Below are 56,593 nucleotides of genomic sequence, written 5' to 3'. Positions count from 1 at the left end.
TGACCGGGTTCGACCAGGTCATCGGCGGCCCCGTCACCATCGACGGCGAGGAGCTGCTGCCGACGTCCTACTCCGCCAAGGCCACGGCGCCAGACGGCACCGAACGCTGGGAGCGGTCCGGCAACGAGTACATCTCCGCCAGGCACCGCATGTTCTTTTCCGGCTCCGGCTTCAACGAGCGGGACGGCGAAGAGGTGCCTTACGACTTCAGCCCAGTGGAGTTCATCTACCCCGGCGAGGACGGCTTTTTTGCCTCCCGCCCGAAATACGATTGCGACGTGCTCAACGCGGGCCTCGATGCCGCGCCCGCGATTGTGCCTGCGGCCCTGGAGGAATGACCATGAAACGCCTGACTGCCTTGCTTGTGTGTCTGCCGCTTGCTCTAACGGCGCAGACGGCGCCCTATGCCGGCCAGGACGCGCGCGAGATCGCGAGCCTGTCTGCGTCGGACATCGACGATCTTCTGAACGGGCGCGGTTGGGGGTTTGCCAAGTCGGCGGAGCTGAACGGCTACCCGGGACCCTTGCACATCCTCGAGCTGGCGGACGACATCGACCTGACGGCAGATCAACGCACCAAGGTCGAGGCGCTGTTTGCCGACATGAACAGCCGGGCGCGCACGCTGGGTGCGGCATACGTCGCCGCCGAGGCAGCCCTGGATGCGGCATTCGAAGAGGCCGACATGAGCCACGACGACGTGGCGCGCCTGACGGCGGAGGCAGGCGCGCTGCGCGCTGAATTACGTGCGGTGCATCTCAAGGCGCATCTCGACGCGACACCCATCCTCACACGCCATCAAAAGATGATCTACGCGCGGCTGCGCGGCTACGACGCGCCGGGCGGCCATTCGGGCCATGCCGGCCACGGCGGACACTAAAGGAGCAGGCCATGACCAAATTCGACGCAAACTGGGCCCGGGCCGAGGAAGAGAAGCGCCGCTGGATGGCCGAGAACGGGCTCTACTCTGAAGAGGACGAGCATTCGTCCTGTGGGGTTGGCCTTGTGGTGTCCGTCGACGGTGGCAAGTCGCGGCAGGTGGTCGAGGCCGGCATCCAGGCGCTCAAGGCGATCTGGCACCGCGGCGCGGTCGACGCCGATGGCAAGACGGGTGACGGTGCGGGCATCCATGTCGAGATCCCCGTGTCCTTCTTTCAGGAGCAGATCCGGCGCACGGGTCACGAGCCTGAGGACAAAGAGCTGATCGCGGTTGGTCAGGTCTTCCTGCCGCGCACGGATTTTGGGGCGCAGGAGACCTGCCGGACGATCGTCGAGACCGAAGTGCTGCGCAAAGGCTACCGCATCTACGGCTGGCGCCGGGTGCCGGTGGAGGTGGCCTGCCTTGGCGAGAAGGCCAACGCGACCCGCCCCGAGATCGAGCAGATTCTCATCGGCAATTCCAAGGGCGTCGATCAAGAGCAGTTCGAGCGTGAGCTCTACGTGATCCGCCGCCGGATCGAGAAGGCCGCTGCCGCTGCGCAAGTGCCGACGCTCTACATCGCGTCGCTCTCCTGCCGCTCGATTATCTACAAAGGCATGATGCTGGCTGAGCAGGTTGCAGAGTTCTACCCCGACCTGCAGGACGACCGGTTCGAGAGCGCCTTTGCGATCTATCACCAGCGGTACTCGACCAACACCTTCCCGCAATGGTGGCTGGCGCAACCCTTCCGCATGCTGGCGCACAACGGCGAGATCAACACGCTCAAGGGCAACGTCAATTGGATGAAGAGCCATGAGATCCGCATGGCCTCCAACACCTTCGGCGAGATGGCCGAGGACATCAAACCGATCATCGCGAGCGGCGCGTCGGATTCCGCCGCGCTCGACGCGGTGTTCGAGGTGCTGGTGCGCGCTGGCCGCTCTGCGCCGATGGCCAAGACGATGCTGGTGCCGGAATCGTGGTCCAAGCAAGCCGTCGAGCTGCCGCAGGCGTGGCGCGACATGTATAACTACTGCAACGCGGTGATGGAGCCTTGGGACGGTCCCGCCGCCCTTGCCATGACCGACGGACGCTGGGTCTGTGCCGGCCTCGACCGCAACGGCCTGCGCCCGATGCGCTACATCGTGACCGGAGATGGCTTGCTGATCGCGGGCTCCGAGGCGGGCATGGTCCCGACCGACGAGGCCAACGTGGTCGAGAAAGGCGCGCTTGGCCCCGGCCAGATGATCGCCGTCGACATGAAGGAAGGTAAACTCTTCCACGACGAGGAGATCAAGGACACGCTGGCCGCCTCCCAGCCGTTCGGCGACTGGGTGGGCAAGATCAACGAGCTCGACGCGACGCTGGCCGGTGTGACCGAGCAGGCGATGTTCTCCGGCAATGAACTGCGCAAGCGGCAGGTCGCGGCGGGCTATACCATCGAAGAGCTCGAGCAGATCCTCGCGCCGATGGCCGAGGACGCCAAGGAGAGCCTCGCTTCGATGGGCGATGACACGCCCTCGGCGGTGCTGTCCAAGCGCTACCGTCCGCTCTCGCACTTCTTCCGCCAGAACTTCAGCCAGGTCACAAACCCGCCCATCGACAGCCTGCGCGAGTACCGCGTGATGAGCCTCAAGACGCGGTTCGGCAACCTCAAGAACGTGCTGGATGAGTCCAGCGCCCAGACCGAGATCGTCGTGCTCGACAGCCCCTTCGTCGGCAACGCGCAGTTCGAAAAGCTGCTCTCGTCCTTTGGCGACGAGGTCGTGACCATCGACTGCACCTTCCCTGCCGGCGGGGCGGCCAATGCGCTCGCCGACGGCCTTGCGCGCATCCGGGCAGAGGCCGAGGACGCCGTGCGTTCGGGCGCCGGGCACATCGTGCTGACCGACCACCAGAGCGGTGAAGGCAAGGTGGCGATGCCGATGATCCTCGCGACGTCGGCGGTGCATTCGCACCTGACGCGGCACGGGCTGCGCACGTTCTGCTCGCTTAACGTGCGCTCGGCCGAGTGCATCGACCCGCACTACTTTGCAGTTCTGATCGGCGCGGGTGCGACGGTGGTGAACGCGTATCTTGCCGAAGACTCGCTGGCTGACCGGATCGAGCGTGGCCTCCTCGACGGCCCGCTCACCGAAGCCGTGGCGCGCTACCGCAATGCCATCGACCAGGGCCTTCTCAAGATCATGTCCAAGATGGGCATCTCCGTCATCTCGTCCTACCGCGGCGGGCTGAACTTCGAGGCGGTTGGCCTCTCCCGCGCGATGGTCGCGGAGTACTTCCCCGGCATGCTCTCGCGCATCTCCGGCATCGGGGTGACCGGCATCCAGGGCAAGGTCGAGCAGGTCCACGCCGCCGGCTGGACCACGAATGGCGTTCTGCCCATCGGCGGGTTCTACAAGGCGCGCAAGACCGGGGAGACCCACGCCTGGGGCGCGCAGACGATGCACATGATGCAGATGGCCTGCAACAAGGCGAGCTACCAGCTGTGGCAGCAGTACTCCAAGGCGATGCGGGCGATGCCGCCGATCCACCTGCGCGATCTTCTGGACATGAAGCCGATCGGCAAGCCCATCCCCATCGAAGAGGTGGAAAGCATCACCTCGATCCGCAAACGGTTCGTGACGCCGGGCATGTCGCTGGGTGCGCTGTCGCCGGAGGCGCATAAGACGCTGAACGTGGCGATGAACCGGATCGGCGCCAAGTCGGACTCGGGAGAAGGGGGAGAGGACCCCGCACACTTCCACCCCGAACCCAACGGCGACAACCCGTCGGCCAAGATCAAGCAGGTCGCGTCGGGCCGCTTTGGCGTGACCGCCGAGTACCTCAACCAGTGCGAAGAGCTGGAGATCAAGGTCGCGCAAGGCGCCAAGCCTGGCGAGGGTGGCCAGCTGCCGGGGATGAAGGTCACCGACCTCATCGCGCGACTGCGGCACTCGACAAAGGGCGTGACGCTGATCTCGCCCCCGCCGCACCACGACATCTACTCGATCGAGGACCTGGCGCAGCTGATCTACGATCTCAAGCAGATCAACCCGCGCTGCAAGGTGACGGTGAAACTGGTCGCCTCGTCCGGCGTCGGCACGATTGCGGCGGGTGTGGCCAAGGCCAAGGCCGACGTGATCCTGATCTCGGGCCATAACGGCGGAACCGGTGCATCGCCCGCGACGTCGATCAAATACGCGGGCCTGCCGTGGGAGATGGGCCTGACCGAGGCGCATCAGGTCCTCGCGATGAACAACCTGCGCTCCCGGGTGACGCTGCGGACCGATGGCGGTCTGCGCACTGGCCGAGACATCGTGATGGCCGCGATGATGGGCGCCGAGGAGTACGGCATCGGCACGGCCGCGTTGATCGCGATGGGTTGCATCATGGTCCGCCAGTGCCAGTCCAACACCTGCCCGGTGGGCGTCTGCACGCAGGACGAGGACTTGCGCGCCAAGTTCACCGGCAATGCGGACAAGGTGGTGAACCTCATCACCTTCTATGCAACCGAAGTGCGGGAGGTGCTCGCCTCCATCGGGGCGCGGTCACTGGATGACGTGATCGGGCGTGCCGACCTCCTGAGCCAGGTCTCGCGCGGCTCGGCGCACCTCGATGATCTGGACCTCAACCCGCTGCTGATCACCGTCGATGGCTCGGACCGGATCGAATACGACCGTGACCGTGCTCGTCAGGCGGTGCCGGACACGCTCGATGCAGAGATCGTGCGCGATGCCGCGCGGTTCCTCGAGGACGGGGAGAAGATGCAGCTGAGCTACGCGGTGCAGAACACGCACCGGACGGTCGGCACACGGACGTCGAGCCACATCGTGCGCAAGTTCGGCATGCGCAACACGCTGCAGCGCGACCACCTGACGGTGAAGCTCACGGGCTCTGCCGGGCAGTCTCTGGGCGCGTTCGCGGCGCCGGGTCTCAAGCTGGAAGTGTCGGGGGATGCCAACGACTACGTCGGTAAGGGCCTGTCGGGGGGTACCATCGTGGTGCGTCCACCGATGGCTTCCCCGCTGGTGGCGGCAGAGAACACGATCATCGGGAACACTGTGCTTTACGGCGCGACGGACGGGCATCTCTTTGCCGCGGGCCGTGCCGGCGAGCGGTTCTGCGTGCGCAACTCAGGCGCGAAGGTCGTGGTCGAGGGCTGCGGGACGAACGGGTGCGAGTACATGACCGGCGGTGTGGCGGTGATCCTCGGCGAGATCGGCGCGAACTTTGGCGCGGGCATGACGGGCGGCATGGCCTATGTGCACGACCCGGACGGGACCGCGCAGGCGATGATGAACCGCGAGACGCTTGTCACCTGCCCGGTCACGGTCGATCACTGGGAGCGCCAGCTCAAGGAGCTGATCGTGCGCCACGTCGAGGAGACCGGCAGCCGCAAAGGGGCCGATATACTGCAGCACTGGGATGTCGAGAAGGCGCATTTTGTGCAGGTCTGCCCGATCGAGATGCTGGACAAGCTGCCGGCCCCGATCGGCATCGAAGAGACCGCCGTTCCCGCGGAATGACGCTGGTTTCGGGAGACGGGCCGTGGCACCTCTGAGGGCATGGCCCTTCCTCGCAGTCGCAAACCCCGGCGCAAATCTCGGCGCAAGCCCTCGCCGCGCCGGTCCAGACCCGCGCGTCTCGGGAGGTGGCTGCGGCGCTGGGTGCTGCGGGGTGTGCTGGCGGTGATCGTGGTTCCGGTCCTTGTCGTCGCGCTGTTCAGCGTGGTGAACCCGCCGATGGGGGTCTACATGCGCGGCGAGGCGGACCGGCTGGGCGGTGTCGAGCGGACATGGGTGCCGATGGAGCGCATTGCCCCGGTGATGGCACGCTCTGCCGTGGCCGCCGAGGATGCCAATTTCTGCGCGCATTGGGGGATCGACGTCGACGCGATGCGGGCGGCGATCGCATCGGGTGGCGCAAGAGGCGGCTCGACGATCAGCCAGCAGACGGTCAAGAACGTCTTTTTGTGGCACGGGCGCAGCTATGTGCGCAAAGGGCTGGAGGCCGCGTTGACGCCGGTGGTGGAGCTGGTGTGGTCCAAGCGGCGTATCCTCGAAGTCTATCTGAACGTGGCCGAGTTCGACACGGGCGTCTTTGGCGTGGAGGCGGCGGCGCGGCACTACTTTGGCGTTTCGGCAGCTGCGCTCGACGCGCGGCAGGCGTCCCGGCTCGCGGCGATCCTGCCGTCGCCGAAGCGGCGCTCTGCCTCGGCGCCATCGTCCGCGGTGCGTGCCAGAGCGGCGCAAATCCGCGCGGGCGCTGCGACAATTGCCGCCGACGGGCGGGCGGAATGCTTTGAGCGCTAGCGCGCGGCATTGAATTCGGGCCTGTCTCGGGGCAGTAACGAGGCAGAGCAGTCGAAGGTTGACCATGGCGCGGCTTTATCACGTTCCCCTCTCTCCGTTCTGTCGCAAGGTGCGTTTGAGCCTTGCCGAGAAGAAGATCGAGGTCGAGCTGGTCGAGGAGCGCTATTGGGAGCAGAACGCCGAATTCCTGCAGCGCAACCCGGCCGGCAAGGTGCCGGTGCTCAAGATCGAAGGCAAGACGCTCGCGGAATCGGCGGCGATTTGCGAGTACCTCGAGGAGCAGTATCCCGAGCCGTCGCTGATGCCGAAGAGCGCGGACAACCGGTACGAGGTGCGCCGGCTGGTCAGCTGGTTCGACGACAAGTTTCACAACGAGGTGACGGTGAACCTGCTCTACGAGCGGATCAATCGCAAGCTGATGGGCACGGGCTACCCGGACAGCAAGAACGTCAAGGCGGGCGCGCAGAAGATCAAGTATCACCTCGATTACATGGCCTGGCTGCTGGATCACCGCAGGTGGCTTGCGGGGGACACGATGACGCTCGCAGACTTTGCCGCCGCCGCGCATCTGAGCGCGCTCGATTACATCTCGGACGTGGACTGGAACCGCAGCGACGTGGTCAAGGACTGGTATGCCAAGATCAAGTCGCGCCCGGCCTTTCGCGCGATCCTCGCAGATCAGGTGCCGGGTTTTCGTCCGCCGCCGCATTACACCGATCTGGATTTCTGAGATGCGGGCGTCGAGGGGGGCCAGCCCCCCGCCTGCGGCTCCCCCCAGAGTTTATCCGGGAAGATGAAGGAGGAGCTGGCCGCGCGTTTGAAGGCGGAGGCGGAGGCTGCGGGCTTTGCTTTGTGCCGGGTGTGTGATCCCGGTGCGGTCGATATTTCCGAAGGGCTGACGCGGTTTCTGGGTGCCGGTTGGCATGGCGAGATGGGCTGGCTTGCCGAGCGCGTGGCGTGGCGGGCGCGGCCGTCGGCGCTGTGGCCGGAGGCGCGGTCTGTTGTCGTTCTGGGAGAGGTCTACACGCCGGGGCATGATCCGCTGGAGGTGCTGGACCGCCCGGATCGCGGGGCGATCAGCGTCTATGCACAGAACCGGGATTACCATGATGTGGTCAAGAAACGGCTGAAGCGCGTGGCGCGGTGGCTGGTGGAAGAGTCAGGGTGCGACGTGAAGGTGTTTGTCGACACGGCGCCCGTCCCGGAGAAGGCGCTGGGGCAGGCCGCGGGGCTGGGCTGGCAGGGCAAGCACACCAACCTCGTGAGCCGTCAGATGGGGTCGTGGTTCTTTATCGGGTCGATCTACACCACGGCTGATCTGGCGCGGGATACGGCGGAGGTCGATCATTGCGGCTCGTGCCGGGCCTGTCTCGACGTGTGTCCGACGGATGCCTTTCCGGCGCCGTACCAGCTCGACGCGCGGCGGTGCATTTCGTACCTGACGATCGAGCATGCGGGACCGGTGGACGTGGCGCTGCGGGGGCTGATGGGCAACCGCATCTACGGGTGTGATGATTGCTTGGCGGTCTGTCCCTGGAACAAGTTCGCGCAGGAAGCGCGGGAGGTGAAGTATCACGCCCGGCCCGAGCTGGTGGCGCCGCGGCTGGCGGAGCTGGCGCGGCTCGATGATGCGGGGTTCCGGGCGCTCTTCTCCGGCTCGCCGATCAAGCGGATCAAGCGGGGACGGTTCGTGCGCAACGTGCTTTATGCGATCGGCAATTCCGGCGATGCGGGTCTGCGAGAGGTGGCGCGCGATCTGTGTGAAGACGCCGATCCGGTGGTCGCGGACGCGGCGCGCTGGGCGGTGTCGCAAACAGGCGGGACCTCCGGCTGAGGCCGGGGCACAGGCGGTCCGGGAGGACACGGGATGGCACTGGCGCTGGGCGTTGACACGGGCGGGACCTACACCGACGCGGTGCTGATCCGCGACGAGACAGAGATCGTGGCGCGGGCCAAGGCACTGACCACCCGGCCTGACCTGGCCGTGGGGATTGGCGCTGCGGTGGCCGAGGTCCTGCGCGGCGTGGATGCCAGTACGGTGTCGATGGCGGCGCTGTCGACGACGCTGGCCACGAACGCCCTGGTCGAGGGGCAGGGCGACCGGGTTGCGCTGATCACCGCGGGGTTTCGCCGGCAGGATCTGGATCGGCACGGGCTCACCGAGGCACTGGGTGGGGACCCGGTGCTGATGCTGCAGGGCAGGATGGGTCATGCCGGGGACGAGGCCGCGCCGCTGGATCTCGCCGCGCTGGAGGCGTGGCTGGCGAGCGCGCCGGCTGTGGGCGCCTATGCCGTTGCCGGGCTCTTTGCCGTGCGCAATCCGGCGCATGAGCTAGCCATGGCGGAGGCGGTGCAGCGGCTGACGGGGCGGCCGGTCTGCGTCTCTCACCAGCTGAGCGCCAAGCTGAACGGTCCCAAGCGCGCGTTGACGGCATTGCTGAATGCGCGGCTGGTGGGGATGATCGATCGGCTGATTGGGCAGGCGGAGGCGCGGCTGGCCTCGCTTGGTGTCACGGCGCCGCTGATGGTGGTGCGCGGTGACGGGGCGCTCATTTCGGCGAGCGTGGCGCGGTCGGCGCCGATCGAGACGATCCTGTCGGGGCCTGCGGCCTCGATCGTGGGCGCGCGTTGGTTGACGGGCGCGGAGGAGGCGCTGGTGTCGGACATCGGCGGGACGACGACGGACATCGCGGTGCTGCGCGGTGGCAGGCCGAAGATCGACCCGATGGGGGCGCGCGTCGGGCCGTACCGGACAATGGTCGAGGCCGTGGCGATGCGCACGCATGGGCTGGGCGGTGACAGCGAGGTGCATTTTGTCAGCGAGGGCCTTGCGGGCGGCGTGACACTCGGGCCGCGGCGGGTGCTGCCGATTGCCTTGCTCGCGGTGGAGGCACCGGGCGTGGTGCCGGAAGCGCTTGATGCGCAGCTGCGTGCGGCGGCGCCGGGGGAGTATGACGGGCGGTTTGTCCGGGCCGTGCCGGGGGCCTCGACCGCTGGGCTCAGCACACGGGACGCGGATGTGCTGGCGCGGATCGACGGGGTGAGTCCGCTGGGGGAGGTGTTGAAGCGCCGGGTGGAGACAGGCTCGATCACCCGCCTGGTGGCGCGCGGGATCGTGCAGGTGGGTGCGGTGACGCCGTCCGATGCCGCGCATGTACTGGGCAAGGCGGACGTGTGGGATAGCGCTGCGGCGGAGGCGGCGCTGACGCTCTTTGGACGACGCAGGACGGGCGCTGGCGAGCCGCTGGGCGACGCGCGCGCGGTTGCGGAGATCATCGTGGCGCAGCTGACGCGGCAGACGAGCGAAGTGCTGCTGGAGACGGCGTTTGCCGAAGATGGCCTCGACCCCGAGCTGGCGCGGCATCCGCTGGTGTGGCGCGGTCTGGCGCGGGCCGAAGGCGCCGTGCGGGTGGAGGCACGGGTCGGCTTGCCGATCGTCGGGCTCGGGGCCTCTGCCGCGACCTGGTACCCGGCAGTGGGCGACACGCTGAATGCCGAGATGTTGCTGCCGGACGGGGCGGAGGTCGCGAACGCGATTGGTGCCGTCGTGGGCCGGGTGCGGGTGACACGGACCGGCACGGTGACGGCGCCGTCGGAGGGGCGGTTTCGCGTGCATCTGGCGTCGGGGCCGGAGGACTTTGCCGAGCTGGCGCCAGCGCTTGCGCGGCTGGAGGCGGCGCTGCGGGCCGAGGCTTTGCAGGAGGCTGAGGACGCCGGGGCGTCCGGGCTCGACGTGAGGGTCACCCGCGATGTGAAGCGTGCGGAGGTCGACGGGCGGGACGTCTTTGTCGAGGGCGCATTGCGCGTTGAGGTGTCGGGGCGTCCGCGGATCGCGGAGGGGTAGGCCGCGCGTTTCACTGCGCCGTGAGCGCTCCTTGGAAAAGTGCGGCGGCTGGACCACATTAAGGGGCAACAGCGTCAGAGGCCAAGGAGGGCTGCCATGACAGAGTATCGACGGGACCCCGACGTGATCGCCACGCTCACCGAAGAGCAGTACTGGGTCACGCAGGAAAGCGGGACGGAGCGTCCCGGCTCGGGCCGGCTTTTGAAGAACAAGGAGCCGGGAATTTACGTGGACATCGTCTCGGGCGAGCCGCTCTTTGCGTCGTCGGACAAGTACGAGAGCGGGTGTGGCTGGCCGTCATTCACCAAGCCGATCGACAACGTGACCGAGCATCGCGACACCAGCCACGGCATGGTGCGGGTCGAGGTGCGCTCCAGGCACGGTGACAGCCATCTGGGGCATGTGTTCCCGGACGGGCCGCAGGATCGGGGCGGGATGCGGTACTGCATCAACTCTGCCTCGCTGCGGTTCGTACACCGCGAAGACATGGAGGCCGAGGGCTATGGCGCCTTTCTGGACCAAGTGGAGGATGTGGCATGACGACGGAACGCGCAGTGCTGGCCGGAGGCTGTTTTTGGGGCATGCAAGATTTGATCCGCAAGCTGCCCGGGGTCGAGACGACGCGGGTGGGCTACACGGGCGGCGATGTGCCGAACGCGACCTATCGCAACCACGGCACGCACGCTGAAGGGATCGAGATTATCTATGACCCGGCGCGGATCAGCTATCGCGATCTGCTCGAGGTGTTCTTCCAGATCCACGATCCGACGACGCTCAACCGGCAGGGCAACGACGTCGGGATGAGCTATCGGTCGGCGATCTACTATGTCGATGCGGCGCAGGAGGCTGTCGCGCGTGATACGATTGCGGATGTCAACGCGTCCGGGCTGTGGCCGGGCAAGGTCGTGACCGAGGTGGAGCCGGTGGATGATTTCTGGGAGGCCGAACCCGAGCATCAGGATTACCTCGAGCGGTTCCCGAACGGGTACACCTGCCATTTCCCGCGTCCGAACTGGGTGCTCCCGAAGCGCGCCGCCGAGTAAGGGATGGGTGCCAGCACCCATCCTACGCCAGAGGTCCTTGCGCTTTATGAGCGTCACGCCGCTGACTTCCTGGCGGCTCGGCGGACGGACCTGATTGAAGAGAGATGGCTCGATGCCTTTTATCGCGCGCTGCCTGGAAACGGGCGGCGCGTTTGGGATCTGGGCTGCGGGTCTGGTGAGCCTGTTGCGCGATATCTCGGTGCGCGTGGGTGCCGCATTACCGGCGTGGACGGTGCCGCTGCGATGGTCGCGGCGGCGCGGGCGGCGCTGCTGGGTCATCGGTGGATCGTGGGCGACATGCGCCGCGTACCGCTGCCGGTAGGCAAGGTCGATGGGATCGTGTCCTGGCACGCGCTCTTTCATCTCTCCCCCCAGGATCAGGTGAAGATGCTGCGCCGGGTATGCTGGACCTTGCGTCCGGGTGGCGTGTTTCTGTTCACGGCGGGGAATCGTCCTGGCGTGCGGTACGGCGCGTTTGGGGGAGAGGCGATTTACCACGCCAGTCTCGCGCCGCGGGTTATGCGGCGGCATTTGCTGGCGCTGGGGTTTCGGATTTTGCGCGTGGTCTTGCGCGACCGGACCTGCGGAGGCGCGACGGTCTGGTTGGTGCAGAGGTAAGGTGGGCCTGCGCCCACCCTACGTGGGTCAGCCGGGGCTCAGGCCGCGGAGCCTTTCGGACCGGCGGCGGAGCAGCTCGACCGTGGTCAGGAGCGCGATGGAGATGATCACAAGCAGGGTTGCGACCGACAGGATCGCCGGGCTGATCTGCTCGCGGATGCCGTTCCACATCTGGCGCGGGATCGTCTGCTGGTCGTGGGCGGCGATGAAGAGGACGACGACGACTTCATCGAAGCTGGTCACGAAGGCAAAGAGTGCTCCGGAGATCACGCCCGGCAGGATGAGCGGGAGCGTGATGGAGAAGAACGTCTTGGACGGGCTCGCGCCGAGGGAGGCTGCGGCGCGCGTCAGCGAGTGGTCGAAGCCGACAAGCGTCGCGGTCACGGTGATGATGACGAACGGGATGCCGAGCGTTGCGTGCGCGAGGATGATGCCGGTGTAGCTGTTGGCGAGCCCGGTGGCCGAGTAGAAGAAGAAGAGCCCGGTCGCGGTGATGATGATCGGGACGATCATGGGCGAGATCAGGACGGCCATGATTGCGCGGCGGAAGGGCATCTCGGGCCGGCTGAGGCCGAGGGCCGCGAGCGTGCCGAGGGCGGTTGCGACGAGCGTCGAGAAGAAGCCGATGATGACGGAATTCTTGGCCGCGTTGATCCAGGCGGCGTTTTCCCAGGCGTCGGACCACCAGTTGCCGTCTCGCGGCGCGTCGGGGGCCTGCATGCCGAAGGTCAGCAGCAGGTCGTACCAACGGGTCGAGTAGGCTTCGGCGTCGAGCTTCAGCATGCCTTCGGTGAAGGTGAAGTAGGGCTCGGCGTTGAACGAGAGCGGGATGACGATCAGGATCGGCGCGATCAGGAAGAGAAAGATCAGCGCGCAGATCACCTGGTAGGTGCGGTGCCAGATGCGTTCCAGGGTCGAGGCGTGGGTTGGCAGGGCCATGATGCGTCTCTTTGGTTGGAGAGACCGGGGGGCGCTGCCCCCGGACCCCCGGGATATTTTCAGCCAGAAGAAGGACTAGCCGAGCTTGAGGTTGTCGATGCCGATGAGCAGGTCGTAGAGCCAGTAGAGGATGAGGATCCCCATGAGGAGCAGGCCGGCGAGGGCGGCAGCCATGGACCAGTTTAGCGACTTGGTCATGTGGAAGGCGATGAGGTTCGAGATCAGCTGGCCGTCGGCGCCGCCGACGAGGGCGGGGGTGATGTAGTAGCCGACGGCGAGGATGAAGACGAGGAGGGCGCCGGCGCCGATGCCGGGGATCGTCTGCGGAAAGTAGATGCGGCGGAAGGCGGTCCAGCTGGTCGCGCCGAGCGAGCGGGCGGCGCGGACGTAGCTGGGGTTGATGGGCCGCATCACCGAGTAGAGCGGCAAGACCATGAAGGGCAGCAGGATATGCGTCATCGCCACGATCGTGCCGATCTGGTTGTACATCATCTGGATGCGTCCCTCGTCGTCGAGGAGGCCAACGCCGACGAGGGCGTCGTTTACCACGCCCTGCGATTGGAGGAGCACCATCCAGCTTGTCGTCCGCACCAAGAGTGACGTCCAGAAGGGCAGGAGCACTAGGATCATCAAGAGGTTCGAGTACCTGAGCGGCAGCGTCGCGAGCATGTGCGCGATGGGGTAGCCGAGCACGAAGGTGAGGAACGTGATCAGCACCGACAGGACCAGTGTGCGCCAGAAGAGCTTCACGTAAAGCGCGCGTTTTTCGTCGACGTTCTCGATGGAGCCGTCCACGCCGCGCGTTTTGTCGATGGCGGCGAGGTAGAAGTTCATTGTGTATGCCGATGACGCGTCGCGCATGGCCGCCCAGACGGTGGGGTCGGCCCATTCGTCGTCCACGTCGAGGAGGGCCTCTTTGAAGGGTGCTTCGAGCTTGCGGGCGTTGCGGGCGGATTTGGTGAAAAGCGAGCGGGAGCCGGAGCGTTCGTAGTTGATGCGCGTGCCGGCGATGCCGGCGGCCTTGACCTCGCGCAGGACCTTGAGGTCGGCGACGAGGGCGGCGTAGGCCTCTTCACCCGGTTCGGTGCCGCGGGGGTTCTCGTCGAACCAGCGCCGCAGGTTGACCATGATCGGGGTCGTTTCCTTGGTCGTCACGTCGGTCTTGTAGACGAAGTCGGGGTTGTAAACCGATTGGTGCAGCATTTGCCCGATGGGCGCGACGAAGGTCAGCAGCACAAACACCAAGAGTGGCGCGACGAGGAAGAACGCGCGGCGTTTGGAGCGCGCCTGGGCGGCGGCGAGCGCGGACTTGAGCGGTTTGCCATCGGCGGTCGTGAGGCGCTCGCCCGGGGCGCCGGCCATGTCAGCGGTCATGTCGGCCATGGTGGCCTCCGATCCTGGATGTTTTTCCTTGGCGGTTCAGCCGGCGCGCGGCTGGACGGCAAAGGAGGGGCGCGCCGCGACGGCACGCCCCAAACCCTAGCTTATTGCGAGAGCCACGCGTTGAAGCGCTCGTTCAGCTCGGCGTCGTTGTCGACCCAGAACTCGAAGTTGTTGACCAGAGCGTTGGTCAGGTTCGCTTCGGCGGTCGGCATGTGCGGCGCCATTTCGGTCTTGCCGTCGTTGAAGAGGCCGACAAGCTCACCGGAGGAGCGACGTGCGGGACCGTAGGAGATCCACGACGCCTGGTCCGCGAGACGCTGGGTGTCGGTCGAGAAGGCGATGAACTTCAGCGCTTCTTCCTTGTTCGGGGCGCCCTTCGGGATCACGAACAGGTCGAAGTCGAGGATTTGGCCGTCCCAGACCACTTCGAGCGGCTGGCCTTCGGCCACGGCTGCGTTGAAGATACGGCCGTTGTAGGCGGTCGACATCACCACTTCGCCGTCGGCGAGCAGTTGCGGCGGCTGGGCGCCGGCTTCCCACCAGACGATGCTGTCCTTGATCGTGTCGAGCTTGGCAAAGGCGCGGTCCACGCCTTCCTCGGTGTCGAGCAGGTCGTAGACTTCACCCGCCGGAACGCCGTCCGCCATCAGCGCCATTTCGAGCGTTGCCTTGGCCGACTTGCGCAGGCCGCGGTTGCCGGGGAACGCCTCGAGGTCGAAGAAGTCCGCGATGGTTGTCGGCGTGCCGTCGACGTTCTCGGAGTTGTAGGCGTAGACGGTCGACCACACGATGTTGGCGACGGCACAGTCTTGCAGCGCGCCTTCGATGAAGTCGTCTTCGGCCGAGGTGCCGTCCGGTGCGTCGGGCAGGATCGACAGGTCGATCTCTTCGAGCAGGCCCTCGTCGCAGAGGCGCACGGCGTCCGAGAATTCGACGTCCGCGACGTCGACGGTCACATTGCCGGCCTCGACCTGTGCCTTGATCGGCGTGGCCGGGTTGTCGCTGTCGACCGAGTTGATGCCGATGCCGAATTCTTCGGTGAAGGGTTTGTGGTACGCCTCGACCTGACTTTTGGTGTAGGCGCCGCCCCAGGACATCACGGTGATCTCCGAGTGGCCGTCCGCGAAGGCGACCGATGCGCCCGTCACAAACACCGTCGTCAGCAGAGCTGTCTTCAGTTTCATGTGTCGTTCTCCCATGTGCGGTCCGTTTTCAAACCGGGCAAGGCAGGGACCGCGCGCCGCCTCACCGTAACCTGCGCCCGGGGACCCGGACGCAAATGCGCTACGCCGCGTCGAGTGCGCGGCAATCCTCGGGCAGCCATCCGATCTGGATGCGCTGTCCCGGCTGCATCTTGACCTGGCCGGGGGCGTTGCGGGTCTTAACGACAAAGTCGTCGTTGCCTGCCACGCTGAGCCGGGTGCGGAAGATGTCGCCCATATAGATGAACTCCTTGACCTCTGCCTCGAGCGTATGTGCGCCCTCGGGCAGGCGGGACGTGTCCATTTCCACCCGTTCGGGGCGGATCGACACGCGGGTGCGGTCGCCGGGTTTGTCCACGTTGATCGGCTTGGCGTCGATCACGCGCCCGTCGTCCAGCTCGACCTCGGCGATGCCGCGGGCGATGGACTTGATCCGTCCCTCGAGCGTGTTGTTCTCCCCGATGAACTGCGCGACGAAGCTGTTCTCCGGCTCCTCATAAAGCGCGTCAGGCGGGGCGAGCTGCTGGATGCGCCCGTCGTTGAACACCGCCACGCGGTCGGACATCGTCAGCGCTTCGGTCTGGTCGTGGGTGACGTAGACGGTGGTGATGCCGAGGTCGTGCGCAAGGCGGGTGATCTCGAACTGCATCTGCTCGCGCAGCTGCTTGTCGAGCGCGCCGAGCGGCTCGTCCATCAGCACCAGCTCCGGCTCGAACACCAGCGCCCGCGCCAGCGCGATCCTTTGTTGCTGACCGCCCGACAGCTGCGCCGGGCGGCGATTGCCGAACGCGCCCATCTGCACCATGTCGAGCGCGCGCCGCACCTTGTCTTCACGCGTCGACTTGTCGATGCCGCGCACTTCGAGCGGGAAGGCCAGGTTCTCGTTCACCGTCATGTGCGGAAAGAGGGCGTAGTTCTGGAACACCATGCCGATGCCGCGCTTGTGCGGCGGGATGTTGTTGATCTCTTTGCCGTCGAGGCGGATTTCCCCGTGGGTGGCCGTCTCGAACCCGGCGAGCATCATCAGGCAGGTGGTCTTTCCCGACCCCGAGGGCCCAAGCATAGTGAGAAACTCGCCCTTGGGCATGGTCAGGTTGAGGTCTTTGACGACCAGCGTTTCGCCGTCGTAGCTTTTTTGCACGCGGTCGAATTCCACAAAAGCGGTCTCGGTCAAGTCTGATTCTCCCCTCGGGCGCCGTTGATCCCACGCCTCGCGTGCCGCAGACTAGAGCGCGGCGGAGCGCGGATGGCAAGTTTTGATCCACGCAATGAGGACATTCGGGGAAGTTAGGCTGCGAATCCGGGCAGATCGGGAGGATGGTCTGCGTGCCAAAGGTGCGCTTTGGAGCGGGCGACGTTAAACCTGATACAATCGAAACGGGTATTCACGTGCCGTCCCGCGGGGTGGCGCATCGCGCCGCCTGTTTTGCCGAAGGCAAACCTACGGTTTGACGGGGGCGGGTCATGCCGGAGGCATGCCTTTGGCATGACGCGGCCTGACTGTGCCTGTCAGGCGGGTGCCCTGCAATAAGCGAATGTATCAGGTTTAAGCTTGCGCGCGTCAGTTGCGGTAGCGAACAGCCTCTTCAGGCCGTCCTGCCGCATCTAGCAGGTCCGCCAACGCCGCCCCACTGTTTTGCGCCCGCGGTTCGATCCGCAGCGCCTCGAAATACGCCTCGATCGCGGCACCTTGGTTACCCGTAGCACTCTCGAGCCGCGCCAGCATCGTCCAGCCGTTCCAGTTGGTCGGCTCCTGTTCCAGCACTCGCCGCACCAACACCTCCGCATCGCCCAGCCGCCGCTCCTGCGCGAGAAGCGAGGCGAGGTTCATCAGCGGCGTCGTAATTTCCGGCCGCGCGCGCGCTAGATCGGCGAGCATACGCTTGCCTTCGGCGCGCTGCCCGGTTGCGTAGCGCACCAGCGCCACGTTGGCGATCACATCCGGCAGGTCCGGCGCCCGGCGCAAGGTGTTGTCCGCCACCACCACCGCCTCGCGGTAACGCTTCTGCTTGATCAGCGTCTTGAGCACCAGGAGCCACGGCTCGTACGCCTCCGGCTGAGTGTCCTTGATCAGGCGCATCAGCTGGGTCACCGCCCCCTTCTGCCGCGCGCCGTCATAGATCAGGATCGCACTCAGCGTATACTGTGCGCGCTCCTGGTCACTCATCCCCTCGGGCGTCTCATAAAGGTCCACCGCCGTCACGCGTGGGTCGTGTCGCGCGATCGGCGCCAGACGCTCGTCGGCAGGCGCGGGGTTCCGCACGATCCTGTGGTCCGTCATCGACACTTCGATCACGTCCTGCGTGCGCCTCTGCGGCATGTGACAGGTCGTGCAATCCGCGTCCGCGGCAATCACCGGATGCTCTGCAGGCGCCCGCGCCATCGGCACCCCCGCTAGGTCCGTCTCGTGACAGGCCACACACACCCCCCGGTAATGCGCCGCGCGCTCCGCCTTCGGCAGCTTGCGGTGAGGGTTGTGACAGGTGGTGCAGAGCATCTCGCCATGCGCCGGCACCGCCGCGGCGTTCTGCTCGAACCTGTAGGCGTGGTGGTTGATGTCGAACCTTTCCGCCTTGGATTGCGTCTGATCCGTCAGGTCCATGTTGAGGAACCTGTCCGTCAGCACGTCCCCGGGGCGGAATGCGTGATACCCATGCCCGTCGCGTGGCAGCCCCTGGATCGCGACCGCCGGCTGCAGATGACAGGCGCGGCACACGTCCCGCTGCCGGGCCTCGGGAAGGTTGGCCGGGTTGATGATCGCCGCCACCGACTGCGCAATGGGCGCGCGATCGACCAGCGACAAACGCACGTGATCCGCGCCCGGCCCGTGGCACCTCTGACACCCGATCCCCTGCGGCAGATCGGTTGGAAAAAGGTTGGGATGCCCCGTCCGGTCCCCGCGCTCCGGCAATTCGGCAAAGGCGTTGTGGCACGCCATGCACTGCCGCTGCACAGGCCGCGCCAGCCCCGAATGGTTCGCATCCTCGAACCCCGGCGGCATCCCCCAGCTTTGCGTCTGCGAATACCAGGCAATCGGCAGCTGCAAGAGCTTCCCGTTCGGCTCCTGAATCAGGTAGACCCGGCTCTTATGGCCCGAGCCAAGAACCCAATCGACGCGCCCGTCAAACCGGTCCAGCTCCGTGCCGTCCTCCGCCTCCCGCCACCGGGAGAACAAGTACGATCCATCCTCCCACCGCATCTGGTAGTGATGCCCCGTCGCGGCGTGCACAAACGGCGGCGCATCCAGAGCTTCGATCACCCGCGACTGGCGCGGCTTATGAAACGACTGGCTCATGCCGACCTCGGCATAAGACGCCGCAATCCCCTCGTGACAGAGCTCGCAGGTGTCATCCGGCACATACCCCGGCGCCGCACCCGCAGTGACAGGGATCCCATCCGCCGCGAGCACGCGTCGGCTCTCGGAGTAATCCTCCGCCCAAAGCGCCGAGCCCAAAACCGCAAACACAAGCGCCCAGCACAGCCGCATCACCCACGTCCCCAGCTTCTTCTGGCTAAAAATATCCAAACGGAACATATGCCTCCCCGGCACACGACCTCCGACAAAGCGCCGTAAGGTGGGCACCGCCCACCATTGCCCCGTCACAGCAGGCCCGCGCTTTGCAAATCTGCCATCCCCTCGTCGAGCGAGCGCCGCGCACGCGCGATCAACGTGTCGATTTCATCCTCCGAAATCACCAACGGAGGAGAGATGATCATCCGGTCCCCCACCGCCCGCATCACCAGGCCATTGCCAAAACAGCGCTCGCGCACCGCCATGCCCGCCGCGCCCCCTTCGGCAAAAGGCGCGCGGCTGGACTTGTCCGGCGTCAAAGCCAAGGATCCCATCATCCCGCAGATCGCCGTCTCCCCGACCAGCGGGTGATCGCCGAGCGAGGCCCAGGCTTTTGCCAGATACGGCGCCGTCTCCTCGCGCACGCGGGCCACGATGCCTTCCTCGTCGAGGATGCGCAGGTTCTCGAGCGCAACGGCGCAGGCGACGGGATGACCCGAATAGGTGTACCCGTGGTTGAACTCCGTCGCCGCAAGCCCGTCCGCGACCCGGTCCGACACGATGGACCCGCCGATCGGCTGGTAGCCCGAGCTCAGCCCCTTGGCGATCGTCATGATGTCCGGCGCGAGGCCCAGCGTCTCGGACCCGAACCAATTGCCCGTGCGCCCGAACCCGCAGATCACCTCGTCCGCGATAAAGAGGATGTCGCGCTCCGCCAGAATGCGCTGCACTTCCGGCCAGTAGCTCTCTGGCGGGACGATCACGCCGCCCGCGCCCTGGATCGGCTCTGCGATGAATGCCGCGACCTTGTCCTCGCCGATCTCGTCGATCGTCTCGGCCAGCTGCCGCGCGCGGGCGATGCCGAAATCGTGCGGACTGAGGTCGCCCCCCTCGGCCCACCAGTGCGGCTGGTCGATATGCACGATGCCCGGGATCGGCAGCCCGCCCTGTGCGTGCATATACGTCATCCCGCCAAGCGAGGCCGACCCGATGGACGAGCCGTGATAGGCGTTCTTGCGGGAGATGATGACCTGCTTTTCCGGCTTGCCTTGCGCCGCCCAGTAGGTGCGCACCAGCCGGATGTTCGTGTCGTTCGCCTCCGAGCCGCCCGCAGCGAAGAAGACGTGGTTGAGGTCCCCCGGCGCCAGCTCCGCCAACCGCTCGGCCAGCGCAATCGCCGGAATGTGCGTCGTCTGAAAGAAGGTGTTGTAATACGGCAGCTCGCGCATCTGCGCCGCCGCCGCTTCGGCAAGCTCCTCCCGCCCATAGCCGAGGTTGACGCACCAGAGCCCGGCCATCGCGTCGAGGTAGCGCTCCCCGTCGCTGCCCGTCAGCCACACGCCCTTGGCGCTCTTGATGACCCGCGCGCCCTTGGCGGCAAGCTCGGCGTTGGCGGTGAACGGGTGCATGTGATGCGCCGCGTCCAGCGCCTGCAACTCCGCCGTCGGCAGGTGGTTGGTGATCTTGTTCATGGTGCGCGCTCCCTCGCCCGGATTTGAGGCCGCCGCACAGGGGCCGTCAAGGGGGGAAGGCTGCAGCCGTCCGCGCCAGCGCATTGCGCGCTATGGCGATGTGAAATGGCATGATCGCGGTCAGGTACGCGCGGCCACCGAAATTGTGCGGCTTGACCCATGTGGCAAGACGCACCGTGCCGTCGATTGCCGTTACGCTGACACGAAAATCGAGGTGCCTGTCGTCGAATCCGGCGGTCAGCTCGGTCGCGCTCTCGTGCGTTACTGGAAACGGACCCACGCTGTTGCCCGTGTCCGGCCCCTCCTGCTTGAGCCCGAAAGGCGCAGTGATGAGCTTGCGCAGCGTCAAGAGACCATGCGTCCAGCGCGGAAATGCCGTGATGACCTCCGCCGCCTGCCGCGGCGTGGCGGACGAGGCAACCGCGTAGCAATCGAGAAAATCCCGAGGCACGCGCAACGCGTGCAGCGCGCTGAACTCTGGAAGCGGAGATGTCTGGACAAGTGCGGACATTACGCGGCTCTCCTTCGCTGCGCCACCGTGCGGGAAAACCGGTCGCGTTGGAATGTGTCAGGGTGCCGCTGAAAGAGTGAAAAGCTGCGCAAGCGAGCGCAGTTTGTACTCGCTTAAACCAAAGCACCCGTCTGACAGGCACTGTCAGGCTGCGCCGACCCGCCCCCATGGGGCGGCGCGATTGCGCCTCCCCGCGGGACGGCGCGTGAACTTTGGTGTGAAAGGTTTCAGATCAAATGGCGGCGGAATTGGACACTCAACTACCCGTGTTGCACCGCCCTGTCGTAACTGGCCTGCGACGGGTGCGCCGCGGCCACCCCGTCTACATAAACCGCACACCACTCCGCCAGCCTCCGTCCCAGACGGCGGCACATCTCTTGCTCAGCTTCGGTGCGCGGCGAGCCAGCACAGATCGCGCCGTAGTGCGGGGCCATCTTGGGGGCAACGTAGTCGGTCACGCCAAAGACAAGCATCCCGAAGTTCATCATCAACGTATTCAGCGCCATGCAGGTCTGCTCTCCGCCGCCGCCCCAGGCGCCTGACGAGGAAAAGGCGCAGCCGAGCTTGCCGTCGAGCGCGCCCCAGAGGTCGAAGGACCGCGTGTCCCACCACTCCTTCATCCGCCACGAGATGCCGCCGAGGTTGGTGGGTGAGCCAAGCGCGATCCCGTCCGCCCAGCAGATGTCGTCCTCGCCCGCGTCCTCCACCGAGCGCACACGCACATCGACGCCCTCAAGCGACTTCGCGCCCTCCGCGACCAGCGCAGCCATGTCTGCGGTGTATCCGCGATTGTTGCTCTCGTAGAGCACCAGCACCTTAGCCATTCATCGCTCCGATCTCGTCCGTCAAAGCTTGCAAGGCGCGCGCGATCCCGTCCTCGTCGCGCGCCACGAACACCCAGCGCCCGTGCCGGGTGCGGGTGATCAGCTCCGCCTGTTCGAGCAGCGCAAGGTATTGCGACACCGTCGGCGCCGCGAGGCCAAGCCGCTCCGGCAGATACCCCGAACAAACGCCCGGCAAGTCCTCGTGCTCGGGCAGGGGAGGTGGAAACGCCGCCCGCGGCTCGCGCAAGAGGTCCAGCAGCAACCGCCGCTGCGGATGGCCAAGCGCCTTGAGAATCAAATCTGTTTTCATAATTTGTTAATTATCAAAATAACGAATTGCACGAAAGCGCCAAAATATGTCAGCCGAGGTGGCGTTGCGTGTCGTCCCCGGACGACCTCTCCGACGGCGCTACACTGGCGCGATTGGCAGCAACCCGGCGCCTGTCAGCCGCGCGTCTGCGGCGGACCATTGCGCCAGGGCGCGGCTTTTGATGTTATCTCCCGGATTCGGGCGCGCAACCGACGTCCGGTGCATGGGGAGAACACGCACATGAAACATATCGCACTTGGCGCCGTCTCGGCACTCGCGCTGACCGGCGCAGCCGTGGCCGAAGAGGTCCGCGTCTACAACTGGTCCGACTACATCGACGAAAGCCTGCTGGCCAAATTCGAGGAAGAGACCGGCCTCGAGCTGATCTACGACGTGTTCGACAGCAACGAGCTGCTGGAGACCAAGATGCTCGCAGGCGGCTCGGGCTATGACGTCGTCGTGCCGACAGGCACGTTCCTGCAACGCCAGATCGCCGCCGGCGCCTTCCAAAAGCTCGACCCGTCGATGCTGCCGAACGCGGACAACCTCTGGGACATGATTCAGGCGCGGACCGAGCAGTACGACCCGGGCGGGGAGTACTCGATCAACTACATGTGGGGGACCACAGGCATCGGCTACAACGTCGGCAAGGTGACCGAGATCCTCGGTGAAGACGCACCCGTCGACAGCTGGGACCTCGTCTTTGACCCGGCCAACATGGAAAAGCTCGCCGAGTGCGGCGTCTACTTCCTCGACGCGCCCACAGAGATGATCCCGGCGGCCCTTAACTACATCGGCGAAGACCCCGACAGCCACGACCCGGACGTGATCGCCAAGACCGAAGCGGTGTTCGAGGCCGTCCGCCCTTACATCCGCAAGTTCCACAGCTCCGAATACATCACCGCGCTCGCCAACGGCGAGATCTGCGTGGCCGTGGGCTGGTCGGGCGACGTCTTCCAGGCGCAGTACACGGCCGCCGAGGCAGAGAACGGGAACGAGATCGACTACGCGATCCCGGTCGAGGGCGCGCAAATGTGGTTCGACCAGATGGCGATCCCCGCCGACGCGCCGAACCCGGAAGGTGCGCACAAGTTCATCAACTTCATCCTCGACGCGCAGAACTCGGCGGCGGCCACCAACTATGTCTGGTACGCCTCCGGCAACGAGGCCGCGCAGGAGTTCATCGACCCCGAGATCCTCGAATACCCCGCCGTCTACCCGGACGAGGCGACGCTCGAGAACCTCTTTACCACGACGCCCTACCCGGCGCGCGTTCAGCGCACGGTGACCCGTCTGTGGACCAAGGTGAAGTCCGGCACCTAATCGGCATAAGGTGAATTGATGGGGGGCGGGCGCAAGTTCGCCCCTTTTTCTGTGTCCGTGCCTCACTCCATGACGGCACCGAAGCAAGACCCACAACGTGACTTTGAACGCGACAACCGAGACGCGAGACCTGCGCCAGTCCAAGCTTGGCCTGCGTGGTGCGGCGCATATCCGTCGTCAGCCTGGCCTATGGACGGCCGTGCTCCTTGGAAAACCGCTCCGCCGCCCGCGCGACCGTGTCCCGATCTAGCGTGATACCCAGCCCCGGTTTGCCCGCGAGCGCCAGACGGCCTTTGACGGGCGCGACGTCCGGGCCTTCCAGCACGTTGTCCTGAAGCAGTTGCCACATGATCTGGTTGCCATCGTCGAGGTTCGGGATCGCCCGGCCCACGTGATGTTCGGCGACGGTGGTGATGCCGGTGGTCATGGACGAGTGGATGCAGAGCTTGAGCCCCGCCGCCTCCGCGATCCCGGCCGCCTTGATCATCGGACGCAGCCCGCCGATCTCGCGCGGACCCACCGCGATCATGTGCGCATGCCCTCCCTGCACGGCGCGGTAGACCTCGTTGAGGGTAAAGACCGACTGATCGGCGCCAATCGGGATCGGGCTTTGGCGCGTGACCTGACCGAGCGCCTCGAGCGAGGTCGAGGGCGTCGGCTGCTCGATATACTCCACATCGTAGGGCGCGAGCCGCGTGATCATCCGCAGCGCCAGCGCCGGGTCCCACGCCTCGTTTGCATCGAGCCGCAGGCGCGCATCACCGATCGCTGCGCGCACAGCCCTGGTGGCGGCGATGTCCCGGTCCGGGTCGATCCCGACCTTGAGGTAGATGATCGGATGGCCTGCCGCGACGGCGGCCTTGGCATCCGCCACCAGCGCCTCGATGCTCTCGCCTTGCAGGAAGTAAAAGTACCCGACGTGATCGCGCACCGCGCCACCCAAGAGGTCCCAGACCGGGCGCCCCACCGCCTGCCCCTGCAGGTCGAGCGCCGCCATGTCGAACCCCGCCATCAGCTGGTTGGCATAGCGCGGCATGTTCCCGCCAAAGACGAGGAAGGCGCCTTTGTATGCCTCCGCCATCACCCTTTGCGCCTCAAAGACCGAGCGCCCGACAAACCGCTGGCCAAGCTTGCGCAGGACCATCGCCTGCGCCGCGGCATCGGGCGCGGTGGTGGTCTCCCCGATCCCGACGGCACCGTCCTCGCCCAAGAGCTCGATCAGGTTCACGCAAAAGACATCCTCCACCCCCTGCGACCAGACATACGGCGTCTTGAGCGGCAGCATCATCGGGGTGACGCGGACTTCGGTGACGATCATGGCGCGGCTCCTTTTAGGTCCTGACCTTAAAGCAAGCGACCCGAAACCCAATGCACTTGAAACCGATGTGCACGCGCCGCCCGTTTTGCCAGAGGGAAACCTACGGTTTGACGGCCTGACGGTGCCTGTCAGGCGGGTGCTCTGAATTGAGCATCGTGTATCAGGTTTAGAGCTGACTGCCGCAGCGTCATCCGGCAGCGCCTCCACGTCAATGACGCGCTACACTGGCGTCCTTGGCGTTGTTGGTGCCGCGCGCCGCGGCTCCAGCACGACAATCAGAGCCGCAAGCGTGATGAGCACGCTCCCCAAAAGCCCCATCGGCCCCGGCACCTGTTCAAAGATCACCAGATCGATCAGCAGCGCCCAGATCAGCCCGGTGTAATCGAGCGGCGCAACCGCCGACGCGGGCGCACGCGCCAGACTCTCGGCAAAGAGCATCAGGTTGAGCGCCCCGAACACACCTGCCGTGACAAGCAGCAGAACGCCATATGTCCCCGGCCAGACCCAGTTGCCCCAGAGCACGCTCAGCCCAGTGACCCCGGCCACGATCACCGTGAACGACAGCGAGATCGAGATCGCTGTCTCCGTCGCGGACATGGCGCGGATGTTGATCTGGATGATCGCCACGAACACCGCGCCGCCCACGCCGGCCAGCGCCCCCCAGAACTGCAGCGCGCCCTCACCAAAGGACAGCCCGACGATCAGCACGACCCCGGCAAAGCCAACCACCAGACCGACCACAAGCCGGGCCGTCAGACGCTCATTGAGGCGCGCCATCGCGAGAGGCAGGACGAGGATCGGCGCAAGGTAGGCCAGCGTCTGCGCCTGCGACACCGGCAGTCGCGCAAACGAGATATAGGTCAGCACCATCGCGCAGCAGGCCAGAAGCCCGCGCACGAGATGCGGCCGCGCCCGGCGCGGGACAAGGTCCGCCGGACGCCGCATCGCCACACCGTAAAGCACGATCAGCGCCCCCGAGATCAGCGCCCGAAACGCCATGATCTGTCCCAGCGGCATCAGCTCGGCGGCGGTATGCACGCAGGCGCCCACGCCGACTGTCGCCGCCGCTCCGCCGATGCGGCACATCCTCGCGATCCGTACCTGATCCATCCCCGCAGGCTTGCCCGCAAAGCGCGCGAAAGGCGAGGGGCGATCTTCACACTGGCCCACGGCTACTGCCCATTCGGCCACCACTCCCGGCGCACACCGCGCTGGATCACTGCGAACCGCCTTCACAATCCCGGCGAATCCAGCAATCCTCGCTCCATGGTAAATGCCCTCGACTTCGCGCCCTGGACCGACCCGGACGCCGTGCCGCTCATCCGGTTCCAGAACGTCACCAAACGGTTCGGCGACTTCGTCGCCATCGACGACCTGACCATCGACATCTACGAGCGGGAGTTCTTTGCCCTCCTCGGGCCTTCCGGTTGTGGGAAGACGACGCTGATGCGCATGCTCGCCGGGTTCGAGACGCCCACGTCCGGCACCATCACCATCGGCGGGCAGGACATGGCGGACATCCCGGCCAACCAGCGCGCGGTGAACATGATGTTCCAGAGCTACGCGCTCTTCCCGCACCTGACCGTGTGGGAAAATATCGCCTTCGGCCTCCGCCGCGAGGGGCGGGACAAGGGCTTTATCGACGCCCGCGTCGAAGAGATGCTGCGTCTGGTTAAGCTCGACCGGTTCGCCCAGCGCAAGCCGCACCAGATCTCCGGCGGTCAGCGTCAGCGCGTGGCACTTGCCCGTAGCCTTGCCAAAGCGCCCAAGCTGCTGCTGCTCGACGAGCCGCTCGGCGCGCTCGACAAAAAACTGCGCCACGAGACCCAGTTTGAGCTGATGGAGATCCAGGAGACCACCGGCACGACATTTGTCATCGTGACCCACGACCAGGAGGAGGCGATGACCGTCGCCTCCCGCGTCGCGGTGATGGACGAGGGCAAGATCGTGCAGGTCGCCACGCCCGACGCGATCTACGAGACGCCGAACTCCACCTACGTCGCGGACTTCATCGGGGAGATCAACCTGATCCCCGGCACCGCCGCGCGCACCGCGCCCTTGCCGCCCGAAGCGCCCGCAACGCCGGCCGCCACCGAGCCGGAAACCCGCGCCAACGACAGCGCCTCGTGGCTGGTCAAGCGGCTCGGCCCGCTCTTTGGCTATGCCGAAGGCGAGACCGCGGGCGAGGCCGCGCCCCCGCCGCGCTTACCGCAGCCCGACGGCATGCAGATCACCTGGACCGACGGAGAAGCGCCCCTTGTGGTGTCGAACGCGCCCGAAGGGCTGGACGGGAAGCCCGTCACTCTGGCGATCCGTCCCGAAAAGATCACCGTGACCGCGGACAAGCCCGACCTGCCCAACGCCTACCAGGGCAAGGTGCTCGACATCGCCTACCTCGGTAACGTGTCCACGTACCACGTCGAACTCTCGACCGGCCTCGTGATCAAGGCGCAAACCGCCAACACCCGCCGCATCTCCGCCCGCGCCTTCACCTGGGAAGACACCGTCTGGGTCGGCTGGTCGGGCACCGCCGGCGTGGTGTTGCTGAAATGAGGGGGTTGTTTGACCGTCTTGGTCCGTCGGATCACGACGAGGTCCCGGATCAAGTCCGGGACGCGGCGTGCGTGCATCCCAACGCATGGGCCGGAAGAGTCATGCGAAACCTCGCCCCAAAGCGACCTTGTCAGAAGCCTGCGCCCACCGCCCCGGACCTGATCCGGGGCCTCAAGGCCAAGCTTGCCGCATCAAACGCAACATTCCGAGATCAAGTTCGGGGCGGGTTTGGTCTCGTATCCCGCGTCCCGGACTTGATCCGGGACCTTCCTGTCCGCGTCTGGGACCTCCGCTCCCACACCCCAAACAAGGCCCGCCCATGCGCCGCCTCTTGATCGCGATCCCCTACGTCTGGCTTTTGGCGCTGTTTCTGGTGCCGTTCCTGATCGTGCTCAAAATCTCGCTCAGCGATCCGGCCATCGCGATCCCGCCCTACACGCCCACCCTCGACCTCTCCGAAGGGTGGGCGTCCATCCGGGCCTTCTTCACCGGGCTCGATTTCGAGAATTACGTCTTTCTCACCGACGATGACCTCTACTGGAAGGCGTACCTCTCTTCCCTCCAGATCGCGGCCATCTCGACCCTCATCACGCTCTGCGTCGCCTACCCGATTGCCTACGCCATGGCCCGCGCGCCGCAGGAATGGCGCACGACGCTGCTGATGCTCGTGATCCTGCCGTTCTGGACCTCGTTCCTGATCCGCGTCTACGCTTGGATCGGCATCCTCTCGCAGCAGGGCTTTCTCAACCAGGCGCTCCTTTGGACCGGGATCATCTCCGAGCCGCTCACGATCCTGAACACCAACACCGCCGTCTACATCGGCATCGTCTATACGTACCTGCCGTTCATGATCCTGCCGATCTACGCCGCGCTCGAACGGATGGACGACAGCCTGATCGAGGCCGCCACCGACCTCGGCTGCACGCGCCTCACGGCCTTCTGGCTGGTCACGGTGCCCCTGTCGAAAAACGGCATCATCGCCGGCTGCTTTCTCGTCTTCATCCCGGTGATCGGCGAATTCGTGATCCCCTCGATCCTTGGAGGCTCCGGCACGCTGATGATCGGCAAGGTCCTCTGGGAGGAGTTCTTCAACAACCGCGACTGGCCCGTCGCCTCTGCCGTGGCCGTCATCCTCCTCCTGATCCTGATCATCCCCATCGTCCTTTTCCAAAGGAACGAGCAAAAGGCACGGGAGACGGACGGATGATCTTCATCTTCCCACAGGGCTCCGCCCGTTCACGCGCAAAACGCTCCACTGGAGCGTTTTCGAGACGCGCGCTCACTCCACCGCCAGAGGCTCCCGCACGCGCCACCAGCGCTGCCGCCACAGGCAAGGGAGCTGCCCGATGACGCGCTTTACCTGGTTCAACGCGACCTCGCTGACGCTTGGCTTTGCGTTCCTCTACCTGCCGATGGTGATCCTCATCATCTTCTCGTTCAACGCGTCCAACCTGGTGACGGTCTGGGCGGGCTTCTCGACCAAGTGGTACGGCGAGCTCTTCCAGAACGAAGCCTATCTCGACGCGGCCTGGGTCACGCTGCAGGTCGCGGTCCTCTCCTCGACCATCGCGACGGTGCTCGGCACGATGGCGGCGTACCTGCTTATCCGGGGCGGGCGGTTCGCAGGACGCACGCTCTTTTCCGGCATGATCTACGCGCCACTCGTGATGCCCGAAGTCATCACCGGCCTGTCGCTCCTCCTCCTCTTCATCGGGATCGGCCTCGACCGTGGCGTGCTGACGATCGTGCTCGCGCACACCACGTTCTCGATGTGCTTTGTGTCCGTCGTCGTCTCCTCGCGGCTGACTTCGTTCGACCGCTCGCTCGAGGAGGCTGCGCTCGATCTCGGATGCACGCCGTTCCAGGCGTTCCGGCTGGTGACTTTGCCGATCATTGCACCGGCGGTGATCTCGGGCTGGCTTCTGGCGTTCACCCTCTCGCTCGACGATCTGGTGATCGCCTCTTTCACCTCCGGCCCCAGCGCCACGACCCTCCCGATCAAGCTATTTTCCGCGATCCGTCTCGGCGTGACACCCGAGATCAATGCGCTTTCAACGCTGCTGATTGCGGTGGTGACGATCGGCGTGATCACCGCCTCGCTCATCTCGAAACGGCAGGCGGTGCTCCGCGCGCGGGACGAGGCGCAAGCCGCCCGCGCATGAGGCGCCCCTACCCGGAGCACGCCTATTCCGACGCGCCCCGAGCGCGCTGTGCATGGCCCGAGACCGTCGACACGCCGCTCGCATGGCCAAAGCTGACACAGGATCACCAGACCGACGTCGCCATCATCGGCGCAGGCGTCACGGGCGCCAACGCAGCGCTTGCGCTGGCAGAGCGCGGTCTGTCTGTCACCCTCCTCGACGCCCGCCATCCACTCTTCGGCGCATCCGGCCGCAACGGGGGATTTTGCTGTCTGGGTGGGGCGAAGGCGACCGACGCCGCGCTGCGCGCCCGCTTCGGAGAAGACCAGCGACGCGCCTATCGACGTGCCGAACGCGCCGCGGTCGATCATGTCGCGGACCTCGCGCAGCGGCTCTCGCTCGACATCGACCGGCACTCGGACGGTGAGACGATGCTTGCCCACAGCCCCCGCACCTGGGCGCAGATGCAATCCGAGGCGCAGGATCTGGCGCGTGACTACGACACCGAGGTGGACCTCACTCCGCGTGATGGACTGCGTCAATCGGGCCTGCACGGCCCATTCCACGGCGCGATGACCCTGCGTGTCGGCTTCGGCCTCAACCCGGCCAAGTACCTCGCCGGCCTTCTCACCGCCGCGCAAAAGGCGGGCGCGCAAGCCTTTGGCGACAGCCCCGTCACACATCTTGGCTGGACGCGGGACGGCTACACGCTGACCGCAAATGGCCACACAATCCGTGCCGGTAAGGTCGTGCTCGCGATGAACGGCTACGCACCGGACAGCCTGCTCTCCTGGCTTGCCGGGCGGTTCCTGCCCGCCCAATCGGCGGTGCTCGTGACCGCTCCGATCCCCGAGGCGCTGGCCCAGGAGGCTGGCTGGACGACGCGGCAGATGGCCTACACCTCGCGCGAGTTCCTGCACTATTTCCGGCGGATGCCAGACGGGCGCATGCTCTTTGGGATGCGCGGCTCTTTGCTGTCGAGCGTTGCTGCGGACCGCCGCGCCGAGGCCCGTCTGCGCCGCGCCTTTGCACGGATGTTCCCGGCCCTCGCCCAGCTCGGAACGCTGCATGTCTGGAGCGGCCTCGTCTGCCTGACCCGAGACCTCACGCCCTTCTGCGGCCCGGTCCCGGACCATCCCGGCCTCTTTGCCGCGTTCGGCTATCACGGAAACGGCGTGGCGATGGGCAGCTATTGCGGCGCGCTTCTCGCCGACCTGATCGCGGATGGACGCATGGACAAACCGACGTCGACCGTTCTGACCACCCCGCCGCCCCGCTTCCCCGGAGGCCGTTTCCGCCGGCACCTTTTGTGGCCAGCTTATGGGATACGCATGATGCAAGACGCGCTTTAATACACACTTGCTTAAGTCAAAGCACCCGCCTGACAGGCACTGTCAGGCCGCGCCGACCCACCCCGTCAAACCGTAGGTTTGCCTCCGGCAAAACGGGCGGCGCGATGCGCCACCCCCGGGACGGCGCGTGCACAGATGTTTTTTTGCATCGGCCCAACGGTCGACCCGTTAAATACTCCGCGCGCCCCGGCGCACCAACCACCCAAGCCCCGCAAACGCACCCAGCATCCCAAGCGCGACGCCAAAGTTGGTCCCGTAGAACACCGCCCGCTCGGCCAGCTCCAGGTTGTTGAGAAAGGGGTAGGGCAGCCCGCTCGTCACGCTCCCACTCGGAGAGACATTGAACCGCTGCACAAAGAGCTCCGCCCACAGGATATAAGCCGCGATGATCGCGCTCAGCGGCAGCACCGCGCGCCAGATCCGGCGAAAGACCTGCCCGATCAACAGCGCATCGACGATCTGCAGCGCCGGTCCCAGCGCGTGCAGATAGAATTCCTGCCACCAGACAATCGGCCTCCCGCCGTTCACCAGCCCCGGGTCGATCAGATAAAGCCGCCAGTACAGCACCGCGACCATTGCGTTCAGCACCGCCGCGCACATCGCCGTCACCTCGTGCGGGCGCTCACTGCGATGCTCCGACCGCGCCAGCATCCGCGAGGCCGCGAAAAAGCTCAGCAGCAGCGCCCAGATCGTCAGGTACCGAAACGGTCCTCCCGGCCCGCTCCACCCGACAAAAAGCACGTTGTAGACCGTGTACCCCGCCGCCAGCAGGAACACGGCCCAGCGGTACGCCAATACGGGCCGGGAGTGGATGCCGATCGTCATGCGCGTCAGCCTGACCGGCGCGCGCACACATGGCAAAGCAAACGCTGCGTCAGCGGCTTTAGAAGAGCAATCATTTCGCAGATGCGTGCCGACTGGCCTCAAGCGTCAGGGGTAAAGTAGTCGTCATCGACAGATTTGAGTACGTAGGTCTTGCGTGCGCGCACACCGACTTCGTGCTGGGCCATCAATTGGGCGAGACGATTTCCGTTTATCAAAACAATGCGTTGCTGGACGCGACTGATGTAATTTCGCGCCTCGCGCGAGTAGTCCGAAGTGGTCACGAACACGCCTTTTGTCGCACTCTCGCCGGTGAGAGAGCCGACAAACCGCTGGATATCAGGTCGTCCAACCTTGTTGGATGGATCATAACGTTTCGCTTGCACGTAGACTGCGTCCAAGCCCAGCGCGTCTTCGTTTATAATGCCGTCGATACCTCCATCGCCTGATCTTCCGATACGCAAACCGCTGGAGGCGTCCCCGCCGCCAAAGCCCATTTTCAGCAACAGGTCCACGATAAGCTGCTCGAAACGAAGCGGTGACAAAGCCAGCACTGCGGTGAGAAGTTCATCCTGCAACACGCGGTCCAGTTGCGACACTTGTTGCGATATGACGTCCTCTGGCGTGCTTGCTTCGGTGTCAGATGGGGTGGTCGTCAGGCCAAATGATGTGTCCTCTGAGGACGAGCTTACTTTGGACCTGTCCAGAAATTCGAGGAAATCCGGATAGGCTCGGAGCATCGCGTTGTCGATCTTTTCCGGGTTTCTCGCCAACAAGTCCCGACCTGCATCCGACAGTACGTAGTGGCCCCGTTTGAGGGGAAAAACGAGCCCTGCTTGGGACATGTAGTTGCGCGCCCAATGCGCTCGGTTCGCCATAATCGTTTGGCGCCCGCTCGGCAAAAGCTCGTCCGCCTCCTCGCTGGATAGACCGAACTCGGCGATCAGTTTAGGCAGACACTGGGGAATGGTCTGGTGGCCTGACGCCATGAGCTTCAAGACCGGCAGCATCAGCTCTTGATATGAGGGGTGCGGCATCTACCGAGATTGCTTTGAATTGAGCGACGCCACGCCCATCACGCTCAGCACTTTTGCCTCGATATCCTCGGCGTTGAGACCCGCGACGGTGTACATGTCGCGGGGGGAGGCTTGGTCGATGAACGTGTCCGGCAGCACCATCGAGCGGTAGGTGAGACCGGTGTCGAACACACCCGCCTCGGCCAGAAGCTGCGCGACGTGAGAGCCGAAGCCGCCGATCGCGCCTTCCTCGATGGTGATGAGTGCGTCGTGGTCAGCAGCGAGTGCCAGGATCATGTCGCGGTCGAGAGGTTTGGCAAAGCGGGCATCCGCCACCGTCGGCGTGATCCCCTTGGCGGCCAGCGCCTCGCAGGCGGTCTCAACCTCGTTGAGGCGCGTGCCGAAGGACAGGATCGCGACGCCCTTGCCCTCCCGGACGATGCGCCCCTTGCCGATCTCAAGCACTTGCCCACGCTCCGGCATGTCGACGCCGACACCCTCTCCCCGCGGATAGCGAAATGCGATGGGTCCATCGTCATAGGCTGCCGCCGTGGCAACCATGTGCTTGAGCTCGGCCTCGTCGGCGGCGGCCATCACAACCATGCCAGGCAGGTTCGCCATGTAGGCCACGTCAAACGCACCGGCATGGGTTGCGCCATCCGCGCCCACCAGCCCCGCCCGGTCGATGGCAAACCGCACTGGCAGCCGCTGGATCGCCACGTCGTGCACCACCTGGTCATACCCGCGCTGCAAGAATGTCGAGTACATCGCGCAAAAGGGCTTCATCCCGCCCGCCGCAAGACCCGCGGCAAAGGTCACCCCGTGCTGCTCGGCAATCCCCACGTCAAAGACGCGCGACGGGAAGCGCTCAGCCATCAGCCCGAGCCCCGTCCCGTCCGGCATCGCGGCGGTCACGGCGCAGACGCGGGAGTCTTCCGCAGCTTCTTGCACCAGCGCCTCGGCGAACACCTTGGTGTAGCTCGGCGCGTTCGACTTGGCCTTGGCCTGTTTGCCGGTGACGACGTCGAACTTGGACACGCCATGGCCCTTGTCGGCGGCGGTCTCGGCGGGCTTGTAGCCCTTCCCCTTTTTCGTGATCGCGTGGATCAGGATCGGCCCAGTCGCGCGCGCCTTGACCGTGCGCAGCACTGGCAAAAGCTGGTCGAGGTCATGCCCATCAATCGGCCCGAGATACGAGAACCCCAGCTGCTCGAAGAGCGTCCCGCCCACGGTCATCCCCTTGAGCATGTCCTTGGCGCGCTTCGCCCCCTCGCGGAAGGGTTCCGGCAAAAAGCTCACAGCGCCCTTGGCGGCGGCCTTGAGCTCCTGGAACGGCTCTTCGGCGTAGAGCCGGCTGAGGTACGAGGACAGCGCGCCCGTTGGAGGCGCAATCGACATCTCGTTGTCGTTGAGGATCACGATCAGGCGTTTGCCAAGGTGGCCGGCGTTGTTCATCGCCTCGAAGGCCATCCCCGCGCTCATCGAGCCGTCGCCGATGACTGCAATCGCATCCCCCAGCCCGCCGTCGCACTGGCCGCCCAGATCGCGCGCCACGGAGAACCCGAGCGCCGCCGAGATCGAGGTCGACGAATGCGCCGCGCCAAAGGGGTCGAACACGCTCTCGCTGCGCTTGGTAAACCCCGACAGCCCGCCCTTTTGACGCAGGGTGCGGATGCGGTTCCGCCGCCCGGTCAGCACCTTGTGCGGATAACACTGGTGCGAGACGTCCCAGATCAGCTTGTCCTTCGGCGTGTCAAAGACGGCATGCAGAGCCACCGTCAACTCGACCACGCCCAGCCCCGCGCCCAGATGTCCGCCCGTCTCCGACACGGCAGAAATCACCTCCGTCCGCAGCTCCCCTGTCAGCCGCTTGAGCTCGCTGTCCGTGAGGGACCTCAGGTCCGCAGGACTCTGCACCTTGTCGAGCAGCGGCGTGTCGGGGTGATGGGACATGGCGGGCTCCAGTCTTGAGCGCGGCGGGCCTGTCAGATGTGGTGGACAGCCCGGTGTCAGGATGTGCGGGAAATAACGAAACGCGCCAACGCGCGCAACGTTTCCGCGTCGGCTCCATATCCATCTAGCGCAGCGCAGGCCGTGTCCACGAGCTCGGCCGCGCGGCGTTTCGACCCGTCGACGCCGAGGAGGGAGACGAATGTCGCCTTGCCCGCATCCGCGTCCTTGCCGACGGCCTTGCCCACCTCTTCGGCGCTGCCCTCGACATCGAGCAGGTCGTCCGCGATCTGGAACGCCAGGCCAATCGCGCGCCCGTAGGTATCAAGCGCTGTCAGATCTTCGCCGGCCATCCGCGGCCCGGCAGTCGCAGACCAAAGGAGCAATGCGCCCGTCTTGCCGTCCTGCAATGTCGTGATCTCTTCGAGCGTCAGCGGCCGTCCCGCGCTCTCGGCAGCGATGTCCAGCATCTGACCGCCGACCATCCCGCGCCGGCCTGCCGCCTCCGCCATGCTCCGCACCATTGCAAGCGGTTCGGGCGCTTCGGCCAGCAGCTCGAATGTCAGCGTCTGCAGCGCATCCCCGGCCAGCACTGCGATGGCCTCGTCCCACTTGCGATGCACCGTCGGCTGGCCGCGCCGCAGGTCGTCATCGTCCATGCAGGGCAGGTCGTCATGCACTAGGGAGTAGGCGTGTAGCGCCTCGACCGCGCAGGCGGCATGTACCGCGTCCGCCTCGGCAATCCCGTGCAGCCGCGCCCCTTCGAGCACCAGGAACCCGCGCAGCCCCTTGCCGCCAACCATGGCGTAGCGCATCGCGTCCGCCAGATCGCCGGTCTCTCCGGCCAAAGCCTGATCCAGCCGCTCCTCGACGGCCCGTTGCGCCGCACCCAGCCCCGACTTGAGGTCAGCCGACATCAAGCGGCTCGGTCCCGGTCGGCTGCCCGTCCGCATCAAGCGTGATCGCGTGCACCTTCTCCTCGGCCCGCTTGAGCTCATCCGCGCAGCGCTTCTTCAAAGCCACCCCGCGCTCGTAGAGCGTCACCGACTGGTCCAGCGGTGCGTCGCCCCGCTCGAGCTGGCCCACGACCTGTTCGAGCTCGGCCATGGCCTGCTCGAACGACATCTGGTCTACCGGGGTGTCTGTCATGGGGCCTCCATCATCTCGATCACATGCACCCGGGCCGAGGCCGCAAGCGCCTGCAAGTCATAGCCGCCCTCCAGGCACGACACCACCCGCCCGTCACACAGCTCCCGCGCCAACGCGCACAGCTCGCGCGTGAGCCAGGCAAAGTCCTCCTCCACCCAGCGCAGCTGCGCCAGCGGGTCCGCCTCATGCGCGTCGAACCCGGCAGAGATCAGGATCAGCTCCGGCGCGAACGCCCGCAACCTCGGAAAGACCACCCGTTCGTAGACGCTCCGCATCGCTGCTCCGTCCGAACCCGGCGCCAAAGGCACGTTCAGGATCGTGTCATGCGGCCCCCGTTCTTCAGGATACCCCGTGCCGGGCCACAAAGGCATCTGCTGCGAAGTCACCACCAGCGCCCGCGGCTCGTCCCACAAAAGCGCCTGCGTGCCGTTGCCGTGATGCACGTCGAAGTCGACGACCGCCACGCGGCTCAAACCATGCGCCTCGAGCGCATGCCGCGCCGCCAAGGCCACGTTGCCAAAGATGCAGAACCCCATCGCCTTGTCCGCCTCGGCGTGATGTCCCGGAGGACGCGTCGCCACAAAGGCGTTCTGCACATCTCCTGCCAGCACCATGTCGACGCCCCTGAGCGCACCGCCAACGGCACGATAGACGGCCTCCAAAGACGTCGGACACAGAAACGTCTCCGCATCCGTGCCCTTGTCGAGCCCCGCAAACCCCGACGCGGGAACCGACCCCTCCACATGATCCACATGGCCCGCCGTGTGCAGCGCCAAAACCTCCGCCGGCCCGGCCTCAGGCGCGTCCACCCGCACCAGATCGAGGTCGTCCAGCGCGGCCAATACCGCCTTCAACCGGCCCACGCGCTCTGGCATGCCCTCAGGCGCCACATGCCCGTGACAGGCCTCATGCGTGATCAAAGCTGTCGCCATGCGCTCCTCTTCATCTTCCCGGATAAACTCCCCCCGGAGGGCCGGCTTGCCACCAATCCAGAGCCCGTGAATTGTGTACTGCCGTCACGGCTCCCGCGGTAAGGTGGGCATCTGCCCACCTTACGTGTCGACGGCAAGCATGTATCCCGCACCGCGCACCGTCTGCAGGTAGCGCGGCTGCTTGGGGTCTGCCTCGATCTTCCGGCGCAGCCGGGTGATCTGTACATCCACCGCACGCTCCTGCGCCTGCCCGCCGTCGCGGCCCAGACGCTCGACCAGATCGGCCCGCGCCAAAGGCTCGCCCACCTGCGCGGAAAAGATCTGCATCAGCTTCTGCTCCGTCGCCGTCAGCCGCAACTGCGTGTCGCCCTGCCAAACCTCTCCGCGCTGGGTGTCGTAGCGCACCGGGCCCAGCGTCAGAACCTTGGGGCTGACCGGCGCCGCCTCCGCATCCGGCACGCGCCGCAGGATCGCGTTGATCCGTAGCAGCAGTTCCTTCGGCTCGAAAGGTTTGGCCAGATAGTCGTCCGCGCCCGCCTCGAGACCCGCGATCCGGTCATCCGTCTCGCCCTTTGCTGTGAGCAGCAGGATCGGCGTCGTAAGCGTCTCCCGCAGGTGCTGCGTCAGCGTCACCCCGTCCTCGCCCGGCATCATCACGTCGAGCACGATCAGGTCGAACTCGAGCCCCGATAGCAGCCGCCGCGCATGCGCCGCGTCCCGCGCCGCGGACACGATGAACCCGTGCCGGATCAGGAACTTTTGCAAAAGCCCACGGATGCGCTCGTCGTCATCGACCACCAGCAGGTGCGGATCGGGGTCTGTCATCCTCTGCCCTCGCGCAGTTTGACGTAGTTGCGGCGCATCTCGGGGTCCATCATCGCCTCCAGCACTTGCCGGAACCCGGCCACTGCCTCCGGCCCCGCCGCGCGGTAGGCCGCTCGCATGCGCGCGCGCTGGGCGTCCGACAGCTCACGTTCGAGCGCCGCCCCCCCTTCGGTCAAGAACAAATGTCGCTCCCGCTTGTCCGCCCGCCCGACGCGGCTTTCCACCAGACCGTCCTCGATCAGCGTACGCAGCACCCGGTTGAGCGATTGTTTCGTCACGCCGAGAATGTTCAGCAGATTGTTGACCGTCGTGCCCGGCGCGCAATTGATGAAATGGATCGCCCGGTGATGCGCCCGCCCGTAGGACAGGCCCGCCAGGATGCGGTCCGGGTCGGCCGTGAACCCGCGATAGGCAAAGAACATCGCCTCGATCCCCTGCCTTAGCTGCTCGTCGGTGAGGAAGAGCAGCGCCTCGCCCCGCGCCGCACCTGTCCGGTCTGCCATGATCCCTCCCCACGTGCCGAGCGGGGACCTTTGCCACCCGCCGTCCTGCACGGTCTTCGCCATTTGCTCAGACTTAAAGCCTTGGCCGGACTTTAAGTCAGCCTTGTTGACATTCCAAGTCGTGAAAGGTATCGAATCGCAGTTTTGGCGCAACTTTATGTCCGGTGCGGACCTAAGCGGCGCAACATTCGCAAACGGAGAGAGACAATGGCGGGTGCATACGACGATCGCGAGGGCACGATCTGGCTGGACGGAGAGCTGGTGGACTGGCGCGCCGCGAACGTACACATTTTGACGCATGGCCTGCACTACGCCTCGTCCGTGTTCGAGGGCGAGCGCGCCTACAACGGCACCATCTTCGAAAGCGTCAAACACTCCGAGCGCCTCCACTTTTCCGGCAACGAGCTCGACATGCCGATCCCGTACTCCATCGACGAGATCGAAAAGGCCAAATACGACGTGCTCAAGGCCAACGGCTGGGATGACGCCTACATGCGCGTGATCGCCTGGCGAGGATCGGGCGAGGACATGGGCGTCTCGGCCGCGCGCAACACTGTGCGCATGGCCGTCGCGGCCTGGGAATGGGGCAGCTACTACGGCGATGCCAAGATGCAGGGCGCCAAGCTCGACATCTCCAAATGGAAACGCCCCTCGCCCGAGACCATCCCGTCCTTCGCCAAGGCGTCCGGCCTCTACATGATCTGCACCATGTCCAAGCACGAGGCAGAGGCCAAAGGCTGCTCGGACGCGCTGATGATGGACTACCGCGGCTACGTGGCCGAGGCGACCGGCGCCAACGTCTTCTTCGTCAAGGACGGCGAAGTGCACACACCCAAACCCGACTGCTTCCTCAACGGCATCACACGCCAGACCGTCGTCGGCATGCTCGAGGATCGCCAGATCAAGGTGCACGAGCGGCATATCATGCCGGAGGAACTGAGCAGCTTCGAGCAATGCTGGCTGACCGGCACCGCCGCCGAAGTAACACCCGTTGCCCAGATCGGCGAGCACACATTCGACGTCGGCGACATTTGCCGCGACATGACGACGAGCTACGACAAGCTGGTCCGCGCCTGATGCAGCGGAGGATGGGGGCTTTGCCCCCGCCGCCCTGAAGGGCGACTCCCCCAAGGTATTTTTGAACCAGAGAAGCTGGAGACCCGTCCCTGGCTTCTTCTGGCTGGAAATATCCCGGGGGGTTTGGGGGGCTGGCCCCCCAATTTGCCTGCTTCAGGATTTGTCGAGGCGTCGCTCGATGGCCTCGAGTCTCTTAAGCACCTCGTCCCGGTACGCGTCGGTGGTGGCGTTGCTTTCCTCGGCGTGGGCGTCCTGCATCGAGTTTACGATCAGACCGACCAGAAGGTTCACCACCGCGAAGGTCGTGACCATGATGAAGGGGACAAAGAACATCCAGGCATAGGTGTAGACCTCCATCACCGGGCGGACGATGCCCATGGACCAGCTCTCGAGCGTCATGATCTGAAAGAGCGAGTAGGCCGAGAGCGCGAGGCTGCCGAACCAGTCGGGAAAGCTGGCGCCGAAGAGTTTCGTCGCCATCACCGAGCCGATGTAGAAGATGATCGCCATCAGGAGGAACACGCTGCCCATGCCGGGCAGGGCGGTCACGAACCCTTCGACCACGCGTCGCAGGCTGGGCGCGGCGGAGATGACCCGCAGCACCCGCAGGATGCGCAGCGCGCGCAGCACCGAAAGCCCCTGCGAGGAGGGCACCAGCGACACGCCCACGATCACGAAGTCGAATAGGTTCCAGCCGCTGCGGAAGAACCGCGTGCCGTAGGCGGCGAGCTTGAGCAGGATTTCGATCACAAAGATCGACAGGCACACCCTGTCGAGCGCCAGGATCAGGCCGCTTGCCGCTGTCATGGCGGCCTCCGATGTCTCCAGCCCGAGGATGACCGCGTTAAAGAGGATCACGCCGATGATGGCGTTGCGCACCCAGGATTGTTCGAGAAAGGCCGCGATCCGTGCTTGCATGGCGTGTCTCCTATGGCCGATGTTCGCGGATATGGCCCGATCCCCTGGGTCACGCAAGAGCGCCCGCGCCGAATAGGCACCACGGGCCGTCGTCAGGTCAAAGCAGAGGCAACATGACAGTCACGGTTGAGCAAAGCGGCGACATCGCGCGGGTGACGATCGACAACCCGCCGGTGCACGCAATCTCGCACGCCGTCCGGGAGGGGCTGGTCGCCGCGATTGCGCGCACCGAGGCGATGGACGTTGTGGCCGTTGTCCTGCGCACAGCGGGCAAGACGTTCGTGGCCGGCGCCGACGTGCGCGAGTTCAACGCCCCGCCCCAGCCGCCGCACCTGCCGGGCGTCGTCACGGCGCTCGAAAGCGTGACGAAGCCTTGGGTTGCCGCGCTACACGGTGCAGCGCTGGGCGGTGGGCTCGAGCTGGCGCTGGGCTGTCACTACCGGGTTGCTTTGCACAGTGCGCGCATGGGCCTGCCGGAGGTCCTCTTGGGTCTGATCCCGGGCGCCGGCGGCACTGTGCGTCTGCCGCGTCTGGTGGGGGCGCATCAGGCGCTGTCCATGGCGACGTCCGGCCGGCACGTCCCGGCCACCGAGGCGTTGGAGACAGGTCTGATCGACCATCTCGTCGACGCGGATTTGGATGCCGCGGCGGAGCAATTTGCGAGGGCATGCGCTGCGCAACCTTTGCCGCTCTCTGTGCTGCAGCGCCCCTTGCCGGCGTGGGACGCCAATGGGTTCGAGGCAGAGGCGGAAAAGGTCGCGCGAAGGGCGCGGGGTCAGCTCTCTCCGGTTGCGGCGGCGGATGCGGTGCGCCGGGCGATGACCCTGCCCCCGGAGGAGGCGCTGGCCGCCGAGCGGAGCGCCTTCCTCACACTCAAGGACGACCCGCAGTCCAAGGCGCTGCGGCATATCTTTTTCGCCGAGCGCGCTGCGGGCAAGTCGTGGCTTACGCTCGATACGGCGCCGGCGCCGCACAGGCACATCGGCGTCGTCGGGGGTGGCAACATGGGTGCGGGGATCGCGGCGGCGTGCCTTTTGGCGGGATTGAAAGTCACTCTGGTCGAACGCGACGCGACCTCTGCCGCCGCAGGGCGGAAACGGGTCGAGAAAATCCTGCAAGGCAGCCTGAACCGCGGGAGGCTCTCCCCCGAGGATCACCCGCGCGTGCTGTCCAATTTCCAGAGCGCCGACGTCTTTGGCGCGCTGGCGCCCTGCGACCTGGTGATCGAGGCGGTGTTCGAGGACCTCGACGTCAAGGCCGAAGTCTTTGAGCGGCTGGACGCAGTGACTCGGCCTGATGCGGTGCTGGCGACGAACACATCGTACCTCGACATCGACGCGATTGCCGCATCCGTGCGCGAGCCGAGCCGGGTGATTGGGCTGCACTTCTTTTCGCCCGCGCATGTGATGAAGCTGCTCGAGCTGGTGCTGCCGGCCAAGGCGTCGGCCCAGGCGATCGCCACTGGCGTCGCGCTGGGCAAGCGACTGGGCAAGGTGACCGTGCCGGCGAAGGTCTGTGACGGGTTCATCGGCAACCGCATCCTCGCCGCGTACCGGCGCGAGGCCGAGCAAATGCTCGAGGACGGCGCCCTGCCGCAGGACGTGGACGGCGCGCTCAAGGCGTTCGGCTTTCCCATGGGGGTATTCGAGGTGCAGGACCTTTCCGGCCTCGACATCGCCTGGGCGATGCGCAAGCGCCGGTACGCCGAGGACCCCGAAGGCACGCCCCGGGCGCCCATCGCCGACGCGCTCTGCGAGCAGGGGAGGTTCGGGCGCAAGGCCGAGCGCGGTTGGTACAACTATGCTGCAGGGCGCGCCGACACCGATGCGGACGTGACCGCCCTGATCGAGCGCCACTCCGCGAGTAAGGGCATCCGCCGCCGCGCCATCCCGCCCGAAGAGATCATCGCCCGGCTCATCAACGTCATGCAGGTCGAGGGGCAGGCCATCCTCGACGAGGGCATCGCCGCAACCGCGGGAGACATCGACGTGGTGATGGTCAACGGCTACGGCTTTCCGCGTTGGCGCGGCGGGCCGATGTTCATGGTCGACGCCGCGCGCGCCGGCACCTCCACACGCTGAGGGGACCCGCCATGCTGCCACGCAAAGAGCTGTTTCACCTGCCCGAGGGGATGATCTACCTCGACGGCAATTCGCTGGGCCCCCTGCCGAAGGCGGTGCCGGAGCGCGTGGCGCGCACGGTCGAGGGCGAGTGGGGCGCACATCTGATCACCGGATGGAACGTGGACGACTGGATGGGTCAGCCAAGCTCCGTGGGGGATCGGGTGGGGCGGCTCATCGGCGCGCCCGCAGGCTCGGTCGTGCTGGGCGATACGCTCTCGATCAAAGTCTATCAGGCGCTTTCCGCCGCGCTCGAGATGGTGCCGGACCGCAAGGTGATCCTGTCGGACACGGGCAACTTTCCCACCGACCTCTACATGGCGGAGGGCCTGATCCGGCAGATCGGGCAGGGGCACGAGCTGCGTCTTGTAGCGCCGGAGGGGGTTGCGGGTGCGATCGACGAAGACGTCGCGGCGGTCCTGCTAACGCATGTGGACTACCGCACCGGGCGGATGCACGACATGTCCGCGCTCACGCAAAAAGCGCATGACGCGGGCGCCGTCATGATCTGGGACCTCGCCCATTCCGCAGGCGCCGTGCCTGTCGATCTCGCCGGTTGCAGCTGCGCCTTTGCCGTCGGGTGCACGTACAAGTACCTCAACGCCGGTCCCGGCGCGCCCGCCTTCATCTACGTCCGGCCCGACTTGCAGGAAGCAGTCTCTCCCGCCCTTTCGGGCTGGCTCGGGCACGACGCGCCTTTTGCCTTTGAGCAGAGCTACCGCCCCGGCGCAGGCATCGAGCGTATGCGCGTCGGTACGCCGCCGGTGTTGCAGATCGCCGCCCTCGATGCCGCCCTCGACGCTTGGGAGGGCGTGGACATGGCTGACGTGCGCGCCGCCTCTGTCGAGCTCAGCGAGGTCTTCATCGCGGAAGTCTCGGCCCGCTGTCCTCAGCTCACGTTGGCCAGCCCAACAGACCCCGCGCAACGCGGCAGCCAGGTCTCCTTCCATTTCGAGCAGGGCTACGCCGCGATGCAGGCTCTCATCGCGCGCGGCGTGATCGGAGATTTTCGCGCACCGGACATCATGCGGTTCGGCCTGACGCCGCTTTTTATCGATGAGGAAGACGTGCTTCGTGCGGTGGACATTTTGGAGGAGGTTTTGAGCAACCGTTTGTGGGATAGCCCGGAGTACCTGACGAAGAGCCGAGTGACGTGAGCTGTAAATCGAACATCCTTTAAACTGACGCACTCTCGCTCAAATCAAAGCACCCGCCTGACGGGAACCGTCAGGCCGCGCCGACCCGCCCCCATGGGGCGGCGCGATTGCGCCATCCCGCGGGTCGGCGCGTGAAATTCCGTTTCACTATTTTGACCAAAAGCGGACGATTCTAATGATCCCGTTGCGGCAGCGTCCCGTCGTCTTCCGCCAGCATCGCCGCCAGCCCGTCACGGTAGCCCGGGTAGGTCAACTCCACCCCCAACTCCTCGCGCATCCGGCTGTTCGAGACACGTTTCGACTCCGCGTAAAAGCTGCGCGCCATCGGCGTCATCTCCGCCTCTTCGAACGGCACGTCGGGCGGCACGTCCCGCCCCAGCAGCTCCGCCGCATGGGCGATCACGTCCTGCGGCGGCGCCGGGTCATGGTCGCACACGTTGTAGACCGCACCCGGGTTTGGATGCGCGATCGAGGCTGCCAGCACCTGCGCGATATCCTCCACATGGATGCGCGAGAACACCTGCCCTTCCTTGATGATCCGCCGCGCCGTGCCGTTGCGCACCTTGGCAAAGGGACCGCGCCCCGGGCCGTAAATCCCCGCGAGCCGAAAGATGTGCAGCGGCAGCCCCTCGATGGCCTGCCACGCGCGCTCCGTCTGCAGCCGCATCTTCCCGCGCTTGGTCGACGGCGTCAGCGGGCTCGTCTCGTCGACCCAGCCGCCCGCATGATCGCCGTAGACACCCGTCGTCGAAAGGTACCCCACCCAGGTCAGCCGCCCGGCCTGCTCCGCGATCAGATCGGCATAGTCGCGCAGCACCGGATCGCCGCCCTCCCCGGGCCCTGAGGAGATCAACAGATGCGTCGCACTCTTGATGTCGTCGCTCAAGTCCGCCCCCGGCCAGACCCGCATCGGCACGCCCGCACCCGCCACCTTGGCGGCGGACCGCGTGGTCCCGACGATATCCCAGTCATCCGAAAGCTGCCGCGCCAGCGCCCGCGCCGAATACCCGTGCCCGAAAGAAAGAAGCTTTTTCATACCCTTGTTCATGCCGGGCGCATCCGGCGCACGCAAGGCTTGATCCGCCCGCCGCCCCGGCGCAGGCTTGCAGGATGACACGATCGCCTGACCTTGACGCAGCCTACGCCCTCGACGGGGATGCCGACGCCCGGCAACTCTATGCCGACTGGGCGGAGAGCTACGACGCAACCTTTGTGCAGGCGATGGACTTCCGCATTCCGTACCACGTGCGCGATCTCTGCCTCGAACACAGCGCGCAGGGCCCGCTCCTCGACATCGGCGCAGGCACTGGCATCGTCGGAGAGCTCCTAAGCGCAGCCGGCCTCACCCCCGTCGACGCGCTCGACCTCTCGCCCGAAATGCTCGCCGTGGCCGAGGCCAAGAACGTCTACCGCAACTTGATCGCGGCAGACGTGACAAGGCCCATCCCTCTGGCATCCGACTACCAGACCATCGTCAGCTCCGGCACGTTCACCCACGGCCACGTTGGCCCCTCGGCGCTGACGCACCTCCTGGACGTGGCTGCACCGGGTGCGCTCTTTGTCCTGTCGATCAACGCCGAACACTACGCCGCCCATGGCTTTGACGCCGCCCTCGCGGCCCTCCCGATCACGGACCTCGAGACCCGCGACGTGCCGATCTATGGCCCCGGCGCCACCGGCCCGCACCGCGGCGACCTCACGCGCATGACCATCTTCCGCAAAGCCGCCTAGGCGCCCGACAAACCTCAGACCGCAGCGTCAGTCGGCGTAGTCCGACCCCTCGCTGTCGAGGATCGCCTTGAGCTCTGCCAGATGCCGGATGTCCTGCTCGGGGTAGCTCTCGATTTCATCGGCCGTCTTCGCCGCGATCTCGTCCGGCAGGATGCTCAGTGGCTGCCCGGTCTGCAGCGCCCGCACATAGACCTCGCAAGCCCGCTCGAAAAAGTACATCCGGTTGAACGTCTGCGCGACCGTGTCGCCGATCACCATGATCCCGTGATTGCCCATGATCATGACGAACTTCTTCGGATCGTCGAACAGCTGCGCACAGCGCGCGCCCTCCTCCTCGAAGGCAAGCCCGCCATAACTGTCGTCCACCACCTGCCGGCCGTAGAACATCGCCGCGTTCTGATCGAGCGGCGGCAGCACCTTGTCCTGTAAACAGGCCAGCACCGTCGCGTGGATCGAATGGATATGCATCGCACAGCGCGCATGGGCGCAGTGCCTGTGCATCCCGCCATGCAGCCCCCAGGCCGTCGGGTCCGGCGCATTCGGCCCCTGCAAAGTCTCGGGATCGTTGGCATCCACCACGATCATGTCCGACGCCCGGATGCGCGAGAAATGCACCTGGTTGGGGTTCATCAAAAACCGCGAGCCATCCTCGTTGATCGACAGGGAAAAGTGGTTCGACACCCCCTCGTGCATGTCGAGCCGCGCGGTCCAGCGAAACGCGGCCGCCAAGTCCACCCGCTCCTGCCAATGCTCCATGTTCGGCTGCAACTGCGTCACGCTCATCTCTAATCCTCCTCTACCGCTCCCACCCGACCACGAATCCCCCATACCCTTCAAACAGAAACCCGTCCCCTGCTTCTCTGGTTTTCAAATACCTTTCGGGGTTTGGGGGCAAGGCCCCCAAGAAATCTATCTACAGCGGCCGACTCGGCACCCAAGCATACCCCACATCATCGAGGATATAAGCCTCCCGCAGCCCATGCGGCTTGTCGGTCGGTGGCTGCAGGATCATCGCATCGACCTCCGCCGCCCGCCGCACCGCCGCGTCGGGATCGGTGTGAAAGAGCCTCAGCTCCGCCCCCGCCCCACGCGCCCCTGCTTCAGGCAACACCGACAAAAGCGGATTGGACATGTACGTCCCATCACTGTGCAGCTGCAAAATATGCCCGTGATACGTCAGGATCGCAAAGTCCTTCGACACCCTGTGCGCCTCCATCTCGAAGACATGGGCCAAGAACGCGACCTCGGCCTCCACATCGCGCACCAGCAGGTTCACGCCGAACCCGGTAAGGTGGGCACCAAACACCTCGGGGGGCACTGTCTCGAAATCCATGTTGTGTGAAACTCCCATGACGATGGCGCAGCCTCGCTTGTGCCCACCCGCACTGCGTGCCAGATTGCGACATGCCGCAGACAACATCCCCGACATTTCCCAGCTGGCCCGACGTGGCCGCCGACCTGATCGCCGTCGCCGCAGGCCGCGCGCCCGCAGACACCGTGATCAAGAGCGGCACATGGGTCAACGTGCACACGCGCGAGGCGCTCCCGGACCACGACTTCGCCATCCGCCACGGACGCATCACCTACGTCGGCCCGGACGCCGGCCACTGCATCGGACCCGAGACCGAGATCATCGAGGCAGACGGGCGCTACATGATCCCAGGGCTGTGCGATGCGCACATGCACATCGAGTCGGGCATGCTCACCCCGGCCGAATTCGCCCGCGCCGTGATCCCGCATGGCACCACATCGATGTTCACCGACCCGCACGAGATTGCCAACGTGCTCGGCCTCGAAGGCGTGCGGATGATGCACGACGAGGCGCTCATGCAGCCCGTGAACATCTTCACCCAGATGCCGTCCTGCGCCCCCTCCGCGCCCGGGCTCGAGACAACCGGCTTTGAGATTACGCCGGAAGACGTCACTGAGGCCATGACCTGGCCAGGCATCATCGGCCTCGGGGAAATGATGAACTTCCCCGGTGTGACAAACGCCGACCCCAAGATGCTGGCCGAGATGGCGGCGACCGCCAAGGCGGGCAAGACCATCGGCGGCCACTACGCCTCGCCTGACCTCGGCCCGGCCTTTCACGCCTATGTCGCAGGCGGCCCGGCGGACGATCACGAGACTACGTCCGAGGCCGAAGGCATCGCCCGCGCCCGCCAGGGCATGCGCGCCATGATGCGCCTCGGCTCGGCCTGGTACGACGTCGAAAGCCAGATCACCGCAATCACCGAAAAGGGACTCGACCCGCGGTCCTTCATCCTCTGCACCGACGACTGCCATTCCGGCACGCTCGTGCACGACGGCCATATGAACCGCGTGGTGCGTCACGCCATCGACTGCGGTTGCGATCCCATCGTGGCCCTGCAAATGGCGACGCTCAACACCGCCACGCACTTCGGCCTCGAGCGTGAGATCGGCTCGCTGACCCCCGGACGCCGGGCAGACGTGATCCTCACCTCCGACCTCAAGACGCTCCCGATCGAGCACGTGATCGCGCGCGGGAAGACCGTGGCCAAGAACGGCACATGCCTCGTGGACTGCCCGCACTACGACTGGGCGGACAGCGCGCGCCAGACGGTCAACATGGCGCGCGACCTCACCGCTGAAGACTTCGAGATCGCAGCACCAGACGGCACCACCGAGGTTACCTGCAACGTGATCGGCGTCGTCGAAAATCAAGCCCCGACCAAGGCACTCAAGCGTACACTGCCGGTGCGAGGCGGGCTCCTCGAGCCCGACGAGCAGCAGGACGTCTGCCAGATTGCGCTGGTCGAACGGCACCGTGCCACTGGCGGCGTGGTCAACGCGCTTGTCTCGGGCTTCGGTTACCAAGGCCCCATGGCCATGGCCTCCACCGTCGCCCATGACAGCCACCACATGATCGTCGTCGGAACGTGCCGCACGCACATGGCCAAGGCCGCGAACCATCTCCGCGCGCTGGGCGGGGGCGTAACCCTCTGGCGCGATGGTCACGAGCAAGCCTCCGTCCCGCTGCCCGTCGCCGGCCTCATGTCCGACCGTCCCGCGAGAGAGGTCGCGGACCTTGCGCAGGCCCTCACGACGGCCATGCAGGACGCCGGCTGCACGCTCAACAACGCCTACATGCAGCACTCGCTGCTCGCGCTTGTCGTCATCCCCGAGCTTCGTATTTCCGATCTCGGCCTCGTCGATGTGCGCACATTCGAATTTACCGACCTTTTCGAGGACACCTGATGCAAGGCCTCATCGACCCTTCCCGCAACATCCTCACGCCCGAGGCGCCCGCGCCGCAGAGCTTCGACACCGCCGAAGCCGCCGTCGACCGGCTCGAACAGCTCTACACCGCCGCCACGACGTTCCTCTGTGACGGCTTTGCCAAGGCGCTGACGGACGGCCATCCGGGCGCCCGCATCCGCGCCTACTACCCCGAGGTGCGGATCACGACCGAAACCTTTGCCAAGGTCGACTCGCGTCTCGCCTTCGGCCACGTCTCGCGCCCGGGCGTGCACACCGCGACGATCACCCGGCCGGACCTCTTTCGCAACTACCTCATCCAGCAGATCAAACTGGTGATGGAGAACCATGGCCAGCCGGTCGAGATCGGGGTGTCAGACACGCCCATCCCGGTGCACTTTGCCGTGGCGAACGACCCGCGCCTCAACGTGCCGCAAGAGGGCGCGGCCGAGTTCATCCTGCGCGATGTGTTCGACGTGCCGGACCTCGGCACCACCAACGACGACATCGTGAACGGCACGCACACCTCCGTCGACGGGACCGAGCCTCTGGCGCCCTTCACCGCGCAGCGCGTCGACTATTCCCTCGCCCGGCTGGCCCATTACACGGCGACCGACCCCGGCCATTTCCAGAACTACGTGCTCTTTACCAACTACCAGTTCTACGTGTCCGAGTTCGAAGCCTACGCGCGTCAGCAGCTCGCCGACCCGGACAGCGGCTACACCAGCTTTGTCTCGACCGGGGACGTGGAGCTCACCGACCCCGACACGGTGCTGCCCGAGCCGACCAAGATGCCGCAGATGCCGACCTACCACCTCAAGCGCAAGGACGGGTCCGGCATCACGCTGGTCAACATCGGGGTGGGTCCCTCGAACGCCAAGACCGCGACAGACCACATCGCCGTGCTGCGCCCGCACGCCTGGGTGATGGTCGGACACTGCGCCGGCCTCAGGAACTCGCAATCGCTCGGCGACTTCGTCCTCGCGCACGCCTACCTGCGGGAGGACAAGGTGCTCGACGACGACCTGCCGGTCTGGGTGCCGATCCCGGCGCTGGCCGAGATCCAGATCGCGCTCGAAACGGCCGTGGCGCAGGAGACGCAGCTCGAAGGCTACGACCTCAAGCGGATCATGCGGACGGGCACCGTGGCCAGCGTCGACAACCGCAACTGGGAGCTGCGCGAGCACACCGGCCCGGTGCAGCGGCTCAGCCAGTCCCGGGCGGTGGCCCTCGACATGGAGAGCGCGACGATCGCCGCCAACGGCTTCCGGTTCCGAGTGCCGTATGGCACGCTCCTTTGCGTATCCGACAAGCCCTTGCACGGCGAGCTCAAGCTGCCCGGCATGGCCTCCGATTTCTACAAGACACAAGTCGCGCGCCACCTGATGATCGGCATCCGCGCGATGGAGCATCTGCGCGGCATGCCGCTCGAACGGATCCACAGCCGGAAATTGCGCTCTTTCGAGGAGACCGCCTTCCTCTAGCGCACCCCATCACGGCCTCAACCCCTAGGGGTCACCGCAAAATCGATGTTTTTTGGCAGTTTGGTGACACAATTTGTTGTGTTGTCTGGTTTCCTTGACTTAAATGCCGTCAATGAGACCGGGCAACTCGGCACATGCAAGGAGACAACATACATGGCAAAACCCATGACCAAGACCCAGCTGATCGCGGCGCTGGCCGACGAGATGGGCAGTGACAAGAAACAGGCAAGCGCGGCGCTGGACGCGGTGTGCAACCTGATCACGCGCGAGGTCGCTGGCGGCGGCGCGGTGACCCTGCCCGGCGTCGGCAAAATCTACTGCCGCGAGCGCCCGGAGCGCATGGTGCGCAACCCGGCCACCGGTGAGCAGATCAAGAAAGACGCCGACAAGGTGGTCAAGATGACAATCGCAAAGGCGCTCAAAGACAGCGTGAACGGCTGACCGAACACCCCACCTCGTCGGGACACTGAAAAAGCCAGCCGGAGGGAGGCTGGCTTTTTTTGTTGGCGGGCAGCCTGTGCGCTATAGCGTGCGAACTTTCCCCTGAATACATGAAAGACAGGGGTGCACGCGCCGTCTCGCGGGGTGGCGCAATCGCACCGCCCTTATTGCCGGAGGCAAACCTTCGGTTTGACGGGGGCGGGTCATGCCGGAGGCATGGCTTCGGCATGACGCGGCCTGACAGTTCCTGTCAGACGGGTGCGATGATTTAGGCCAGTGCGTATCAGGTTGAAGAGCGCCTTTTATAGCGCCGCGGCGTCAGGCGTATTCGGGCGATGGGCCGTCCAGATCGTAAGGCGGTGTGTCGTCTTCGATCTGAGTAAGACGGGTCTCGTCCTCGGCGGCCAGGCTCTCCATCAGGTCCGTGCCTTCGGGCGCGACCATCGACATCTTGAGCGGTGCGGCGCCGTGCGCCTCGCGGTAGTCGACCTCGACAAGGTGGTTGCCCGCCGTCAGGAACACGTCCGCGGACACGCCGGCCTCGTCGGCAAAAGACGACACCTCGGACCCGTCGACGCGGATGGTCGCGTTCTCTTGCGCGTGGGCGGTGATGCGGCAAAGGCCGGCATCCTCGACAAAGGTCAGCTTGGTCATGCGCGCAGGCGCGGACTCGTCGGTTTCGGCAAAAAGCGGGCTTGCGTCCATGGCTTGGGAATTTCTCATGGATACGCTCCTCGCTGGGGTGGGCAGAGCGACGCATTGGCCGTGCGATCAGCCGTTCGGGAGGGCAGGCGCGCCGGTGCGTGATGCCTCACGCGGCGCAGGTCTTGCCCTTGATCGAACGTCTGGATCGGCACTGGTCCCCACCACACCTCGTTTGGCCCCGGCACGTGCGAGGCGGACTGACACGTCGGGGGCGACACCAAAGGCGCGCGCTGCGCGCGGGGCGCAGCCTCCCGACCTCTCCACACCTAACGGCCAAAGCGCTGTGCGCATAGGGCTCTGCGCGGGGAATCTTGCCCATTTGTCGTCAGGACGAGAACGGCATCGCGCTGACCAAATGACTGTCGAGCGGACACGAACAATGCGCGTCAGCGCTGCTGCAGGTCGCGCGGGAATTCCCCTTACCGGGGCAGGGGATTCGTGCCGCGGTTGTAGGGCGTCCAGTCGGTGATGTCGGGGTAATGCGCCGCCCGCCAGGCGCGCACGCGGGGGTTCATCACCCGCCGCCAGAGGCCCGGCACCATCGCAAAGATCGTCATGACTGGATAGCCATACGGCAGCTGCGGCGCGTCCGCTTCGCCGTAGGTCTGCAAGAGCGGGAACCGCCGGTCCGGTTTGTAGTGGTGGTCCGAGTGCCGCTGGAGGTTGATGAGCAGCCAGTTCGACGCCCGCTTGGCCGAGTTCCAAGAGTGCCGGGGCAGCACATGCTCGTACTTGCCGTCACCCTGGTGGCGGCGTGTCAGGCCGTAATGCTCGACATAATTCACCAGCTCCAGCTGCCAGATCGCGACAAACGCCTGCACGAGGAACATGAAGAGCCCGATCCATCCGCCCAGCAGAACCGCCAGCAGCACCATCCCGGCCTGCAGGCTCCAGTACCGCCAGAACGGGTTGGAAAGGTCCGTCCACGCCTTGCCCTTGCGCGCCAGCATCGCCTTTTCCGCGCCGAACGCCGACACCCAGCACTGCCGCAGCACGCGCGGAAAAAACCTGTGGAACCCCTCGCCGTACCGTGCTGTCACCGGGTCTTTCGGCGTCGCGACATAGCGGTGATGGACCAGCAGGTGCTCGCTGCGGAAATGCGAATAAAGCACCATCGCCAGCAGGATGTCCGCCATCCAGCGTTCCAGCTTGCTGCGCTGATGCATCAGCTCGTGGCTGTAGTTGATCCCGATCGTGCCGGTGATCACGCCAAGCCCGAAGGCGATCCCGAATTGCTCGAGCAGCGACAGGTGCGGCGCTGTGGCGGCGTACCAGATGACGCCGAACACGGTGGCAAACTGTACAGGCGTCCAGATTAGCGTGATCGCCGTGTACCATTTCAGGTGCTGCGCCGCGATCTGCGGGTCCGCGTTCTCCTCGTTCAGGCCGGTCACGAAATCGAGCCCGCTGAACAGGTACCAGGTCGCCACCGGCAGCAGCAGCACCCACCATCCGCCCTGCACCGCGCTCACCCAGATGAGCGGCACCAGCAGCAGCGACGTCCAGAAGGGCAGCGCGTGCTGCAGTTTCGAGATTTGATCGGCGGTCAGCATGAGGCGGGTCCGGGCTGTGCGGCAATGTATCGGTTGCGATGTTACGGCCTTTCCACGCGGGCTAGCAAAGGAATTGGGCGGAATTGCGGCACCCCGCCGCAACGTCACGAGGTGCGGCGCTTTGCCTGGGACTGGCCCGCGGCGCCCTTGGCGAGCGCCCAGACCTTGCGCATGACGGTGGGCATCGCGTCCGGGTCGAACGCGGCTGCGTCAACGAACGTGCCGCGCGCCGGGGTGCGGTCCATCGGCACCAGCGCCGTGAGCACCGTCAGCCGCAGGTGAAAGTGGGTGAACGTGTGCCGCGCCTCGCCGTCCTGTGCCGTCCACTCTGCGCGGATCGGAGGAGCCTCCTGAGGCGCCTCCTCCGTCCAGTCCGAGCCGGGCCAGCCAAGCGTGCCGCCGAGCAGTCCCTCGTCGGGGCGCGTCTCCACGAGCAGCGCGCCGTCAACACGCCGCGCCACATAGGCGAACCCCAACCGCGTCGGCTTGCGTTTCTTCGGCAGCTTTTTCGGCAGATCGAGGTGCGTGCCATTTAGCCGACCGGCGCAGGACGCCTGCCAGGGACACAGCCCGCAGGCCGGTTTGCGCGGCGTGCAGATCGTCGCGCCGAGGTCCATGATCGCCTGTGCATAGTCTCCCGGGCGCGTCTTTGGCGTCAGCTCCTCAGCGCGCGCCGTCAGTTCCGCCTTGGCCGCCGGCAGGGGCATGTGGACGTCGCGCAGCCGGGCAATCACCCGCTCCACGTTGCCGTCCACCACAGTCTCCGGCAAATCGAACGCGATCGAGGAGAGCGCCGCCGTCGTGTATGGCCCGATCCCCGGCAGGGCGCGCAGCGCCTCGGGGTCCTCCGGGAACACACCGCCGTGCCGCTCCACCACCGTGCGTGCGCATTTCAGGAGGTTCCGCGCCCGGGCGTAGTACCCAAGGCCCGCCCAGGCGGCCATGACCTCGGCGTCCTCGGCCGCCGCCAGATCGTGCACCGTCGGCCAGCGGGAGGTGAACACCTCGAAATAGCTTTTGACCGCCGCCACGGTCGTCTGCTGCAGCATGATTTCCGAAAGCCACACGCGATAGGGATCAGGCCGCACGCCCCGCGCCCGCGCCGCCGGACCCACGCGCCAGGGCATCTGGCGGGCGTGCCGGTCGTACCAGTCGAGCAGCGCAGCAGCCAGTTCCGAGGCGGCTTCGGCGTCACGCAAACGTTATCCTCCCGTGTGTACGATTTCAGGGTGCCTGCCGGCGAGCGAGGGCTTAAACTGACAGTCACCGGAGTCAATGCGACGGAGTCGGAGAGATGCCCCGCCACGGCGGCACCACCAAAGGGTTCAAGCGCACGTCCACGTTGATCGAGCAGCGTGTGCGCTCGGCGTCCTCGTCGCGTGGCTTTGCGGAATCGCGGCTTTTGACCCATTGGCACGACATCGTCGGCGCGGACCTTGCTGCGCTCGCCCGCCCCGTGGACGTCTCCTACGGGCGCGGCGGCATGGGCGCGACGCTCACCGTGCTGACCACCGGCCCGCAGGCGCCGTTTCTCGAGATGCAGAAGGAGGCGCTCCGCACCCGGGTGAACGCGGCCTACGGGTACAATGCTATCAAACGCGTGCGGATCACGCAGACAGCGCCCGTCGGCTTTGAGAGTGGAGCCGTGGACTTTGCCCGCGCCCGCCCTGCAGCCGCCGCACCGCCGCCGTCCCCCGAAACCCGTGCCAAGGCGTCCGCCGCGCGCAGCTCGGTCGCCGACAGCGGCCTTGCAGACGCGCTCGAACGGCTTGCGCTCAATGTGCTCAGCAACCCCAAGGCGCGATGACCCCTTGATCCGATACCTGGCGTGCGGCATGTCCTGCGCCTGACCCAGAGGACCTTACGATGACCCGACTTTTCTACGTTGCCGTCTTTGCCGTCGCGCTGCTCCTGGGGGGCGGATGGAAGCTGCTGCAACCCAGCGATGACCAACTCGCCACCGACAGCTTTGCCCTGCCGGGCGCCGCCAATGCGCAGGAGGCGTCCGCGGACACCGAGGCAGACGCGCCCGAGATCATCGAGATGACGCTCGGAAATCCCGACGCCGACGTCACGATCATCGAATACGCCAGCTACACCTGTCCGCACTGCGCGACCTTCCACAACGGTCCCTACAAGCAGCTCAAGGCTGACTACATCGACACCGGAAAGGTCCAGTTCATCTACCGCGAGGTCTATTTCGACAAATACGGCATGTGGGCGTCGATGATCGCGCGCTGCGCCGGGCCGGACAAATTCTTCGGCATCACCGACATGCTCTACCAGACGCAGGCCAGCTGGTCGCGCGCCGGGTCCGACGCCGCCATCGCCGACGAGCTGCGCAAGGTTGGCCGTCTGGCCGGCATCAGCGGCGAGCAGATCGAGGCGTGCCTGACCGACGGCGACAAGCTGCGCGCCCTCGTCGAGTGGTTCCGCGCCAACGCCACCGCCGACGACATCAGCTCCACCCCGAGCTTTGTCATCAACGGCCGCAAGTATGCCAACATGGGCTATGGCGAGCTGTCCGACCTGATCGACAGCAAGCTGTGATCGTTTGGTGTTCGGACCATGCGTTGGCTCACACTTGCTTAGTTCAAAGCGCCCGCCTGACAGGAACTGTCAGGCCGCGCCGACCCGCCCCCCTGGGGCGGCGCGATTGCGCCACCCCGCGGGACGGCGCGTGAACATTTGTTTGCTTTGTATCAGTTCGACAGACCTTTAACCTACAGCCCCAGACGATCCAGCGCCGCGTGGAGCGGCGCCGGGTCCTCAATCTGCAGGCGCACCGGCACCGCCAGCACGTCGCGCAGGTCCGCCTGCGACAGGCGGATTGCGTCTTTTTCAGTAGTCACCAGCTGCGCGCCCAGCCGCTGTGCGTCGCTCTTGAGACGCGCCATCAGGCGTGGCGACAGGGGCTGGTGATCGCTCAGCGGCACCGTCTCCACCACCTCAGCACCAAGCGCGCGCAACGTGGTAAAGAACTTTTCCGGTCGGCCAATCCCCGCAAAGGCGAGTACCCGCGCGCCTGACCAGGGCATTCCAGTCTCAAGCGGTGCGAGATGACCGGTGAGGTGGGGCACCGTGATCTGGTCCGCCCAGGTCTGCCGAAACTGTGCCTGCGCGGGCGGAAGACCGAGGCTCAGCACCAGATCGGCGCGCCCCATGCCCGCCGCGACGGGTTCTCGCAAAGGCCCGGCGGGCAGGCACCGCCCGTTGCCGAACCCCGTCTCGGCATCCGCCACGATGATCGACAGGTCCTTGGCTAGCCCCGGGTTCTGGAACCCATCGTCGAGCAGGATGACATCCCGCGCGCCGGCAGCCTCCATCGCGCGCGCGCCGGCGGCACGGTCGCGCGACACCCAGACCTCGGCAAAGGCTTGCATCAAAAGCGGCTCGTCCCCGACGTCGGCAGCGCTGTGCACCGCAGGGTCGACCCGCACCGGTCCCTCCAGCTTGCCGCCGTACCCGCGTGACAGGACGGCTGCCGTCTTCCCGCGTGCCGCCAACTCCTGAATGAGCGCAATCACAGTGGGTGTCTTGCCGGCCCCGCCAGCGGTGAGGTTGCCCACGCAAATCACCGGCGCTGCGGCATCGTACGCCGGCGCCTGTGCCACGCGCCGCGCCGTCGCCTTCGCCGTCAGAGCGCCGAGCGGCGCGAGGAGGCGCGCGGCCAGACCCGGGCGCTCCGGCGGGCGCGTCCAAAAGGCCGGCGGGCGCATCAGCCCGTGCCTCCGCCATCGAGCGTGTCCTGGATCATCGCGACCACTTGGTCGGTCGCCGCCGCGCCGGTGGTCGCGATCTGCCAGCCGGCGTGTGCCATGGCGGCGGTGCTGTCCGGAGCGCTGAGCTGCGAGAGTGCGGTGAAGAGCTCGTCGGCGCTGCTCACGACCCGCGCAGCGCCGGCCATGCGCAGGCGACTGAACGCATCGGCATGCGCGGTGAGGTGTGGCCCGCTGAGGATGGCGGAGCCAAGCGATGCTGCCGGCCAGGGGGAGGGGGTCTCGAGCGCCGGCACGAAGGAGCCGCCCATCACGGAGATCGGCGCAAGCCGGTGCCAAAGCCCCAGCTCGGCAGGGTCGCGGGTCATCAGGAGTTCCGTCGCCTCGGTGATCGGATCGCCGGCATCCCAGTCCGCAACGCCCAGCGACAGATCGGCTGCGGCTTCGGTCAGGGCGTCGGCGGCGCGTGCATCCTCCGGGTGCAGGATCGCCAGGGTGCGCGGGGTGAACCGTGCTAGCTGCGCGTGGGCGTTCAGCACCAGCTCCATCTCGCTCGCGGTGATCCGTGCGCCCGCCCAGAGGAACCGGTTGCCAAGCGTCTCGCGCAAGGCGTCGAGGTCACTCTCGACGCAGTTTGGAGGCATGTCGCCGACCTGCATCGGTCCGGTGAGGTGCAGCCGCCCGGGGTCAAGGCCGTAGGCCGCAAGCCGCCGCTCGG

52 protein-coding genes (2 of these 52 running past the window's edge) are annotated in these 56,593 nt (G+C 65.9%); 24 read left to right on the top strand and 28 right to left on the bottom strand.

The window, feature by feature from the left end; genetic code table 11:
- The 10 genes from ACU0B3_RS10300 to ACU0B3_RS10255 all read left to right on the top strand — a co-directional run.
- Positions 1-338, top strand: the 3' end of a protein-coding gene (locus ACU0B3_RS10300) for a hypothetical protein (RefSeq protein WP_446260769.1). It extends 349 nt beyond the left edge of the window; 338 of the gene's 687 nt are visible here — the last part of the coding sequence; the start codon falls outside the window, past its left edge; its stop codon occupies positions 336-338.
- 2 nt (positions 339-340) lie between these two features.
- Complete coding sequence (locus tag ACU0B3_RS10295) at positions 341-877, top strand: Spy/CpxP family protein refolding chaperone (RefSeq protein ID WP_446260768.1); 537 nt, start codon at positions 341-343, stop codon at positions 875-877.
- An 11-nt stretch (positions 878-888) separates the two neighbouring features.
- Entirely contained in the window at positions 889-5,424 is a 4,536-nt protein-coding gene (gltB, locus tag ACU0B3_RS10290; protein ID WP_446260767.1) for a glutamate synthase large subunit, read from the top strand.
- Between the two features lie 39 nt (positions 5,425-5,463).
- Positions 5,464-6,210 carry a monofunctional biosynthetic peptidoglycan transglycosylase gene (mtgA, locus tag ACU0B3_RS10285; protein ID WP_446260766.1) on the top strand — a complete coding sequence of 249 codons (747 nt, stop codon included), beginning with the start codon at positions 5,464-5,466 and terminating at the stop codon, positions 6,208-6,210.
- A gap of 64 nt (positions 6,211-6,274) precedes the next feature.
- Positions 6,275-6,940: an FtsZ-binding protein FzlA gene (gene fzlA / locus ACU0B3_RS10280; RefSeq protein ID WP_446260765.1), complete on the top strand. Its 666-nt coding sequence runs from the start codon at positions 6,275-6,277 to the stop codon at positions 6,938-6,940.
- A gap of 63 nt (positions 6,941-7,003) precedes the next feature.
- A complete protein-coding gene (gene queG / locus ACU0B3_RS10275; RefSeq protein WP_446260764.1) occupies positions 7,004-8,044 on the top strand; it encodes a tRNA epoxyqueuosine(34) reductase QueG in 1,041 nt (346 codons plus the stop codon).
- Positions 8,045-8,077: 33 nt separating this feature from the next.
- The gene (locus tag ACU0B3_RS10270; protein ID WP_446260763.1) at positions 8,078-10,054 is read left to right on the top strand and encodes a hydantoinase/oxoprolinase N-terminal domain-containing protein; all 1,977 of its coding nucleotides are present in this window, start codon (positions 8,078-8,080) and stop codon (positions 10,052-10,054) included.
- A gap of 96 nt (positions 10,055-10,150) precedes the next feature.
- On the top strand, positions 10,151-10,594 hold the full coding sequence (msrB, locus tag ACU0B3_RS10265) for a peptide-methionine (R)-S-oxide reductase MsrB (protein WP_446260762.1): 444 nt from the start codon (positions 10,151-10,153) through the stop codon (positions 10,592-10,594).
- The gene (gene msrA, locus ACU0B3_RS10260; protein ID WP_446260761.1) at positions 10,591-11,097 is read left to right on the top strand and encodes a peptide-methionine (S)-S-oxide reductase MsrA; all 507 of its coding nucleotides are present in this window, start codon (positions 10,591-10,593) and stop codon (positions 11,095-11,097) included. Before msrB ends, msrA begins: the two co-directional genes overlap by 4 nt.
- Before the next feature lie 3 nt (positions 11,098-11,100).
- The gene (locus ACU0B3_RS10255) at positions 11,101-11,715 is read left to right on the top strand and encodes a class I SAM-dependent methyltransferase (protein WP_446260760.1); all 615 of its coding nucleotides are present in this window, start codon (positions 11,101-11,103) and stop codon (positions 11,713-11,715) included.
- Positions 11,716-11,742: 27 nt separating this feature from the next.
- On the opposite strand, the gene ACU0B3_RS10250 is transcribed toward ACU0B3_RS10255, so the two are convergent.
- From ACU0B3_RS10250 to ACU0B3_RS10210, 9 genes are all read right to left on the bottom strand, one after another.
- The gene (locus ACU0B3_RS10250; protein ID WP_446260759.1) at positions 11,743-12,654 is read right to left on the bottom strand and encodes an ABC transporter permease; all 912 of its coding nucleotides are present in this window, start codon (positions 12,652-12,654) and stop codon (positions 11,743-11,745) included.
- Between the two features lie 75 nt (positions 12,655-12,729).
- On the bottom strand, positions 12,730-14,037 hold the full coding sequence (locus ACU0B3_RS10245) for an ABC transporter permease (protein WP_446260758.1): 1,308 nt from the start codon (positions 14,035-14,037) through the stop codon (positions 12,730-12,732).
- Between the two features lie 101 nt (positions 14,038-14,138).
- Entirely contained in the window at positions 14,139-15,236 is a 1,098-nt protein-coding gene (locus ACU0B3_RS10240; RefSeq protein WP_446260757.1) for an ABC transporter substrate-binding protein, read from the bottom strand.
- Between the two features lie 85 nt (positions 15,237-15,321).
- Complete coding sequence (locus tag ACU0B3_RS10235; RefSeq protein ID WP_446260756.1) at positions 15,322-16,413, bottom strand: ABC transporter ATP-binding protein; 1,092 nt, start codon at positions 16,411-16,413, stop codon at positions 15,322-15,324.
- 387 nt (positions 16,414-16,800) lie between these two features.
- Positions 16,801-18,774 (bottom strand): hypothetical protein, encoded by a 1,974-nt coding sequence (locus tag ACU0B3_RS10230; RefSeq protein WP_446260755.1) that lies wholly within the window; start codon positions 18,772-18,774, stop codon positions 16,801-16,803.
- A 65-nt stretch (positions 18,775-18,839) separates the two neighbouring features.
- Complete coding sequence (locus ACU0B3_RS10225; RefSeq protein WP_446260754.1) at positions 18,840-20,222, bottom strand: aspartate aminotransferase family protein; 1,383 nt, start codon at positions 20,220-20,222, stop codon at positions 18,840-18,842.
- A gap of 46 nt (positions 20,223-20,268) precedes the next feature.
- Positions 20,269-20,733 (bottom strand): DUF2867 domain-containing protein, encoded by a 465-nt coding sequence (locus ACU0B3_RS10220; RefSeq protein ID WP_446260753.1) that lies wholly within the window; start codon positions 20,731-20,733, stop codon positions 20,269-20,271.
- Positions 20,734-20,993: 260 nt separating this feature from the next.
- Complete coding sequence (locus ACU0B3_RS10215) at positions 20,994-21,557, bottom strand: flavodoxin family protein (RefSeq protein ID WP_446260752.1); 564 nt, start codon at positions 21,555-21,557, stop codon at positions 20,994-20,996.
- Positions 21,550-21,867 carry an ArsR/SmtB family transcription factor gene (locus tag ACU0B3_RS10210; RefSeq protein WP_446260751.1) on the bottom strand — a complete coding sequence of 106 codons (318 nt, stop codon included), beginning with the start codon at positions 21,865-21,867 and terminating at the stop codon, positions 21,550-21,552. The genes ACU0B3_RS10215 and ACU0B3_RS10210 overlap by 8 nt, the downstream gene beginning before the upstream one ends.
- Before the next feature lie 240 nt (positions 21,868-22,107).
- Between ACU0B3_RS10210 and ACU0B3_RS10205 the strand changes: the two genes are divergently transcribed.
- Positions 22,108-23,190, top strand: a complete 1,083-nt coding sequence (locus ACU0B3_RS10205) for a polyamine ABC transporter substrate-binding protein (RefSeq protein ID WP_446260750.1) — start codon at positions 22,108-22,110, stop codon at positions 23,188-23,190.
- 187 nt (positions 23,191-23,377) lie between these two features.
- On the opposite strand, the gene ACU0B3_RS10200 is transcribed toward ACU0B3_RS10205, so the two are convergent.
- Positions 23,378-24,508, bottom strand: coding sequence for a mandelate racemase/muconate lactonizing enzyme family protein (locus tag ACU0B3_RS10200; protein WP_446260749.1), 1,131 nt, complete (start codon positions 24,506-24,508; stop codon positions 23,378-23,380).
- Between the two features lie 219 nt (positions 24,509-24,727).
- Positions 24,728-25,594 carry a DMT family transporter gene (locus ACU0B3_RS10195; RefSeq protein WP_446260748.1) on the bottom strand — a complete coding sequence of 289 codons (867 nt, stop codon included), beginning with the start codon at positions 25,592-25,594 and terminating at the stop codon, positions 24,728-24,730.
- A 180-nt stretch (positions 25,595-25,774) separates the two neighbouring features.
- Between ACU0B3_RS10195 and ACU0B3_RS10190 the strand changes: the two genes are divergently transcribed.
- The 4 genes from ACU0B3_RS10190 (at position 25,775) to ACU0B3_RS10175 (ending at position 30,554) form a co-directional block, all read left to right on the top strand.
- The gene (locus ACU0B3_RS10190) at positions 25,775-27,061 is read left to right on the top strand and encodes an ABC transporter ATP-binding protein (protein ID WP_446260747.1); all 1,287 of its coding nucleotides are present in this window, start codon (positions 25,775-25,777) and stop codon (positions 27,059-27,061) included.
- 319 nt (positions 27,062-27,380) lie between these two features.
- A complete protein-coding gene (locus ACU0B3_RS10185; RefSeq protein ID WP_446260746.1) occupies positions 27,381-28,268 on the top strand; it encodes an ABC transporter permease subunit in 888 nt (295 codons plus the stop codon).
- Between the two features lie 139 nt (positions 28,269-28,407).
- Complete coding sequence (locus ACU0B3_RS10180) at positions 28,408-29,223, top strand: ABC transporter permease (protein ID WP_446260745.1); 816 nt, start codon at positions 28,408-28,410, stop codon at positions 29,221-29,223.
- Positions 29,220-30,554: an NAD(P)/FAD-dependent oxidoreductase gene (locus ACU0B3_RS10175; protein WP_446260744.1), complete on the top strand. Its 1,335-nt coding sequence runs from the start codon at positions 29,220-29,222 to the stop codon at positions 30,552-30,554. The genes ACU0B3_RS10180 and ACU0B3_RS10175 overlap by 4 nt, the downstream gene beginning before the upstream one ends.
- Positions 30,555-30,722: 168 nt before the next feature.
- Here the strand turns inward: ACU0B3_RS10175 and ACU0B3_RS10170 are convergent, their stop codons facing one another.
- From ACU0B3_RS10170 to ACU0B3_RS10135, 8 genes are all read right to left on the bottom strand, one after another.
- Positions 30,723-31,379, bottom strand: coding sequence for a hypothetical protein (locus ACU0B3_RS10170; protein WP_446260743.1), 657 nt, complete (start codon positions 31,377-31,379; stop codon positions 30,723-30,725).
- Positions 31,380-31,477: 98 nt separating this feature from the next.
- Positions 31,478-32,413, bottom strand: a complete 936-nt coding sequence (locus ACU0B3_RS10165; protein ID WP_446260742.1) for a restriction endonuclease — start codon at positions 32,411-32,413, stop codon at positions 31,478-31,480.
- Positions 32,414-34,345 carry a 1-deoxy-D-xylulose-5-phosphate synthase gene (gene dxs, locus ACU0B3_RS10160; protein ID WP_446260741.1) on the bottom strand — a complete coding sequence of 644 codons (1,932 nt, stop codon included), beginning with the start codon at positions 34,343-34,345 and terminating at the stop codon, positions 32,414-32,416.
- A 56-nt stretch (positions 34,346-34,401) separates the two neighbouring features.
- A complete protein-coding gene (locus ACU0B3_RS10155; RefSeq protein ID WP_446260740.1) occupies positions 34,402-35,259 on the bottom strand; it encodes a polyprenyl synthetase family protein in 858 nt (285 codons plus the stop codon).
- Positions 35,249-35,491 carry an exodeoxyribonuclease VII small subunit gene (locus ACU0B3_RS10150; protein ID WP_446260739.1) on the bottom strand — a complete coding sequence of 81 codons (243 nt, stop codon included), beginning with the start codon at positions 35,489-35,491 and terminating at the stop codon, positions 35,249-35,251. Before ACU0B3_RS10150 ends, ACU0B3_RS10155 begins: the two co-directional genes overlap by 11 nt.
- The gene (locus ACU0B3_RS10145; RefSeq protein ID WP_446260738.1) at positions 35,488-36,423 is read right to left on the bottom strand and encodes a histone deacetylase family protein; all 936 of its coding nucleotides are present in this window, start codon (positions 36,421-36,423) and stop codon (positions 35,488-35,490) included. The genes ACU0B3_RS10150 and ACU0B3_RS10145 overlap by 4 nt, the downstream gene beginning before the upstream one ends.
- 120 nt (positions 36,424-36,543) lie before the next feature.
- Positions 36,544-37,248, bottom strand: coding sequence for a response regulator (locus ACU0B3_RS10140; RefSeq protein ID WP_446260737.1), 705 nt, complete (start codon positions 37,246-37,248; stop codon positions 36,544-36,546).
- Positions 37,245-37,751 (bottom strand): MarR family winged helix-turn-helix transcriptional regulator, encoded by a 507-nt coding sequence (locus ACU0B3_RS10135; RefSeq protein ID WP_446260736.1) that lies wholly within the window; start codon positions 37,749-37,751, stop codon positions 37,245-37,247. Before ACU0B3_RS10135 ends, ACU0B3_RS10140 begins: the two co-directional genes overlap by 4 nt.
- A 207-nt stretch (positions 37,752-37,958) precedes the next feature.
- Here ACU0B3_RS10135 and ACU0B3_RS10130 point away from each other — a divergent pair, with 207 nt between their 5' ends.
- Positions 37,959-38,828, top strand: a complete 870-nt coding sequence (locus tag ACU0B3_RS10130) for a branched-chain amino acid aminotransferase (RefSeq protein WP_446260735.1) — start codon at positions 37,959-37,961, stop codon at positions 38,826-38,828.
- 153 nt (positions 38,829-38,981) lie between these two features.
- On the opposite strand, the gene ACU0B3_RS10125 is transcribed toward ACU0B3_RS10130, so the two are convergent.
- Positions 38,982-39,746 carry an ion transporter gene (locus ACU0B3_RS10125; protein WP_446260734.1) on the bottom strand — a complete coding sequence of 255 codons (765 nt, stop codon included), beginning with the start codon at positions 39,744-39,746 and terminating at the stop codon, positions 38,982-38,984.
- 113 nt (positions 39,747-39,859) lie between these two features.
- On the opposite strand from ACU0B3_RS10125, the gene ACU0B3_RS10120 reads away from it, so the two are divergent.
- Positions 39,860-41,827 (top strand): 3-hydroxyacyl-CoA dehydrogenase NAD-binding domain-containing protein, encoded by a 1,968-nt coding sequence (locus tag ACU0B3_RS10120; protein ID WP_446260733.1) that lies wholly within the window; start codon positions 39,860-39,862, stop codon positions 41,825-41,827.
- Between the two features lie 11 nt (positions 41,828-41,838).
- Positions 41,839-43,023, top strand: a complete 1,185-nt coding sequence (kynU, locus tag ACU0B3_RS10115) for a kynureninase (RefSeq protein WP_446260732.1) — start codon at positions 41,839-41,841, stop codon at positions 43,021-43,023.
- 172 nt (positions 43,024-43,195) lie between these two features.
- Here the strand turns inward: kynU and ACU0B3_RS10110 are convergent, their stop codons facing one another.
- A complete protein-coding gene (locus ACU0B3_RS10110; protein ID WP_446260731.1) occupies positions 43,196-44,059 on the bottom strand; it encodes an SDR family oxidoreductase in 864 nt (287 codons plus the stop codon).
- Positions 44,060-44,133: 74 nt separating this feature from the next.
- On the opposite strand from ACU0B3_RS10110, the gene ACU0B3_RS10105 reads away from it, so the two are divergent.
- Complete coding sequence (locus tag ACU0B3_RS10105) at positions 44,134-44,754, top strand: class I SAM-dependent DNA methyltransferase (protein WP_446260730.1); 621 nt, start codon at positions 44,134-44,136, stop codon at positions 44,752-44,754.
- 27 nt (positions 44,755-44,781) lie between these two features.
- Here ACU0B3_RS10105 and ACU0B3_RS10100 read toward each other — a convergent pair whose 3' ends face one another.
- Positions 44,782-45,537, bottom strand: a complete 756-nt coding sequence (locus ACU0B3_RS10100) for a class II aldolase and adducin N-terminal domain-containing protein (RefSeq protein ID WP_446260729.1) — start codon at positions 45,535-45,537, stop codon at positions 44,782-44,784.
- A gap of 130 nt (positions 45,538-45,667) precedes the next feature.
- The gene (locus ACU0B3_RS10095; protein ID WP_446260728.1) at positions 45,668-46,087 is read right to left on the bottom strand and encodes a VOC family protein; all 420 of its coding nucleotides are present in this window, start codon (positions 46,085-46,087) and stop codon (positions 45,668-45,670) included.
- A gap of 71 nt (positions 46,088-46,158) precedes the next feature.
- Between ACU0B3_RS10095 and ade the strand changes: the two genes are divergently transcribed.
- The 3 genes from ade (at position 46,159) to ACU0B3_RS10080 (ending at position 49,898) form a co-directional block, all read left to right on the top strand.
- Positions 46,159-47,973 carry an adenine deaminase gene (gene ade / locus ACU0B3_RS10090; RefSeq protein WP_446260727.1) on the top strand — a complete coding sequence of 605 codons (1,815 nt, stop codon included), beginning with the start codon at positions 46,159-46,161 and terminating at the stop codon, positions 47,971-47,973.
- Positions 47,973-49,457, top strand: coding sequence for an AMP nucleosidase (locus ACU0B3_RS10085; protein ID WP_446260726.1), 1,485 nt, complete (start codon positions 47,973-47,975; stop codon positions 49,455-49,457). Before ade ends, ACU0B3_RS10085 begins: the two co-directional genes overlap by 1 nt.
- Before the next feature lie 153 nt (positions 49,458-49,610).
- Complete coding sequence (locus tag ACU0B3_RS10080; RefSeq protein ID WP_446260725.1) at positions 49,611-49,898, top strand: HU family DNA-binding protein; 288 nt, start codon at positions 49,611-49,613, stop codon at positions 49,896-49,898.
- A 318-nt stretch (positions 49,899-50,216) separates the two neighbouring features.
- Here the strand turns inward: ACU0B3_RS10080 and ACU0B3_RS10075 are convergent, their stop codons facing one another.
- The 3 genes from ACU0B3_RS10075 to mutY form a co-directional block, all read right to left on the bottom strand.
- Positions 50,217-50,621 carry a hypothetical protein gene (locus tag ACU0B3_RS10075; RefSeq protein ID WP_446260724.1) on the bottom strand — a complete coding sequence of 135 codons (405 nt, stop codon included), beginning with the start codon at positions 50,619-50,621 and terminating at the stop codon, positions 50,217-50,219.
- A gap of 401 nt (positions 50,622-51,022) precedes the next feature.
- Complete coding sequence (locus ACU0B3_RS10070) at positions 51,023-52,156, bottom strand: alkane 1-monooxygenase (RefSeq protein WP_446260723.1); 1,134 nt, start codon at positions 52,154-52,156, stop codon at positions 51,023-51,025.
- 104 nt (positions 52,157-52,260) lie between these two features.
- On the bottom strand, positions 52,261-53,355 hold the full coding sequence (mutY, locus tag ACU0B3_RS10065; RefSeq protein ID WP_446260722.1) for an A/G-specific adenine glycosylase: 1,095 nt from the start codon (positions 53,353-53,355) through the stop codon (positions 52,261-52,263).
- Between the two features lie 95 nt (positions 53,356-53,450).
- Here mutY and ACU0B3_RS10060 point away from each other — a divergent pair, with 95 nt between their 5' ends.
- Both ACU0B3_RS10060 and ACU0B3_RS10055 read left to right on the top strand, forming a co-directional pair.
- The gene (locus ACU0B3_RS10060; RefSeq protein WP_446260721.1) at positions 53,451-53,963 is read left to right on the top strand and encodes a DUF721 domain-containing protein; all 513 of its coding nucleotides are present in this window, start codon (positions 53,451-53,453) and stop codon (positions 53,961-53,963) included.
- Between the two features lie 59 nt (positions 53,964-54,022).
- The gene (locus ACU0B3_RS10055; protein ID WP_446260720.1) at positions 54,023-54,706 is read left to right on the top strand and encodes a DsbA family protein; all 684 of its coding nucleotides are present in this window, start codon (positions 54,023-54,025) and stop codon (positions 54,704-54,706) included.
- Between the two features lie 173 nt (positions 54,707-54,879).
- Here ACU0B3_RS10055 and lpxK read toward each other — a convergent pair whose 3' ends face one another.
- A complete protein-coding gene (lpxK, locus tag ACU0B3_RS10050; protein WP_446260719.1) occupies positions 54,880-55,875 on the bottom strand; it encodes a tetraacyldisaccharide 4'-kinase in 996 nt (331 codons plus the stop codon).
- A protein-coding gene (locus tag ACU0B3_RS10045; RefSeq protein WP_446260718.1) for a 3-deoxy-D-manno-octulosonic acid transferase crosses the window boundary here: on the bottom strand, positions 55,875-56,593 show its 3' portion. The gene runs 499 nt beyond the window's last position; 719 of the gene's 1,218 nt are visible here — the last part of the coding sequence; its start codon lies beyond the right edge, outside the window — the gene reads right to left on this strand; its stop codon occupies positions 55,875-55,877. Before ACU0B3_RS10045 ends, lpxK begins: the two co-directional genes overlap by 1 nt.

The organism is Pseudaestuariivita sp. (genome assembly GCF_052825805.1).
The sequence above is the reverse complement of the archived record's forward strand: the minus strand, read 5'-3'. Positions and strand labels throughout refer to the sequence as shown.

Bases quoted from the DNA above. Each gene is read 5' to 3' on its own strand.
- ACU0B3_RS10295 (WP_446260768.1), top strand. From the start codon at position 341: ATGAAACGCCTGACTGCCTTGCTTGTGTGTCTGCCGCTTGCTCTAACG.
- gltB (WP_446260767.1), top strand. From the start codon at position 889: ATGACCAAATTCGACGCAAACTGGGCCCGGGCCGAGGAAGAGAAGCGC.
- mtgA (WP_446260766.1), top strand. From the start codon at position 5,464: ATGGCCCTTCCTCGCAGTCGCAAACCCCGGCGCAAATCTCGGCGCAAG.
- fzlA (WP_446260765.1), top strand. From the start codon at position 6,275: ATGGCGCGGCTTTATCACGTTCCCCTCTCTCCGTTCTGTCGCAAGGTG.
- queG (WP_446260764.1), top strand. From the start codon at position 7,004: ATGAAGGAGGAGCTGGCCGCGCGTTTGAAGGCGGAGGCGGAGGCTGCG.
- ACU0B3_RS10270 (WP_446260763.1), top strand. From the start codon at position 8,078: ATGGCACTGGCGCTGGGCGTTGACACGGGCGGGACCTACACCGACGCG.
- msrB (WP_446260762.1), top strand. From the start codon at position 10,151: ATGACAGAGTATCGACGGGACCCCGACGTGATCGCCACGCTCACCGAA.
- msrA (WP_446260761.1), top strand. From the start codon at position 10,591: ATGACGACGGAACGCGCAGTGCTGGCCGGAGGCTGTTTTTGGGGCATG.
- ACU0B3_RS10255 (WP_446260760.1), top strand. From the start codon at position 11,101: ATGGGTGCCAGCACCCATCCTACGCCAGAGGTCCTTGCGCTTTATGAG.
- ACU0B3_RS10250 (WP_446260759.1), bottom strand. From the start codon at position 12,654: ATGGCCCTGCCAACCCACGCCTCGACCCTGGAACGCATCTGGCACCGC.
- ACU0B3_RS10245 (WP_446260758.1), bottom strand. From the start codon at position 14,037: ATGGCCGACATGACCGCTGACATGGCCGGCGCCCCGGGCGAGCGCCTC.
- ACU0B3_RS10240 (WP_446260757.1), bottom strand. From the start codon at position 15,236: ATGGGAGAACGACACATGAAACTGAAGACAGCTCTGCTGACGACGGTG.
- ACU0B3_RS10230 (WP_446260755.1), bottom strand. From the start codon at position 18,774: ATGTTCCGTTTGGATATTTTTAGCCAGAAGAAGCTGGGGACGTGGGTG.
- ACU0B3_RS10225 (WP_446260754.1), bottom strand. From the start codon at position 20,222: ATGAACAAGATCACCAACCACCTGCCGACGGCGGAGTTGCAGGCGCTG.
- ACU0B3_RS10220 (WP_446260753.1), bottom strand. From the start codon at position 20,733: ATGTCCGCACTTGTCCAGACATCTCCGCTTCCAGAGTTCAGCGCGCTG.
- ACU0B3_RS10215 (WP_446260752.1), bottom strand. From the start codon at position 21,557: ATGGCTAAGGTGCTGGTGCTCTACGAGAGCAACAATCGCGGATACACC.
- ACU0B3_RS10210 (WP_446260751.1), bottom strand. From the start codon at position 21,867: ATGAAAACAGATTTGATTCTCAAGGCGCTTGGCCATCCGCAGCGGCGG.
- ACU0B3_RS10205 (WP_446260750.1), top strand. From the start codon at position 22,108: ATGAAACATATCGCACTTGGCGCCGTCTCGGCACTCGCGCTGACCGGC.
- ACU0B3_RS10200 (WP_446260749.1), bottom strand. From the start codon at position 24,508: ATGATCGTCACCGAAGTCCGCGTCACCCCGATGATGCTGCCGCTCAAG.
- ACU0B3_RS10195 (WP_446260748.1), bottom strand. From the start codon at position 25,594: ATGTGCCGCATCGGCGGAGCGGCGGCGACAGTCGGCGTGGGCGCCTGC.
- ACU0B3_RS10190 (WP_446260747.1), top strand. From the start codon at position 25,775: ATGGTAAATGCCCTCGACTTCGCGCCCTGGACCGACCCGGACGCCGTG.
- ACU0B3_RS10185 (WP_446260746.1), top strand. From the start codon at position 27,381: ATGCGCCGCCTCTTGATCGCGATCCCCTACGTCTGGCTTTTGGCGCTG.
- ACU0B3_RS10180 (WP_446260745.1), top strand. From the start codon at position 28,408: ATGACGCGCTTTACCTGGTTCAACGCGACCTCGCTGACGCTTGGCTTT.
- ACU0B3_RS10175 (WP_446260744.1), top strand. From the start codon at position 29,220: ATGAGGCGCCCCTACCCGGAGCACGCCTATTCCGACGCGCCCCGAGCG.
- ACU0B3_RS10170 (WP_446260743.1), bottom strand. From the start codon at position 31,379: ATGACGATCGGCATCCACTCCCGGCCCGTATTGGCGTACCGCTGGGCC.
- ACU0B3_RS10165 (WP_446260742.1), bottom strand. From the start codon at position 32,413: ATGCCGCACCCCTCATATCAAGAGCTGATGCTGCCGGTCTTGAAGCTC.
- dxs (WP_446260741.1), bottom strand. From the start codon at position 34,345: ATGTCCCATCACCCCGACACGCCGCTGCTCGACAAGGTGCAGAGTCCT.
- ACU0B3_RS10155 (WP_446260740.1), bottom strand. From the start codon at position 35,259: ATGTCGGCTGACCTCAAGTCGGGGCTGGGTGCGGCGCAACGGGCCGTC.
- ACU0B3_RS10150 (WP_446260739.1), bottom strand. From the start codon at position 35,491: ATGACAGACACCCCGGTAGACCAGATGTCGTTCGAGCAGGCCATGGCC.
- ACU0B3_RS10145 (WP_446260738.1), bottom strand. From the start codon at position 36,423: ATGGCGACAGCTTTGATCACGCATGAGGCCTGTCACGGGCATGTGGCG.
- ACU0B3_RS10140 (WP_446260737.1), bottom strand. From the start codon at position 37,248: ATGACAGACCCCGATCCGCACCTGCTGGTGGTCGATGACGACGAGCGC.
- ACU0B3_RS10135 (WP_446260736.1), bottom strand. From the start codon at position 37,751: ATGGCAGACCGGACAGGTGCGGCGCGGGGCGAGGCGCTGCTCTTCCTC.
- ACU0B3_RS10130 (WP_446260735.1), top strand. From the start codon at position 37,959: ATGGCGGGTGCATACGACGATCGCGAGGGCACGATCTGGCTGGACGGA.
- ACU0B3_RS10125 (WP_446260734.1), bottom strand. From the start codon at position 39,746: ATGCAAGCACGGATCGCGGCCTTTCTCGAACAATCCTGGGTGCGCAAC.
- ACU0B3_RS10120 (WP_446260733.1), top strand. From the start codon at position 39,860: ATGACAGTCACGGTTGAGCAAAGCGGCGACATCGCGCGGGTGACGATC.
- kynU (WP_446260732.1), top strand. From the start codon at position 41,839: ATGCTGCCACGCAAAGAGCTGTTTCACCTGCCCGAGGGGATGATCTAC.
- ACU0B3_RS10110 (WP_446260731.1), bottom strand. From the start codon at position 44,059: ATGAAAAAGCTTCTTTCTTTCGGGCACGGGTATTCGGCGCGGGCGCTG.
- ACU0B3_RS10105 (WP_446260730.1), top strand. From the start codon at position 44,134: ATGACACGATCGCCTGACCTTGACGCAGCCTACGCCCTCGACGGGGAT.
- ACU0B3_RS10100 (WP_446260729.1), bottom strand. From the start codon at position 45,537: ATGAGCGTGACGCAGTTGCAGCCGAACATGGAGCATTGGCAGGAGCGG.
- ACU0B3_RS10095 (WP_446260728.1), bottom strand. From the start codon at position 46,087: ATGGATTTCGAGACAGTGCCCCCCGAGGTGTTTGGTGCCCACCTTACC.
- ade (WP_446260727.1), top strand. From the start codon at position 46,159: ATGCCGCAGACAACATCCCCGACATTTCCCAGCTGGCCCGACGTGGCC.
- ACU0B3_RS10085 (WP_446260726.1), top strand. From the start codon at position 47,973: ATGCAAGGCCTCATCGACCCTTCCCGCAACATCCTCACGCCCGAGGCG.
- ACU0B3_RS10080 (WP_446260725.1), top strand. From the start codon at position 49,611: ATGGCAAAACCCATGACCAAGACCCAGCTGATCGCGGCGCTGGCCGAC.
- ACU0B3_RS10075 (WP_446260724.1), bottom strand. From the start codon at position 50,621: ATGAGAAATTCCCAAGCCATGGACGCAAGCCCGCTTTTTGCCGAAACC.
- ACU0B3_RS10070 (WP_446260723.1), bottom strand. From the start codon at position 52,156: ATGCTGACCGCCGATCAAATCTCGAAACTGCAGCACGCGCTGCCCTTC.
- ACU0B3_RS10060 (WP_446260721.1), top strand. From the start codon at position 53,451: ATGCCCCGCCACGGCGGCACCACCAAAGGGTTCAAGCGCACGTCCACG.
- ACU0B3_RS10055 (WP_446260720.1), top strand. From the start codon at position 54,023: ATGACCCGACTTTTCTACGTTGCCGTCTTTGCCGTCGCGCTGCTCCTG.
- lpxK (WP_446260719.1), bottom strand. From the start codon at position 55,875: ATGCGCCCGCCGGCCTTTTGGACGCGCCCGCCGGAGCGCCCGGGTCTG.